48 protein-coding genes, 3 pseudogenes and 1 riboswitch (2 of these 52 only partly in view) are annotated in these 57,671 nt (G+C 71.6%); of the genes and pseudogenes, 23 read left to right on the top strand and 28 right to left on the bottom strand.

Features of this window, described 5'->3' with window-relative positions; translation table 11 throughout:
• The 4 genes in view from GVV04_RS21135 to GVV04_RS21120 are tightly spaced (at most 31 nt apart) and all read left to right on the top strand, a layout consistent with a single transcriptional unit that may run on beyond the window.
• On the top strand, positions 1-38 hold the end of the coding sequence (locus GVV04_RS21135) for an enoyl-CoA hydratase-related protein (RefSeq protein ID WP_235966506.1). 778 nt of this gene lie to the left of the window's left edge; 38 of the gene's 816 nt are visible here — the last part of the coding sequence; its start codon lies off the left edge, out of view; it ends in the stop codon at positions 36-38.
• Positions 35-1,192, top strand: a complete 1,158-nt coding sequence (locus tag GVV04_RS21130) for a CaiB/BaiF CoA transferase family protein (protein ID WP_161689791.1) — start codon at positions 35-37, stop codon at positions 1,190-1,192. The genes GVV04_RS21135 and GVV04_RS21130 overlap by 4 nt, the downstream gene beginning before the upstream one ends.
• Positions 1,192-2,220: an LLM class F420-dependent oxidoreductase gene (locus GVV04_RS21125; RefSeq protein WP_161689790.1), complete on the top strand. Its 1,029-nt coding sequence runs from the start codon at positions 1,192-1,194 to the stop codon at positions 2,218-2,220. Before GVV04_RS21130 ends, GVV04_RS21125 begins: the two co-directional genes overlap by 1 nt.
• Before the next feature lie 31 nt (positions 2,221-2,251).
• On the top strand, positions 2,252-3,385 hold the full coding sequence (locus tag GVV04_RS21120; protein WP_161689969.1) for an acyl-CoA dehydrogenase family protein: 1,134 nt from the start codon (positions 2,252-2,254) through the stop codon (positions 3,383-3,385).
• Here GVV04_RS21120 and GVV04_RS21115 read toward each other — a convergent pair.
• From GVV04_RS21115 to GVV04_RS21095, 5 genes are all read right to left on the bottom strand, one after another.
• Positions 3,371-4,039, bottom strand: coding sequence for a TetR/AcrR family transcriptional regulator (locus tag GVV04_RS21115; protein WP_235966504.1), 669 nt, complete (start codon positions 4,037-4,039; stop codon positions 3,371-3,373). The genes GVV04_RS21120 and GVV04_RS21115 overlap by 15 nt on opposite strands.
• A gap of 216 nt (positions 4,040-4,255) precedes the next feature.
• On the bottom strand, positions 4,256-5,716 hold the full coding sequence (locus GVV04_RS21110) for an SDR family oxidoreductase (RefSeq protein WP_161689788.1): 1,461 nt from the start codon (positions 5,714-5,716) through the stop codon (positions 4,256-4,258).
• A gap of 206 nt (positions 5,717-5,922) precedes the next feature.
• Complete coding sequence (locus GVV04_RS21105; protein ID WP_161689787.1) at positions 5,923-6,093, bottom strand: hypothetical protein; 171 nt, start codon at positions 6,091-6,093, stop codon at positions 5,923-5,925.
• Positions 6,094-6,820: 727 nt separating this feature from the next.
• A complete protein-coding gene (locus tag GVV04_RS21100) occupies positions 6,821-7,015 on the bottom strand; it encodes a ferredoxin (RefSeq protein ID WP_328822497.1) in 195 nt (64 codons plus the stop codon).
• Between the two features lie 15 nt (positions 7,016-7,030).
• Positions 7,031-8,236, bottom strand: coding sequence for a cytochrome P450 (locus GVV04_RS21095; protein WP_161689785.1), 1,206 nt, complete (start codon positions 8,234-8,236; stop codon positions 7,031-7,033).
• A gap of 199 nt (positions 8,237-8,435) precedes the next feature.
• Here GVV04_RS21095 and GVV04_RS21090 point away from each other — a divergent pair, with 199 nt between their 5' ends.
• Complete coding sequence (locus tag GVV04_RS21090; protein WP_235966503.1) at positions 8,436-9,095, top strand: GbsR/MarR family transcriptional regulator; 660 nt, start codon at positions 8,436-8,438, stop codon at positions 9,093-9,095.
• Between the two features lie 123 nt (positions 9,096-9,218).
• Entirely contained in the window at positions 9,219-10,352 is a 1,134-nt protein-coding gene (locus GVV04_RS21085; RefSeq protein WP_161689783.1) for a hypothetical protein, read from the top strand.
• Between the two features lie 74 nt (positions 10,353-10,426).
• Here the strand turns inward: GVV04_RS21085 and GVV04_RS33310 are convergent, their stop codons facing one another.
• The gene (locus GVV04_RS33310) at positions 10,427-10,594 is read right to left on the bottom strand and encodes a hypothetical protein (RefSeq protein ID WP_235966703.1); all 168 of its coding nucleotides are present in this window, start codon (positions 10,592-10,594) and stop codon (positions 10,427-10,429) included.
• On the opposite strand from GVV04_RS33310, the pseudogene GVV04_RS21080 reads away from it, so the two are divergent.
• The 4 genes and pseudogenes from GVV04_RS21080 to GVV04_RS21065 all read left to right on the top strand — a co-directional run.
• Positions 10,581-11,144, top strand: a pseudogene (locus tag GVV04_RS21080) (enoyl-CoA hydratase family protein); the annotation flags it as partial. The gene GVV04_RS33310 and the pseudogene GVV04_RS21080 sit on opposite strands and share 14 nt — an antisense overlap.
• Positions 11,145-12,278 carry an acyl-CoA dehydrogenase family protein gene (locus tag GVV04_RS21075; RefSeq protein ID WP_161689781.1) on the top strand — a complete coding sequence of 378 codons (1,134 nt, stop codon included), beginning with the start codon at positions 11,145-11,147 and terminating at the stop codon, positions 12,276-12,278.
• Positions 12,279-12,304: 26 nt separating this feature from the next.
• Positions 12,305-13,297 (top strand): acyl-CoA dehydrogenase family protein, encoded by a 993-nt coding sequence (locus tag GVV04_RS21070; RefSeq protein ID WP_161689780.1) that lies wholly within the window; start codon positions 12,305-12,307, stop codon positions 13,295-13,297.
• An 8-nt stretch (positions 13,298-13,305) separates the two neighbouring features.
• A pseudogene (locus GVV04_RS21065) lies at positions 13,306-14,178 on the top strand (enoyl-CoA hydratase); the annotation flags it as partial.
• Positions 14,179-14,237: 59 nt separating this feature from the next.
• Here GVV04_RS21065 and GVV04_RS21060 read toward each other — a convergent pair.
• From GVV04_RS21060 to GVV04_RS21050, 3 genes are all read right to left on the bottom strand, one after another.
• Positions 14,238-14,585, bottom strand: a complete 348-nt coding sequence (locus tag GVV04_RS21060; protein WP_328822496.1) for a TetR/AcrR family transcriptional regulator C-terminal domain-containing protein — start codon at positions 14,583-14,585, stop codon at positions 14,238-14,240.
• 323 nt (positions 14,586-14,908) lie between these two features.
• On the bottom strand, positions 14,909-15,616 hold the full coding sequence (locus GVV04_RS21055) for a hypothetical protein (protein WP_161689779.1): 708 nt from the start codon (positions 15,614-15,616) through the stop codon (positions 14,909-14,911).
• Between the two features lie 72 nt (positions 15,617-15,688).
• Positions 15,689-16,405, bottom strand: coding sequence for a TetR/AcrR family transcriptional regulator (locus GVV04_RS21050; RefSeq protein ID WP_161689778.1), 717 nt, complete (start codon positions 16,403-16,405; stop codon positions 15,689-15,691).
• Between the two features lie 112 nt (positions 16,406-16,517).
• Here GVV04_RS21050 and GVV04_RS21045 point away from each other — a divergent pair, with 112 nt between their 5' ends.
• Together GVV04_RS21045 and GVV04_RS21040 are read left to right on the top strand one after the other, a co-directional pair.
• Positions 16,518-17,501: an NAD(P)-dependent alcohol dehydrogenase gene (locus GVV04_RS21045; RefSeq protein WP_161689777.1), complete on the top strand. Its 984-nt coding sequence runs from the start codon at positions 16,518-16,520 to the stop codon at positions 17,499-17,501.
• 132 nt (positions 17,502-17,633) lie between these two features.
• Complete coding sequence (locus GVV04_RS21040; protein WP_201753860.1) at positions 17,634-18,257, top strand: DUF2306 domain-containing protein; 624 nt, start codon at positions 17,634-17,636, stop codon at positions 18,255-18,257.
• Positions 18,258-18,376: 119 nt separating this feature from the next.
• Here GVV04_RS21040 and GVV04_RS21035 read toward each other — a convergent pair whose 3' ends face one another.
• The 9 genes from GVV04_RS21035 to GVV04_RS20995 form a co-directional block, all read right to left on the bottom strand.
• Positions 18,377-19,225, bottom strand: a complete 849-nt coding sequence (locus tag GVV04_RS21035) for a hypothetical protein (protein ID WP_161689775.1) — start codon at positions 19,223-19,225, stop codon at positions 18,377-18,379.
• 39 nt (positions 19,226-19,264) lie between these two features.
• On the bottom strand, positions 19,265-20,524 hold the full coding sequence (locus GVV04_RS21030) for an MFS transporter (RefSeq protein ID WP_235966501.1): 1,260 nt from the start codon (positions 20,522-20,524) through the stop codon (positions 19,265-19,267).
• Positions 20,525-20,690: 166 nt separating this feature from the next.
• Positions 20,691-21,884 carry a molybdopterin molybdotransferase MoeA gene (locus GVV04_RS21025; protein WP_328822495.1) on the bottom strand — a complete coding sequence of 398 codons (1,194 nt, stop codon included), beginning with the start codon at positions 21,882-21,884 and terminating at the stop codon, positions 20,691-20,693.
• Positions 21,881-22,132 (bottom strand): DUF6457 domain-containing protein, encoded by a 252-nt coding sequence (locus tag GVV04_RS21020; protein ID WP_161689774.1) that lies wholly within the window; start codon positions 22,130-22,132, stop codon positions 21,881-21,883. Before GVV04_RS21020 ends, GVV04_RS21025 begins: the two co-directional genes overlap by 4 nt.
• Positions 22,133-22,160: 28 nt before the next feature.
• The gene (locus GVV04_RS21015) at positions 22,161-22,463 is read right to left on the bottom strand and encodes a MoaD/ThiS family protein (RefSeq protein WP_201753918.1); all 303 of its coding nucleotides are present in this window, start codon (positions 22,461-22,463) and stop codon (positions 22,161-22,163) included.
• Positions 22,403-23,164, bottom strand: coding sequence for a respiratory nitrate reductase subunit gamma (narI, locus tag GVV04_RS21010; RefSeq protein ID WP_161689772.1), 762 nt, complete (start codon positions 23,162-23,164; stop codon positions 22,403-22,405). The genes GVV04_RS21015 and narI overlap by 61 nt, the downstream gene beginning before the upstream one ends.
• Positions 23,165-23,219: 55 nt before the next feature.
• Positions 23,220-23,840, bottom strand: coding sequence for a nitrate reductase molybdenum cofactor assembly chaperone (gene narJ, locus GVV04_RS21005; RefSeq protein ID WP_161689771.1), 621 nt, complete (start codon positions 23,838-23,840; stop codon positions 23,220-23,222).
• Complete coding sequence (gene narH / locus GVV04_RS21000; RefSeq protein WP_161689770.1) at positions 23,837-25,534, bottom strand: nitrate reductase subunit beta; 1,698 nt, start codon at positions 25,532-25,534, stop codon at positions 23,837-23,839. The genes narJ and narH overlap by 4 nt, the downstream gene beginning before the upstream one ends.
• On the bottom strand, positions 25,534-29,202 hold the full coding sequence (locus GVV04_RS20995) for a nitrate reductase subunit alpha (RefSeq protein ID WP_161689769.1): 3,669 nt from the start codon (positions 29,200-29,202) through the stop codon (positions 25,534-25,536). Before GVV04_RS20995 ends, narH begins: the two co-directional genes overlap by 1 nt.
• A gap of 303 nt (positions 29,203-29,505) precedes the next feature.
• Here GVV04_RS20995 and GVV04_RS20990 point away from each other — a divergent pair, with 303 nt between their 5' ends.
• The 3 genes from GVV04_RS20990 to GVV04_RS20980 all read left to right on the top strand — a co-directional run bounded on the left by GVV04_RS20990 (position 29,506) and on the right by GVV04_RS20980 (position 31,402).
• A complete protein-coding gene (locus GVV04_RS20990) occupies positions 29,506-30,267 on the top strand; it encodes a helix-turn-helix transcriptional regulator (RefSeq protein WP_407938825.1) in 762 nt (253 codons plus the stop codon).
• A complete protein-coding gene (locus GVV04_RS32285) occupies positions 30,264-30,416 on the top strand; it encodes a hypothetical protein (protein WP_201753936.1) in 153 nt (50 codons plus the stop codon). The genes GVV04_RS20990 and GVV04_RS32285 overlap by 4 nt, the downstream gene beginning before the upstream one ends.
• 230 nt (positions 30,417-30,646) lie before the next feature.
• Positions 30,647-31,402 (top strand): YwiC-like family protein, encoded by a 756-nt coding sequence (locus GVV04_RS20980; RefSeq protein ID WP_161689767.1) that lies wholly within the window; start codon positions 30,647-30,649, stop codon positions 31,400-31,402.
• 94 nt (positions 31,403-31,496) lie between these two features.
• Here the strand turns inward: GVV04_RS20980 and GVV04_RS34040 are convergent, their stop codons facing one another.
• Both GVV04_RS34040 and GVV04_RS20975 read right to left on the bottom strand, forming a co-directional pair.
• Positions 31,497-31,625, bottom strand: a complete 129-nt coding sequence (locus tag GVV04_RS34040) for a hypothetical protein (protein WP_268926300.1) — start codon at positions 31,623-31,625, stop codon at positions 31,497-31,499.
• A 628-nt stretch (positions 31,626-32,253) separates the two neighbouring features.
• Entirely contained in the window at positions 32,254-32,625 is a 372-nt protein-coding gene (locus tag GVV04_RS20975; RefSeq protein ID WP_161689766.1) for an ArsR/SmtB family transcription factor, read from the bottom strand.
• Between the two features lie 227 nt (positions 32,626-32,852).
• Between GVV04_RS20975 and GVV04_RS20970 the strand changes: the two genes are divergently transcribed.
• Both GVV04_RS20970 and GVV04_RS20965 read left to right on the top strand, forming a co-directional pair.
• Positions 32,853-34,073: a tyrosine-type recombinase/integrase gene (locus GVV04_RS20970; protein WP_161689765.1), complete on the top strand. Its 1,221-nt coding sequence runs from the start codon at positions 32,853-32,855 to the stop codon at positions 34,071-34,073.
• A gap of 94 nt (positions 34,074-34,167) precedes the next feature.
• Positions 34,168-36,513 carry a tyrosine-type recombinase/integrase gene (locus tag GVV04_RS20965; protein ID WP_161689764.1) on the top strand — a complete coding sequence of 782 codons (2,346 nt, stop codon included), beginning with the start codon at positions 34,168-34,170 and terminating at the stop codon, positions 36,511-36,513.
• A 59-nt stretch (positions 36,514-36,572) separates the two neighbouring features.
• Here GVV04_RS20965 and GVV04_RS20960 read toward each other — a convergent pair whose 3' ends face one another.
• Together GVV04_RS20960 and GVV04_RS34035 are read right to left on the bottom strand one after the other, a co-directional pair.
• On the bottom strand, positions 36,573-37,223 hold the full coding sequence (locus tag GVV04_RS20960) for a formylglycine-generating enzyme family protein (RefSeq protein WP_161689965.1): 651 nt from the start codon (positions 37,221-37,223) through the stop codon (positions 36,573-36,575).
• 97 nt (positions 37,224-37,320) lie between these two features.
• Positions 37,321-37,449, bottom strand: coding sequence for a hypothetical protein (locus GVV04_RS34035; protein WP_268926299.1), 129 nt, complete (start codon positions 37,447-37,449; stop codon positions 37,321-37,323).
• 150 nt (positions 37,450-37,599) lie between these two features.
• Here GVV04_RS34035 and GVV04_RS20955 point away from each other — a divergent pair, with 150 nt between their 5' ends.
• A complete protein-coding gene (locus tag GVV04_RS20955) occupies positions 37,600-40,707 on the top strand; it encodes a VWD domain-containing protein (RefSeq protein ID WP_161689763.1) in 3,108 nt (1,035 codons plus the stop codon).
• On the opposite strand, the gene GVV04_RS20950 is transcribed toward GVV04_RS20955, so the two are convergent.
• The 5 genes from GVV04_RS20950 to GVV04_RS20930 form a co-directional block, all read right to left on the bottom strand.
• Positions 40,681-41,391, bottom strand: coding sequence for an ECF transporter S component family protein (locus GVV04_RS20950; RefSeq protein WP_407938822.1), 711 nt, complete (start codon positions 41,389-41,391; stop codon positions 40,681-40,683). The genes GVV04_RS20955 and GVV04_RS20950 overlap by 27 nt on opposite strands.
• 128 nt (positions 41,392-41,519) lie before the next feature.
• Complete coding sequence (locus GVV04_RS20945; RefSeq protein ID WP_161689762.1) at positions 41,520-43,202, bottom strand: ABC transporter ATP-binding protein; 1,683 nt, start codon at positions 43,200-43,202, stop codon at positions 41,520-41,522.
• Complete coding sequence (locus GVV04_RS20940; protein WP_161689761.1) at positions 43,199-44,362, bottom strand: CbiQ family ECF transporter T component; 1,164 nt, start codon at positions 44,360-44,362, stop codon at positions 43,199-43,201. Before GVV04_RS20940 ends, GVV04_RS20945 begins: the two co-directional genes overlap by 4 nt.
• On the bottom strand, positions 44,359-45,300 hold the full coding sequence (locus tag GVV04_RS34030) for a hypothetical protein (RefSeq protein ID WP_161689760.1): 942 nt from the start codon (positions 45,298-45,300) through the stop codon (positions 44,359-44,361). Before GVV04_RS34030 ends, GVV04_RS20940 begins: the two co-directional genes overlap by 4 nt.
• Positions 45,297-47,999 carry a prenyltransferase/squalene oxidase repeat-containing protein gene (locus tag GVV04_RS20930; RefSeq protein WP_201753858.1) on the bottom strand — a complete coding sequence of 901 codons (2,703 nt, stop codon included), beginning with the start codon at positions 47,997-47,999 and terminating at the stop codon, positions 45,297-45,299. The genes GVV04_RS34030 and GVV04_RS20930 overlap by 4 nt, the downstream gene beginning before the upstream one ends.
• A gap of 108 nt (positions 48,000-48,107) precedes the next feature.
• Positions 48,108-48,174: riboswitch (cobalamin riboswitch) on the bottom strand.
• A 326-nt stretch (positions 48,175-48,500) separates the two neighbouring features.
• On the opposite strand from GVV04_RS20930, the gene GVV04_RS20925 reads away from it, so the two are divergent.
• The gene (locus GVV04_RS20925; protein ID WP_161689759.1) at positions 48,501-49,901 is read left to right on the top strand and encodes a prenyltransferase/squalene oxidase repeat-containing protein; all 1,401 of its coding nucleotides are present in this window, start codon (positions 48,501-48,503) and stop codon (positions 49,899-49,901) included.
• A gap of 208 nt (positions 49,902-50,109) precedes the next feature.
• A complete protein-coding gene (locus tag GVV04_RS20920) occupies positions 50,110-50,676 on the top strand; it encodes a hypothetical protein (protein WP_161689758.1) in 567 nt (188 codons plus the stop codon).
• An 87-nt stretch (positions 50,677-50,763) separates the two neighbouring features.
• Here the strand turns inward: GVV04_RS20920 and GVV04_RS20915 are convergent.
• Positions 50,764-50,882: pseudogene (locus GVV04_RS20915) on the bottom strand (IS5/IS1182 family transposase); the annotation flags it as partial.
• Positions 50,883-51,075: 193 nt separating this feature from the next.
• On the opposite strand from GVV04_RS20915, the gene GVV04_RS20910 reads away from it, so the two are divergent.
• The 3 genes from GVV04_RS20910 to GVV04_RS20900 form a co-directional block, all read left to right on the top strand.
• Positions 51,076-52,803: a vWA domain-containing protein gene (locus GVV04_RS20910; protein ID WP_235966498.1), complete on the top strand. Its 1,728-nt coding sequence runs from the start codon at positions 51,076-51,078 to the stop codon at positions 52,801-52,803.
• 228 nt (positions 52,804-53,031) lie between these two features.
• Positions 53,032-55,074 (top strand): sensor histidine kinase, encoded by a 2,043-nt coding sequence (locus tag GVV04_RS20905; RefSeq protein ID WP_161689756.1) that lies wholly within the window; start codon positions 53,032-53,034, stop codon positions 55,072-55,074.
• A 50-nt stretch (positions 55,075-55,124) separates the two neighbouring features.
• A protein-coding gene (locus GVV04_RS20900) for a BTAD domain-containing putative transcriptional regulator (protein ID WP_328822491.1) crosses the window boundary here: on the top strand, positions 55,125-57,671 show its 5' portion. It continues 648 nt past the right edge of the window; the window shows 2,547 of its 3,195 coding nt (coding positions 1-2,547); its start codon is at positions 55,125-55,127; the stop codon falls past the right edge of the window.

Below are 57,671 nucleotides of genomic sequence, written 5' to 3'. Positions count from 1 at the left end.
GGCGTGCTCCCCGCTTCGCGGCACGGGCCGGCGCATGAGCGGCCCGCTCGCCGGGGTCCGGGTCCTGGAACTCGCCGGGATCGGCCCAGGCCCGTTCGCGGCGATGCTGCTGGCCGACCTGGGGGCCGACGTCGTCCGGGTCGACCGACCGGAGCCGGGCGCGCTGTCGGTTGGCGACCCGAGGCGGGACCTGCTCAACCGGGGCAAGCGGTCGGTCGTCGTGGACCTCAAGCATCCCGACGGGGCCGAGGTGGTCCTGGGGCTGGCCGATCGCGCCGCGATCGTGATCGAGGGCTGGCGCCCCGGGGTGGCCGAACGGCTCGGCATCGGGCCGGAGGCCGCGCTGGAGCGCAACCCGGGCCTCGTCTACGGACGGATGACCGGCTGGGGACAGCACGGGCCATTGGCACCCGTTGCCGGTCACGACATCGACTACATCGCCGTCGCCGGGGCACTCCACCCGATCGGCCGCCCGGGCGGGCCGCCGCAGATCCCGCTCAACCTCGTCGGTGACTTCGGTGGTGGCGCGCTCTACCTCGTCGTCGGCTGCCTGGCGGCGCTGCACGTGGCCCGCACCACCGGCCGAGGGCAGGTCGTCGACGCCGCCATCGTCGACGGCGCGGCCCACCTCACCACGATGTTCGCCGGCCTCCTCGCCGGCGGCGCCTGGCAACCCGAGCGGGGCCGCAACCTGCTCGACGGCGGGGCGCCGTTCTACGACGTCTACCCGACCGCCGACGGCGGACACCTGGCGGTCGGAGCACTGGAACCCCAGTTCTACGCCGAGCTGCTGCGGCTGCTCGGGCTGGCCGACGCGGACCTGCCCGCCCAGCACGACGTCGCCGGATGGCCGGTGCTCCGCGCGCGCTTCGCGGAGGTCTTCGCCGGCCGCACCCGCGACGAGTGGACCACCCTCTTCGAGGGCACCGACGCCTGCGTGGCACCGGTGCTGTCGCTCGCCGAGGCGCAGCGCCATCCGCACCTGGTGGCGCGCGCGACGTTCGAGGAGCACTTCGGCGTTCGGCAGCCCGCGGTGGCGCCCCGCCTGTCGCAGACGCCGGGGGCGATCGGCGGCAGCCCGCCGGTGCCGGGCGCGGACACCGAGGCCGTGCTCACCGAGTGGGGTCTCGGCGCACACCTACGGCGGTGGCTGGGCAACGGCGCCGCCGGTCAGACACAGGAGGCTCGCTGATGCGTATCGCGACACCGCTGGCCTATGCCACGGACCCCAGGAGCGGCGCGGACGCCGTGGCCGCCTGGGAGCATGACGGCCTCGACGTGGTCTGGGTGTCGGAGGCCTACGGCTTCGACGCGCCGACCATCATGGGTTACCTCGCCGCAAAGACGACCCGGTTGCAGATCGGCTCCGCCATCCTGCCCATCTACTCACGAACCCCGGCGCTGCTGGCACAGACCGCGGCCGGTCTGGACGCCATCTCGGGTGGCCGGGCCATCCTCGGCCTGGGCGCGTCAGGACCGCAGGTGATCGAGGGGTGGCACGGCGTGGCCTACGACCGGCCGCTCGCCCGGACCCGCGAGGTGATCCGGATGTGCCGGCAGGTGTGGCGACGCGAGACGCTGGTCCATGACGGCATCTACCGGCTGCCGCTGCCCGCCGGGGAGGGCACCGGCCTCGGCAAACCGCTGAAGATCCTCACTCACCCGGTCCGCGACCGCATCCCGATCTACGTGGCGAGCCTGGGCGACAGGAACGTGCAGATGACCGCTGAGCTCGCCGACGGCTGGCTGCCATTCCTCTACGCCCCGGAGGGCGCGGCCGATGTCTGGGGCGCCGCGCTGGCAGCCGGCGGGAGCAAGCGGCCCGACGATCTCGGACCGCTCGAGGTCGTCGCCGGCGGCCCGCTGGCCATCGGCCCGGACGTGACCGGCCTGCGCGACCTCGCCCGGCCGATGATCGCCCTGTACGTCGGCGGCATGGGCGCCAAGGGCCGCAACTTCTACCACGACCTGCTGTGCCGCTACGGCTACGCCGCCGAGGCGGACCGCATCCAGGACCTCTACCTGGCCGGCCGCAAGACGGAGGCAGCCGCTGCCGTGCCGGCGGAGCTGCTGGAGCGCACCAGCCTGATCGGGCCGCAGAGCTACGTGCGGGACCGCGTCCAGGCCTATCGCGACGCCGGCGTCACGATCCTCAACGTCACGCCGCTGGGGTCCGATCCGCGGCGCCTCATCGCCACCGTCAAGGACATGGCCCAGTAGGGACCTGTGCAGCAAGGAGCTGACGCACATGGTGAACCGCACCATTTTCTCCGCCGACCACCTCGCGTTCACCGAACTGGTGCGCGCCTTCATCGACAAGGAGATCGCACCGCACCACGACCGCTGGGAAGCCGACGGCATCGTCGACCGCCGCGTGTGGCGGGCTGCCGGCGCTGCCGGCCTGCTGGGCTTCTTCGTCGACGAACGGTACGGCGGCGGCGGGGTGACGGACCGGCGCTTCAACGCCGTCCTCACCGAGGAACTGGCCCGGGCGGGTGCCAGCGGGCCGGCGTTCGGCCTGCACAACGACATCATCGGGCCGTACCTCACCGATTTGACCAACGACGAGCAGAGACAGCGGTGGCTGCCGGGCTTCTGTTCCGGCGAGATCATCACCGCGATCGCCATGTCCGAGCCCGGCGCCGGCAGCGACCTGCAGGGCATCACGACCACCGCGGTGCGCGACGGGGACAGCTATGTCGTCAACGGGCAGAAGACCTTCATCAGCAACGGCATCCTGGCCGACCTGGTCATCGTCGTGGCGCGGACCGACCCGGCAGCGGGGCACCAGGGGATCAGCCTGCTGGTGGTCGAGCGGGGCATGGCCGGCTTCGAGCGGGGCCGCAACCTCGACAAGATCGGGCAGAAGGCGCAGGACACCGCCGAGTTGTTCTTCGCCGACGTCCGGGTGCCCGCGGCCAATCTGCTCGGCGTGGAGGGCCAGGGCTTCTCCTACCTGATGCGCAATCTTCCCTTCGAGCGGCTGTCGATCGCCGTCGCGGCGCTCGCCGGTGCCGAGACGGTGTTCGAGCAGACCCTCGCCTACTGCAAGCAGCGCGAGGCATTCGGCCGCGCCATCGGCAGCTTCCAGCACAACCGGTTCCTGCTGGCCGAGCTCGCCACCGAACTGCGCCTCGGCCGCGTCTTCGTCGACCAGTGCCTGGTCGAGCCCACCCTTACGGCGGAGACGGCGGCGATGGCGAAATGGTGGTGCACCGAGTTGCAGGTCCGCACCGTCGACCGCTGCCTGCAGTTGCACGGCGGCTACGGCTACATGCGGGAGTACCCGGTGGCCAAGGCGTATCTGGACGCCCGCGTCCAGACGATCTACGGCGGCACCACGGAGATCATGAAAGAGGTGATCGGCCGGTCACTTGGCCTGTGAACCGTATTCCAGCATGGGCACGAGGAACCGCCGGGCCACGGCGCGCAGCTGCTCGGTGTCGTCGAGATCGACGATGTGACTGGGAGTGATCAAGAAGGAGCAGGACAGTCGCGTCATCAGTTCGGCCACCACCTCGACGTCCACCGTGTCGGAGATGTTGCCGGCGCGTTGCTCGCTGCGGAGCTGGCCGGCGACGAACCGTTGCACCGTGGCCAGCGTCCGCCCGCCGTCGCTGATCATCGAGGGGATGAGCACGTCCGGCTCGGCGGCCATCAGCCCCCCGATCAGCGGGTTGCGGCGGAGAGCCTGCAGGGCGCTGACGAAGCCCAGCACCACCCGGTCGCCGACGGTCGTGGCCTGCTGGATGTCGATGAGGAACTGGTCGAAGTAGCGCCGGAACTCCCGGCGGACCACCTGCTCGACCAGCCTGTCCTTGTTGACGAACCGGCGGTACGCCGTGATCCGGGAGACGCCGGCCCGTCGGGCCACGTCCTCCATCGTCGAGCGCCGGATGCCCATGCGGCACAACTGCTCATAGGCGGCATCGAGAAGCCGCGTGACGACCTCGTCGTTGTCGTCGGCGCGTTCCCGCGCCTCGCTGAAGGCGCGTTCCAGCAGCGAATTCGAGCCGGCGGCGGTCCCCAGTGCGGACAACAGCGGTTCTGCGGTGTGCTTGCCGCGACCTGCCTCGGACAGGCCGGGGGATGACGCGTTCGCGGAAGCGGTCCGGGGCATGGTCGCCCTCTCGTGAGATACGTAGACGCGAGTCCTGCATCACGGTACCAACCATGAACCCGGAACTTCGAGCGCTGCGGGCGCACCTGCCCGAGCTTGCGCACCTGGTGCCGGTAGCTGCGGCGGGCGCGCTGATCACCAGGCGCAGGGCGCGTAGTCCTTCAGGAAGCAGCCGTACAGGTCTTCGCCCTGTTCGCCGCGGACGATCGGGTCGTAGACCCGCGCCGCGCCGTCGACCAGGTCGAGCGGGGCGTGGAAGCCCTCGTCCGCCAGCCGCATCTTCGTCGGGTGGGGCCGCTCGTCGGTGATCCAGCCGGTGTCGACGCTGGTCATCAGGATGCCGTCGGTCAGCATCTCCTGGGCGCTGGTCCGGGTCAGCATGTTCAGCGCGGCCTTGGCCATGTTGGTGTGCGGGTGCCCCGGCCCCTTGTAGCCACGGCCGAACTGCCCCTCCATCGCCGACACGTTCACCACGTACTTGCGGCGGGCCTGCGCTGCGGCCATCGCCGGTCGTAGGCGGCTGACCAGGACGAACGGCGCAGTCACGTTACACAGCTGCACTTCGAGCAGCTCCACCGGGTCCACCTCCTGCACCCGCTGCACCCAGCTGTTGACCGGGTCGAGGTCCGGCACCAGACCACCGGCGTCGATGGCGGTGGCCGCGGCGATCCGTTCCGGCGAGGCCGAGCCGCCGGTCAGCGCCAGCGCGGTGAGCGCCTGCGGGGTGATCGCGGCCGACTGCGGCGCGGCGGTCAGGCTGCCCGCCGGACTGCCCCGGCCGGCCGGCTTGGCGAAGGTGATGATCTCCGGCAGCGGGCCGTCCGGCAGGGCCGCCGCCTCCGCGGCGACGAGCTGGGCGTACGCCCCGGCCGTGCGGCGGACCGTCTGCGCCGCGTTGTTGATCAGGATGTCGAGTGGCCCCTGGGCGCTGACCGAGTCGGCGAGCGCGATCACCTGGGCCGGGTCGCGCAGGTCGATCCCGACGATCCGCAGGCGGTGCAGCCAGTCCCCGCTGTCCGGCATCGCGGCGAACCGGCGGACCGCGTCGTGCGGGAACCGCGTGGTCACCGTGGTGTGCGCCCCGTCGCGCAGCAGCCGCAGCGCGATGTACATGCCGATCTTCGCCCGGCCGCCGGTGAGCAGCGCGCGCCGCCCGGTCAGGTCGGTGCGGGCGTCGCGGCGCTCCCGGTTGAGCGCGGCGCAGGACGGACAGAGCTGGTGGTAGAACGCGTCCACCTCGCGGTAGCGCTGCTTGCAGACGTAACAACCGCGCGGGTTCTGCAGGAAACCGGCCGTGGCACCCATGGTGGGCGAGGCGAGCGGGAGGCCCTGGGTCTCGTCGTCGATCCGGCCCGGGGCGCCGGTGGCGGTGGCCGCCGTCACCGCGCGGTCGGCCGCCGCGATGGCGTCCCGCCGCTCCTCACGCCGCCGCTGCTTGATCACCTTGTAGAGCTTCGCGGTGGCCCGCTGCACCCGCACCACATCGGGATGATCGGGAGGCAGGTCCTCCAACGCCTCGAAGACGCTGAGACAGGTCTCCAGCCGGTCCCGGTCAATGCCGTTGTGACCGGTTTCCGCAATTTTGTCCGCCGCCATACCGTCGCTGTCTCATCCCGTTCCCTGCGCCGGAGCTACCCGGCCCACCCCAAGTCCGACCCGAAACTGTACGCACCGCTCGGCCCCCGACGCATCCGCGTCAGTTCATCAGCCCCAAGACCGCCGGTACGCCTCCTTGTACGCCTTCGGGCGGGTGATGCGCCCGAAGGCGTAGAAGGGTACGCGGAGGCCGCTGAGCCGGGTGGTCAGCGGGTGCAGATGATTTGCGCCTGCACCGAGTAGAGGCCCGGCAGCGGCTGCCTCACAAAGCTCGCGCCAGGGCTGCACTGCGTGGACGGCTCGAACCCGTCCGCGCTGGCGAGGGAGCGCGCATTGTTCTGGGCGTTGAACAGCGCCGTGAAGTAGTTGTTACTCATTCCGGCGCCTTGGAAGGTCTTGGTTTCGGCGGCTGATGCCGGTCCGGAGAGCAGGACGGACGCGGACACCGCCCCGGCCAGCGCTGTTGCTACGACTATCCGACGAAGTGCAGGCATGCGGGCTCCACTCTGTTCGATCCAAAGCCCGAGCTTGACAGAGGAATAGGCGCATATCAACCAAAGCGCGGAAGTGGCCCCCGCCCACCCGAAGGTGAGCGGGGACCGCGCGATCCTTCGAGACGACGAAATTCAGCGAGGGGCCTCGGCAGGGCCCCGGCAAAGCCGCGGGGCGCCGATTCCCGCCCGAAGTTCATCCACCCTCCGGGATTCCTGTTCCGTTCCTTGAGGATGATCCGAGATCCTGGCCAGGGCCTTGGTCACGGTCTCGCCGGTCCTGCGCTGTCTCTGTCTCCGCTCCCGCGAATGCCCCGGGAGGTCGCCGCCACGCCGCCCCCTGCCGCCCCGCGCATCGGGCAGTCCGGGTGGCGGCTGGACGATTGCCTGCCGCATCCGGTCGGGGACCTGCCTGTCGGCCCCCTTTGGAGCTGCCCCGTTTACGCGCCCGCTCCACCGGTAGCACAAACGGGGCAGCTCCAAAGGGAGCCGACGGAGGGTGGACCGACCCGACGGCGCGCACCCCGGCCGCGCACACCATCCTCGACCGGCTCGCCGACGGGGCGACCCGGCGAAGACCAACCCGGCAGGGGCCGACGATGTTGGTAGCGCATTAGGGTCGGCGGTCGGCCGACAGGGCGATCGCCGCGGCAGGGCACAGGTCGACGGCCTCGCGAACCGCGTCCTGCGTCTCAGCGGGCGGCTCGGGTCGCAGTACGATCACCTTGCCGTCGTCCTGACACTGGTCGAACACCTCGCCGACCGTCAACACGCACATTCCGGAGCCGACGCAGCGCTCGGCGTCCACGGTGATCCTCATTGGTCACGCATCCCAGGTGACCGGGAGGCTCTTCACCCCGTAGATGTCCGCGGTCTCCGGGCGCAGGGCAACCCCCTCAGGCGGTACGGCCAGGCGCAGCGTGGGGAAGCGGTCGACCAGCGCGGGGAACGCGACCCGCATCTCGACGCGGGCCAGCTGCTGACCCAGGCACTGGTGGATGCCGTGGCCGAAGGCCAGGTGCCCGCCGTCCCGCCTGCGGAGGTCGAGCACGTGGGGGTCGGCGAAGCGCTCGGGGTCGCGGTTGGCGGTGTGGTACGACAGGATCACCGGCGAGCCGGCCTTGATGGTCTGGCCGCCCAACTCGACGTCCTCCAGCGCCGTCCTCATGAACGTCTTGGCGACACTGAGGTACCGCAGCAGCTCCTCCACGGCTCCGTCGGCGAGCGCGGGATCGGCGCGCAGCGCGGCCAGCTGCTCCGGGTTGCGCAGCAGCGCGAAGGTGCCGAGGGCCAGCATGTTCGCGGTGGTGTCGAGCCCGGCTGCCAGCAGGATCAGGGCGATGCCCTTCAGCTCCTCATCGGTCAGATCGCTGTCGGTGAGGTCGCTGAGCACGTCGTCGGTGGGGTTCGCGCGTTTGGCGGCCACCAGCCCCGCGAGGTAGTCCTGGGTCGCGGTGTAGGCGGCTATCAGGTCCTCGTCGCTTGTCTCCCCGTTCATGAACGAGTCGACCTGCTCCTGGAATGACCCCCGGTCCTGGTACGGCACCCCCAGCAGCTCACAGATCATGATGGCGGGGATGGGCTTGGCGAACGCGGTCACCAGGTCCGCCGGCGGCCCGGCCTCCTCCATGGCGTCCAGGTGGTCGGCGGTGATCCGCTCGACGCGCTCGGTGAGCAGTCGCATCCGCCGTACGGTGAACTTACTTATCAGTGGCTTTCGATAGCGGCTGTGCTGGGGCTCGTCCATGAGAAGGAACTCGCCGGGCGGTGCCGGGGGGATCTCGATGTCTCCGTAGTCGATGGTCGGGTGGCGCATGAGCTCCTTGCGTGAGCTGAACCGCGGTTCGGCCAGGACCGACCTGACCAGGTCGTATCCGGTGATCAGCCAGCCGGGTCTCCCGCCGGGGAAGGTGTAGCGGCTGATGGGGCCGTGCCGGCGGGCGTCGGTCAGCTCTGCCGGCGGGTCGAAGGGGCAGCCGGGCTGACGCGCCGTCGGCATCGTCGTGACGGCGTACAGGGATTCGCCCATGGCCATTCCTCATCTCGCGATGGTACGTGTTTGGCAATGTCCGAAAGCTACGTTGCATTCAGAATGAATGTCAATCGGTGGAAAGGTGTTACCCCAGGTGCATGGCGGAAAACTGATGCAATGACGCTGGGCCCGACTGCAATGTCGCGTTGCAATGAATGGCGGCGAAGGTAATGCTGGCGGCATGCCAGGAGGACGGTTGACCCAGCAGGACCGCCAGCGCATCGCGGCCGGACTCGCCGGTGGGCTCTCCTACGCGGAGATCGCGAGGCGGCTCGACCGGCCGACCTCGACGATCAGCCGGGAGGTCGGGCGCAACGGCGGCCCCGGCGGCTACCAGCCCCAGCACGCACAGCGGGTGACGGCCCAGCGGGCGCGGCGTGGCACACCGACACCCCCGCGCGCGGCCGGACTCCCGGGTGGCACGACGGGAGAGGAGATCATCGAGTTGGCGGTCCGGACGGGGCTGCCGAGGATGACAGCGCGGGTGCACGTCGACCTGTTGCTGTCCGAGGACGGCAGACGTACCGCGGCCGAGCTGACCCGCAGGCTGCGGGTCAGCCCGGCCTCCGTCTCCGTGGCCGTGAACTACCTGGTCCAGCAGGGATATGTCCGGCGCGAGCGAGATCCGCAGCGGCGTCGCGACGTCTACGTGATCGACGACGAGGCCTGGTACCACTCCGTCGTGATCAGCGCGCGGCAGACGCTCGAGGCGGCGCAGGCCGCGACGGCAGCGGCGGAGTCGTCCGGGCCCGACAGCCCCGTGGGGCAGCGGCTGGCCAGGGCAGGGGCATTCCTGGCGCGGGTCAGTCTGGACGAGATGGAGTCGGCCGACCGCTGGCGTGCCCTCCTGGCGTGATGGGTCTCTGGCGAACCGCCTGGCCCGTCGCGGGTGGAGATTCGATCTCGTTCGGCGTTACCGACGGCAAGTCGTGTGGCGAGGGTGGTCGTCTGGTGACGGATCGGCTGCGACAATCCGGGGATGGGTGACAGTGATCAGGGCGTCGATCGGGCCGTTGCCGGCGCGGACTTCGTGGAGTGGAACTTCTCGATCATGGCGGAAGGTTCGCCGTGGCGCATCGAACAGGGGATGACGCAGTTGCTCGCCCACCAGGGCGCGGAGGGCTTCGGGCCGTCGCTGGCCGTCGCGGCGGGGGAGGATGCCCTGGTCATCCACGAGTTGGGTCGGCGGGAGACGCCGACGGCGGTGGCGGCGCTGCGGGCGTTCGAGGCGATGAGTCCGGTCGACACGCAGCGTGAGCTGGCGGGGTTGCACGCTGAGCGGCTCGTCCGGCAGGGAGTTCCGGATCCGTCCTGGGCGTCCACGATCGGCCGGGTACGGGTGGAGGGCTGCTGGTGGGCGCACGACCCGTTCGACGAGACCGCGTTCGTGTTGGCTGTGTTCTCCTACGACGGGGACGATGAGCACGGCATCCTGGCACTGATCGACCTGGCGATCGACGGTGGCCTGTTCCGGGAGCTGACGCTCGGCACGGATGTGGACGTGTTGCGGGACGTCCTGCGCCGCGCGGACGGGCGGGAGGGCCTGGTCACCGAGCCGCTCGACCCGGCGTACGCCCGGCGGCTGTTCGAGGACGCGTTTGTCACCTCGGACGAGGTGATCGAGGATCGGGAGCACCAGCCGAAGCCGACGCCGGTGGCGTACCGGAAGATGCGTGCGTTGACCCTGGCGCGCGCCCGGGCACTGAGCGCCGCCGCCGCGCCGCCGGATCCGTTGCCCGACAGCGTGGAGGTCGAGCTCATGAAGCGGGCGTTCCTCGCGTCCGGCGCCGGCTCCAAGCTGCCCGCCGGTGAGGTGACGAGTCGTGCGGTCGATCTGCTCGTCGCGCAGTTCACCGACCGGGCCGCCTGCCATCCACTGCGGGTCGGCCCGCGTCAGGTCATGGCCGCCGTCGGCCTGCCGGACCTGGCCCCGGACGCCATCGGCGATTCGGACGTGAGCGGGCTCCTTCCGGAGGTCGTTCGCGCGTGGGTCTCGTGGACCGCGGCCGAACGCGGTCTGTCCCACGAGGCCACCGAACGCCTTCGACACGCCGCGGAGCAGGCTTGTGCGCGACAGCATCCCGCCGACACCGAGGGCACGCAGACCACCTGACGGGTTCCGGCTGGCCGTGCGTGCCCGATTGTCGGGCACGGCCGAGCGGCGGGTCGACGGATGCGCAGGGCCCGTCAGTCGGAGCTCTCCCGAGCTGCGCCCGGTGTGCCATTGACGGCGGCGGTCAGCAGGACGCGTGCTTCGACGGAACCGTCGAGCTGGCGGTTGATCCGGTGGGTGGTCTTCCAGCCTCCGCCGGTACGGATGAACTCCCAGCGGTTGACGAACGCCGGGGTGGACATCAAGGAGTTGCAGGCGGCCACCGGCTTCGGCGCGCTGATCGAGGTCAACCGGGGCTGCGCCGCCGCGTTCGCCGCCGTCTACGACTGCCCGGTGCCGGTCATCGCCGCCGTGCAGGGCTTCTGCCTGGGCGGTGGCATCGGCCTGGTCGGCAACTCGGACATCATCGTCGCCAGCGACGACGCCACCTTCGGCCTGCCCGAGGTGGACCGGGGGGCGCTCGGCGCGGCCACCCACCTGTCCCGGCTGGTGCCACAGCACCGGATGCGGGCGATGATGTACACCTCCGCCACCGTCACCGCCGCCGAGCTGCACGCCTACGGTTCGGTGCACACCGTGACGCCCCGCGCGGAGTTGCGTGCGGCGGCGCTGGCCGTGGCCGGGGAGATCGCCGCCAAGAACCCGACGGTGATGCGGGCGGCCAAGGCGTCGCTCAACGGCATCGACCCCTGGGACGTCAAGCGCAGTTACCGCTACGAGCAGGGGTTCACCTTCGAGCTCAACCTGTCCGGGGTGGCCGACCGGGTCCGTGACGAGTTCGGGCGGTCCTGAGTGGAGCTGACCGACACCCCGACCGAGGCGGCGTTCCGGGCCGAGGCCCGGGAGTGGCTGCGGGCCAGCGTGCCCGCGACCCCGCTGCCTTCCGGCGACACCCGGGAGGGGTTCGCCCGGCACGTCGAGTGGGAGAAGCAGCTCTTCGCCGCGCGGTGGGCGGCGGTCTCCTGGCCGGCCCGGTACGGGGGTCGCGACGCCTCCCTCTGGGAGTGGCTCATCTTCGAGGAGGAGTACTACGCCGCCGGCGCCCCGCAACGGGTCACCCAGAACGGGATCTTCCTGCTCGCCCCCACCCTCTTCGACTTCGGCACGCCGGCACAGCAGGACCTGCTGCTGCCCCGGATCGCCGCCGCCGAGGACCTGTGGTGCCAGGGCTGGTCCGAGCCGGAGGCCGGCAGTGACCTGGCCGGCATCACCAGCCGGGCGGTGCGCGACGAGGCGGCCGGTGGCTGGCGACTCACCGGGCAGAAGACCTGGACCACCCGGGGCGCGTTCTGCACCCACCTCTTCGGGCTGTTCCGCACCGACCCCGCCGCGCAACGGCACCGAGGACTGACGTACTTCCTGGTCCCGCTGGACACCCCCGGGGTGACCGTACGCGGCTTCGGCCGGCTCGACGGTGACGAGGGCTTCGCGGAGGTCTTCCTCAACGACGTCTTCGTGTCGGACAGCGCCGTCCTGGGCGGGGTCAACGAGGGCTGGCGGGTCGCGATGGCCACCACCGGCTCCGAGCGGGGACTGACCCTGCGCTCGCCCGGCCGGTTCCTCTCCGCCGCCGACCGGCTCGTCGAACTGGCCCGGTCCCGCCGCCTGTCGCCCCGGTCGCGGGACCGGGTGGTCCGGTCCTGGATCAACGCGCAGGCGTACCAGCTCTTCACCCTGCGCCAGGTCAGCGAGCTGCTGGCCGGCCGGCAGCCGGGGGCCAGGTCCAGCCTCAACAAGCTGTTCTGGTCGGAGCTGGACATCGACCTGCACGCCACCGCCCTGGACCTGCTCGGCCCCGCCGCCGAGCTGGACGGGCCGTGGAGTCGGGGTTTCCTCTTCGCGCTCTCCGGGCCGATCTACGCCGGCACCAACGAGATCCAGCGCAACATCGTCGCCGAGCGGGTGCTCGGTCTGCCCCGGGCCTGACGGTCCGGTTCCCCGTAGGGAGGGACATGGACTTCGCTCTCACCGAGGACCAGGTCGCGCTGCGCGACACGGTCCGGGAACTGCTCGCCGCCCAGTGCCCGCCCGACGTGGTCCGGGCGGCCTGGCCCGCCGGGGAGCCCGCCGCGCTCGACGGGCTCTGGGACGCGCTGGCGACCATGGGCGTCTTCGGCGCGGCGGTGCCCGAGGAAGCCGGCGGGCTCGGCCTGGACGAGACCGATCTGGTGCCGTTGCTGGAGGAGTTCGGCTACGCGGCCGTGCCGCTGCCGGTCGCCGAGACCGCCACGGTGGTGGCGCCGTTGCTGGCCGCTGCCGGTGACCAGCGCCTGCCGGCTGTCCTGTCCGGGGCCACCCGGGTCGCCCTGGCCGGCGCCGACCGCCTCGTCCCGTACGGCGCCCGGGCCGATCTGGTGCTCGTGCTCACCGACACGCAGGCCCGGCTCGTCGCGCCGGAACCCGAACCGGTGCTGCCCACGGTGGACGGCTCCCGGGCGTTGACCCGACTGTCCGACGCCACCGGGGAACTGGTCACCGATGATCCGGAGTTGGTGTCGTCGGCCCGCCACCGGGCCGAGTTGGCCACCTCGGCCCAACTGGTCGGGCTCGGCCGGCGGATGCTCGACCTGACCGTGGAGTACGTCGGCCAGCGCCGCCAGTTCGGGGTGCCGATCGGCAGCTTCCAGGCGGTCAAGCACCATCTCGCCGACGCGCTGCTGCGCATCGAGATCGCCGCTCCCGCCGTACACGCTGCGGGGTGGGCACTTGCCCGGCGGCGCCCCAGCCGCGCCACGGACGTCTCGATGGCGGTGGTGCTGGCGAGCGAGGCGGCCCAGGACGTGGCCCGGGCGGCGATCCAGTGTCACGGGGCCATCGGCTACACCGTTGAGTACGACCTGCATCTCTATGCCAAGCGCACCTGGGCGTTGGCGGCCGGATGTGACGTGGACGCGCACCTGGACCGGCTGGCCGGCGCGCTCGACCTGAAGGAGGAACCGGCGTGAGCGACGAAATGGCGCGCGGCGTGCGCGACGAGGCTGCTGGGCGCGACGCGGTCGACGAGGTGGTGCGTTACACGGTCGATGGCGGGGTGGCGACGGTCACCATGAACCGGCCGAGGTACCGCAACGCCCAGAACTCGGCGATGACCTACGCCCTGGACGATGCCTTCTACCGGGCGGTCGCCGACGACGAGGTCAGGGTCATCGTGCTGGCCGGAGCGGGGGAACACTTCTCGGCGGGCCACGACATCGGTACGCCGGGTCGGGACATCGACACGTCCTTTCCGCGCCGGGCCGGTCTCTGGTGGGACCACGTCGGCAAGAGCGGCGCGGACAGTCGGTTCGCCCGGGAGTCCGAGGTCTACCTGGGGATGTGCCGGCGCTGGCGGGAGATTCCCAAGCCCACCATCGCCATGGTGCAGGGCGCCTGTGTCGCGGGTGGGCTGATGCTCGCCTGGTGCTGCGACCTGATCGTGGCCGCCGACGACGCGTTCTTCGCCGATCCCGTGGTCCGGATGGGTATTCCCGGCGTGGAGTACTTTGCCCACCCGTGGGTGATGGGGCCACGGTTCGCCAAGGAGTTCCTCTTCCTCGGCGAGCGGGTCCCGGCCGCGCGCGCCCTGGAACTGGGCATGGTCAACCGGGTGGTGCCCCGGGACGCGCTGGCTGAGTCGACCCGGGACATCGCCCGCCGGATCGCCGAGATGCCGAGGCTCGGGCTGGCGCTGACCAAGAAGGCCGTCAACCAGGCCGAGGACCTGATGGGCCTGCACGCCGGGATGGACTCGGTCTTCGGGCTGCACCACGTGGCGCACGCGCACAACGCCGAGGTCGGCGCCGACTCGCTGGCCGGTCACGACGCCCGCTCGATGCGGGATTCCGCCAGCCGTGCCGCCGGTTCCAGCGTGGCCGGTTCCAGCGCCGCCGCCGGCGCTACCGGCTCTCAGGGGGGCGCGGCCGCCGGCCCGGAACGCTCCGCCTGATCGGTCGGTGCGCGCTCACCGGCTTCGCCACGCACCGCCAGTGCGTCGAGGATCAGGTCGAGCCCGAACTCGAACTGCCCGCCGCAGTGGTAGCCGGGCTGCTGGACGTGCTGCGTGGCGAACTCGACCATATGCGGGTAGTCGCCCGCCGCGAAACCTTCCATGATCGAATCCGCGACCGCGTTGGCGGAGTCCGCACCGTCGAACGGCAGCGACGCCTCCTGCAGCACGAAGCCGTAGACGTACGCATCGATGATCGCGTACGCGTGGGCCGTCATCTGTAGCGAGAAGCCGCCGGCCCGCAGCACGCCCAGCGACGGAGACGGTGACAGCCCGACCTGGACGCAGGAGGGCCCGGATCGGTCAACCTGGGAGGTCGCGCTATGCCGCCCCGTACACCGGGCAGTCGGGTGGCGGCCTGACGCCGCATCCGGTCGGGGACCTGTCCGTTGGCGCCTATGGAGCTGCCCCGTCTACGCGCCCGGCTCCATCGACAGCACAAACGGGGCAGCTCCATAGGGACCAACGGAGGGAAGGCCGGCCCGGGGGGGCGATGTATGTCGGCAGCGCGCGCATCCCCGGGGCCCTGGCAAGCGTCGGAGACCCGCACGACCTTTCCGGGGCCCTGGGTTCAGGCTCGGTCTTGTACGGGCGAGGGAATCTTGGTGGCTCGGTAGGAGTCGCCGCTCCGGGTGGGGCGCCAGAGTCGCCAGTGCTTCGCGGACAGCCGGAACGGGAGATGGCCTTGTAGATGAAGAGCACCAGGGGCGAGGCGTTGGTCGGCGGGCAGGTTGAGCCACAGGGAGAGTGAGGACGCCCCGGTGCCGAGGGTTGCGCGGATGCCTGAGTCGCCCAGAAGCCGGCCGTACCCGTCCACGGCGAAGCGACCGAAGGCGTCGGGGGTGATGTCGGGGTACGGGGCGCGGGCGGCCGGGTCGATGAGGCGTACGGGCGTGTTGTAGGTCAGCGCGGCCAGGGAACGTCCGTGGGTCGTGACCGCGTCGGGGCCGACGGTGATGAGGGCATCGAGCGCGTGCTGCACGGACTCGGGTCGAACGTTCCATCCCGTGTGGGTTTGCGCGCGGTGGCGGGGTCCGCCGAAGCGTTCGGTGGCGAGCGCCACCAGCTGCTCGGTCGACGCGGGCGGTCCGCCTGCACGGATCTCGAACGCCCACGATGGTGACGACACCGGTTCGGTGCAGGCGTTGACGAAGCTTTGCAGGCGTTGACATGCCTCGCCAGGATGCTTGGTGCGAAGCGAGTGCGCGCCGCCCGCAGAGCCGGGCAGCCCGTCGTAGGTCACCACCTGCGGGAACGTGATGTCCCGTGTGCGCGCCATCCGCCCATCATAGGTGTCCGTTGTCGCGCGCCCCTTGGCGCACAACACCGTGACGTGCGGTGGGCCACCGTCTCAGCTGGGTGGACGCGACGACGTCCAACCTTGTTGACGCAGCCGTTCGATGCCGTCCAGTAACAGGTCCAGAGCGAACTCGAACTCGAACTGGTCGTCGCAGCCCCGGCCGACGACAGACGTGTCGTCGTGTGCCGCCGCGGTGGCGATCGCCGCGAGGTGCGGGAACTGGGCGGCGGCCTCCGCCGGGAACGCTGCCGGCGGGTCGGGCTCGGCCGAGCCGGACCGGCCGGCGCGCCGGGATGCGTCGAACAGTTCCTGGCTGAAGCCCAGCATGCGACTGCCCATCGCGTGCATCACGTGGTGGGCGAGGTCTGTGGAGAACCCGCCCTCCCGGAGTGTCCCGACCATCGAGTTGAGGTGGCCGAGGAGGGCCGGCGTCGCCTCGTTCCGGGACTCGATCGCGATCGCCGCCCAGGGGTGGCGCAGCAGCACCTCCCGCGCCGAGAGGATGCGCTCGCGGGTCACCCGCTTCCAGTCGGCGTCGGGCACCGGCGGGTTGATCTCGCCGACGACCATGTCGATCATGCCGTCGAGCAGTTCGTCCTTGTTTGCCACGTGCTTGTAGAGGGCCATCGGCACGACGCCCAGGTCCTGGGCGAGGTTGCGCATGCTGAGGGATTCGATTCCGGTCTCGTCGGCGAGCGTGACGGCGGCGCGCAGGACGCGATTCTTGCTCAGCGGCGTGCGGCGCAGCGTCTCGGCCTGCTCAGCCATCACGGTCCTCCACTTTCTGCCGGCGGTTGAACCCTAGCCACCTTGACAGGTGTACGCCGTACACCTACCTTGTTTCTTGTAAGGTGTACGCCGTACACCTGGGGAGGAAGAGATGAAGGCGATCGTCCAGGATCGATACGGCCCCCCGGAGATGCTCACGCTCGCGGACGTCGACGCGCCGGTGCCGGCGGCCGACGAGGTGCTCGTGCGGGTCGAGGCCGCCGCGCTCAACGCGTACGACTGGCACGTCATGCGCGGCGATCCGCGGCTGGCGCGACTGTCGATGGGCCGGTCGGGGCCGCGGGCGCGGATCCGTGGCCGCGACTTCGCCGGCCGGGTCGAAGCCGTCGGCCCCGACGTCCGGCAGGTGCGACCGGGCGACGCCGTCTTCGGCGACCTGGGCGACGCCAACGGCGCGTTCGCCGAGTACGCATGCGTGCCCGAGACCCTGGTCGCGCGCAAGCCCGGGAACCTGACGCCACAGCAGGCGGCCGCCCTGCCGCTGGCCGGCGTCACCGCACTCATGGGGCTGTGCGATGTCGGGCGGGTCGAGCCCGGCCACCGCGTCCTCGTCAACGGCGCGTCCGGCGGCGTCGGCACCCTGGCCGTCCAACTGGCCAAGGCGCTCGGCGCGACCGTGACGGGGGTGTGCAGCACCCGCAACGTCGACCTGGTGCGCTCCCTCGGCGCCGATCACGTCGTCGACTACACCCGCGACGACTTCACCCACGACGCCGGCCGCCACGACGTCGTGTTCGACCTGGTCGGCAACCGTTCCCTCACCGCGCTCCGGCGAGCGCTGACCCCGACCGGGACGCTCGTGCTCTCCGGCGGCGGCGTCTATCGCGGCGGCAGCCTCGTCGGACCGGTCTGGCTCATCGCGCGAGGGCGCTTGCTGGCACCCTTCGTGCGGCACCGCATCGCCATTCTCACCACCGCACCCAGCCTGCAACACCTCGACACGCTCCGCACCCACGCCGAGGCCGGCCGCCTCACCCCGGTCATCGACCGGACGTATCAGCTGCCCGAGGTTCCCGAAGCCATCCGGTACGTGGAAGGCGAACACGCGCGGGCGAAAGTGGTCATCACCATCTGACCTGCCCACTGATGCCCGACGCCTTCTGCGATCCCGGTCCTACCGAGAGGCATCGCCATGATCAGGCTCGCCCGTTCGCCCTCCCGCACCGCGCCACCCGAATCGTCGAGCTGTCGCCTCCCGGTAGCGCTGGTGGCCCTCGTCCTCATCCCCGTCGTCGCCGGGTCACTGCGGCTTCTCGAACTCGCCGGTGGCCCTGCGTTGCTACCCACCAACCCGCGCATCGATTCCTCCCCGGCGCCCGTCGTGGTGCACGTGCTCGCCGCGGCCCTCTACGCCTTCCTCGGCGCCTTCCAGTTCTCCGCCCGGCTGCGTCGTCGCCATCCGAGCTGGCACCGACGGTCCGGCCGGGCACTGATCGGTGCCGGCCTGATCGTTGCCGCCTCCGGGACCTGGATGACCCTGTTCTACCCCGACGCCCCGGGCGGTGACCTGCTGTGGGGAATCCGGCTCCTGGTCGGATCGGCAATGGCCGCCAGCATCGTGCTGGGGTTCACCGCGATTCGCCGCCGCCATGTCGCCGCCCACCGTGCCTGGATGATCCGTGCCTACGCCCTCGCCGTCAGCGCCGGCACCCAGGCCTTCACCCAACCCATCGGCGAGACCCTGTTCGGCACGAGCGAGCTGAGTACCGCCCTCTCCGTAGGGTCCGGCTGGATCATCAACGCGGCCGTCGCCGAGTGGGCCATCCGACGCCCAGCCGGCCTCTGGGCCCGGCCCCGCCGCGCTCCCGCACCGTCGGTCCGACCGCTGTGAAACCCGCCCGGCTGGCGGCGTTGTGCAACCCGCCCGGCGGCGGCCGGTTACGACGCCTGCTCGTCGGCGGCCGCGCGTTGCGGCGGGCGCGCGCCGAGTCGATCACCTCGGCTGGGCGGTCAACCCTGCGGTGTCGGTTCTGGGGCGCCGGGGCCCGGGATCAGGACGGCGGTGCTCCAGTCGCCGAGGAATGCGCTGGCTTCGAGGTCCAGGGCGATGTCCTGGTCGCCGCCGAAGCTGATGCCACCCAGCCTGCTGACCTCGATGTACCAGGGCGACAGGTCATCGCGTACTCCGTCGGGGGACATGCCGGTGCCGCCCAGGTGCTCGGCGTGGAAGACGTCGTACATGTCCGGCACGTCGACATAGGCGTCGTTGTCGGACGGAAAGCTCACCGGTCGCACGCCTGCGTTGGGGTCGTCGCGGGGGACCAGCCACAGGGGACCGTACTGGCCGTGCCGCTCCCTCCACGAGGTGTTGTCGGCCTCGCCGTCGGCGAGAGAGGGAGCCGCAGCGGGGCGAGTTGCTCGTGGTCCGTTCAACTCCGCCTCGGTCAGCCACACCATGGCCAGCAGCGACGCCACCCCGTCGTCGGCGATCTGGAGCCGAGGGTGGGCCTGGGCCTGGGCGAGTTTGGCCCAGAACGGGTGCTCAGGCTGCGCGACGTCGGCGGGGTGCCCGGCGATGACCGCCGTGACCTCCGGCGCCGGGTCCTTGAAGTAGAGCGTGTCCTCCCATTGGAATACCGCGACGGCCACCAGGTCGGGTCCGCGCCGCCGGTACGACTCGGGCAGCCACAGCGTGAAGCAGTGCAGCATCGGCTGACCGGTACGGGGGGAGCGGGGCCAGGTCCGAACATCGATGCCGGGCCCGGCGGGGCCGGCCCACCCCGCAGGTAGCCTGGGCCGGTCTCCGGCCTCGTGGGCGACGTTGTCGTCGGTCCAAATGTCGAATGCCTGGGTGGCCATGGGCCGGACCCTACCCCAGCAGGGAGCACCGTGATCCGGTCAGGGGACGCGCCTGGCAACGCCGCCCATCTTCACCGCGGTGAACACCGCGGCGGCCAGCGCGACATCGGAGAGCAGCATCAGGCCGATGGCGTATGAGCCCTGCGACCCGTACACCCAGCCCATCACCAGGGGTGGGACGAAACCGCCGAGGCCGCCGGCGGCACCCACCAGGCCGGTGACCGCACCTACCTGGTCGGCAGGGGCGACCTTGCCGACGAGGGCGAACACCGCGCCGCTGGCCGCGCCCAGCAGCAGGGCCATCCCGAGCAGCGCGACGGTCGCCACGGGCAGCAGGGCGGGCTCGAAGGCCTGCACCACCGCGAAGGCGGCCACCCCGCCGAAGCACCACACCAGCACCGGCACCGGGTGCAGCCGGTCGGAGAGCCAGCCGCCCACCGGGCGGGCGAGGACGGCGAGGACCACGAACCCGGCGGTACGCAACGCGCCGTCCCCGGCGCTGAGACCGTACGCGGTGCGCAGGTAGGCGGGAAGGTACACGCTGAAGGCCACGAATCCGCCGAACCCGACGGCGTACAGGAAGCACAGCTGCCAGGTGACGGTCAGCCGGCCGACCGCGGAGAGCCGCTGCCAGGCGGATCCTGTGGGCCGGGCCCGGTCGGGGGCCTCGCGCAGCAGCAGGAACGACAGGACCGCGTACCCGGCCAGGATCGCGGCGACGAGCAGGAACGGCGTCCGTTCCCCGTAGGCGTCGGCGAGCCGGACGGTGGTGAAGTTCGCGATCGCGGTGCCGCCCATGCCGATGCCGAACACGCCGATGGCGAAGCCGCGCCGCTTGGGCGGGTACCAGCCGGAGACCAGGGGCACGCCGACGGCGAAGGCGGTGCCGCCGATGCCGAGGAAGAACCCGGTCACAATCAGCGCAGCGTAGGAGGAGACCACGCTCAGGGTCAGCACAGGCACGATCGTCGCCAGCGTGACCAGCGGGAAGACCACCCGCGCCCCGTACCGGTCGGTGAGGGCGCCGACGGGGATGCGGCCCAGCGACCCGACCACCACCGGTACGGCAACCAGCAGCGACTGCGCGGCGAAGCTGAGGTCGAGGCGCTCCTTGATGCCCGGGCCGAGCGGACCCAGCAGCGCCCACGCCCAGAAGTTGACCAGGAAGCCGAGAGTCGCCAGGACGAGCTGGAAGGTGGCCCCGGACCTGTCGGACGTCGGTGTGCTTCGGGTGCTGCCGGGGACGTCGCCTGGTGTGGGGGTGGTGTCCACGGCCTGTCTGTTACGGGCGATGGTCATCGCTGCTCTCCGTCGGATCGTGGTGCCGAGGCCGGATCGGCCTGAGGAAGTTGCGGATTCGGCTTTACCGGTTCGAGCCTCGACCCGCCGATCCGGCCCGGGCAGGGCCGGAAGTCCCGCATGGGCTGGACGTCGGCCGGCCGGGTGCGGCCGGCCCTGGCTGGGGTCATGGCAGGGTGAGCAGGCCCACGTCGTCGCCGGGCTGCCACCCCGGGAGCACGACAGCGAAGGCGTCGGCGGTTGCGGCGGCGCCCAGGTAGCCGGGGTGGGCGCCCTCGACGGGCCGCAGCCGTCCGTCCCGGCGTCGGACGGGCACGATGCGGGTGTTCCGGTCGTCCGGACGCAGTGGACCGGCCAGCACCGCCGCGTCGAGATCGGCCAGGGGCCGACCGGCGAGAGCCGCGAGCATGGGGTCGACCAGGGTGAGCGCGGCGACCAGCGCGGCGTAGGGGTTGCCCGGCAGCCCGACGATCCATCTCGGCCCGACCTGCGCCAGGACCTGAGGGTGTCCCGGGCGGCACGCCACGCCGTCGACGTGCACCATGGCGCGGAGGCGTCGCAACGAGGAGTGCAGTCCGTCCGCGGGGCCCACCGAGGACGCCCCACAGACGATCGTCACGTCGGCGTCGGCCGTGCTGTCCGCGATCGCCTCGGCGAACCAGTCGGGTTGATCGCCGACCATCCGGGAGTCCAGCAGAACCGCTCCCCAGGCCGGCAGGAGGGGGCCGAGCATCGGCCCGATGGCGTCCCGGACCCTGCCCCACCCGGGCAGACCGGCGTGCACCAGCTCGTCGCCGCTGACGACCAGCCGCACCCGGGGCCGGGCGTGGACAGTGAGCATGTCGAGTCCCACGCTGGCGGCCAGCCCCACCGTCGTCGGGGTGACCCGCGAGCCGGCCGGCGCGAGTTCCTGTCCGGGCTGGGCGTACTCGCCGGCGCGGCGGATGTGCCGGCGGTCGCCCGGGGCCGCGCGCACCACGTCACCGGTCCGGTCGGCGGCCTCGTAGGGCACGACGCGGTCCGCGCCGTCCGGCACCGGAGCGCCGGTGGCGACCTCGACGGCGGTGTGCGCGACCAGGGACGCGACGGTGTGGGTGCGCCCGGCGAGAATACGGTCGACGACCCGCCACGGGCCGTCACCGCGCACCGCGTACCCGTCCATGGCGGAGTTGTCGAAGCCGGGCAGCGCAACCGCCGCACGTAGCGGGGCCGCCAGGGTGCGTCCGGTCGCGGCCGCGAGCGGCACCGACTCCGCCGGCAGGGCAGCCGGCAGCGTGTGCGCCAGCATCCGGGCCGCCGCCCACTGCGCGGCCGGTCGCAGGGGATGGTCGTGGCGAGGGAGACCGGGCGCGATCGTCACGGCGCCTCCCCGGCCGGGACCGGAACCAGCGCGGTGACCGCGTCGCGGGCGGCGGTGGGGTCGGCGCCGCGACCGACGGCCACCCCGATGAGGTACGCCGCCAGCGGCGCCGCCGGCCGATGGACCCCGTGTGCCACCTCTCGGACGACGTTCAGCACGGCACGGGTGTCCTCGGCCGACGGCGCGTCGACGTCGAGCGCCGCCGCGGCCCGCGCGAGCCACTCGTCCAGCCGGAGATCCGGGGTCATCGGTTCTTCTCCTTCGTCAGTGATGAACTCAGCCGCCGGCGAACGGCGGCAGCACGTCGACGGTGGCCGCCGAGGGCAGGACCGCCTCGCGGTCCCGCCACTGGGCGCCGTCGACCAGGAAGGTGCACGCCCGTAGGGCCGCGCGCAGCGCGGGACCGTGCGTCCTGCCCAGCTGTTCGAGCAGCTCGGCCAGGGTGGTGGCCGGATGGTTCTCCTCCGGCGACCCGGCGGCGGCCCGGGTGCCGCCGAAGTACCGGACCCGTACGGTGTTCACCGGCGCGAGCGGGTCCGACCGCTGCGGCGGTCGGGCGGCTGCGGCGGGCCCTCCCAGCCGGGCCGGGTCGGCCGCAGCCCAGGCCGGTCGTCCCGGCTGCGGTACACCACGTACGGGCGGGTGGCGTAGCCGACCGGCGCGCTGAAGGCGTGCACGAGCCGGGTGAACGGCCAGAACGCGAAGAGGGCGAAGGCCGCCAGGATGTGGATCTGGAAGCCCACCGGGACGTCGGCCATGATCTCCGGGTCGGGGTGGAGGTAGAACAGCGACCGGAACCACGGGGAGACCGTCTCCCGGTAGTCGTAGCCGCCCCCGGCCACGTTGGCGCGCACGGTGGCCAGCAGCCCCAGCACGATCACCCCCGCGAGCACCACGTACATGGCCTTGTCGTTGCGGGTGGTGGCGGCGAAGACCGGCCCGGTCCGCCGGCGCCGGACGATCAGGATGCTCAGCCCGATCAGGGTGCACATGCCCGCCACGGTGCCGATGAACACGGCCATCAGGTGGTACATGTGCTCCGTGACGCCCACCGCCTCGGTCCACGCCTTCGGCACCAGCAGACCGCCGATGTGACCGACCAGCACCATCAGCACCCCGAAGTGGAACAGCGGGCTGCCCCACCGCAGGATGGCGCTCTCGTAGAGCTGGGACGAGCGGGTGGTCCAGCCGAACCTGTCGTACCGGTGGCGCCAGATCAGACCCCCGACCAGGACCGCCAGGGCCAGGTACGGGTACACCGCCCACAGCAGCAGGTTCATCGGTGCCACCCTTCGTTTGCGACTGCCGTGCTCCGCCGCGCCGCGTTCCTCGCGCTCACCGACGGCCTCCTGTCGTGTCGACGAGCCCGAACGGTTCCAGGCCGACCTGCTCCACCGGTGGGCCGGTGCGGGCCAGGCGGGCCGCCGCGGCGAGGTCTCCGGGCTGGGCGGGCGGCAGCATCTCGCAGATCGCGTTCACCGCCTGCCGGTAGACCGACTTCTCCCGCCCCAGCGCCTCGACCAGCAGGTCGAGGCCGACCCGGTTCTCCCGCAGCAACCGCCACCCGCCGTCGTCGACGGCGGCCAGGTCGAGCACGGCGGGCAGGAAGTCGGGCAGCTCGCCGTCGACGACGGTCAACCCGGCCCGCTTGTACGCTGCGGAGAACCCGACCAGCGCCTCCCCGCGCCGGCGGGTGTCACCGCAGGTGTAGTAGGTCAGGTGCAGGCAGCAGCGGCGCCGGAAGTCGAACAGCTGCACGTAGGCGGCCCGCAGCTCGACGGGCTCGGCCGCCTCCCGCTGGGTGACCACCTCGCGCAGCGGCGCGGACACCTCGGCCGGCAGGCCGTCGAGCGCGGCGCGCACGGTGGGCAGTGCCGCGAGCACCTCGTCGTCGGGGTAGCGCAGCAGCAGGGAAGCCGCGCGGGCGGCCACCGCCCGCCAGGTCGGCTGGCTCACGGGTTACCTCCGTCGACGGGTCCGGATTCGGGGTCACGAGGCGGGAAGAGCCCCTTCGGGCTGCCCTTGCCGTCCCAGTTGAGCAGGTTGACCCGGCGCGGTTCGTCGCCCGGGTCGGTGAAGCTCCCGGCGGTCTGCCGGTCGCGCAGCATGTGGAAGGTCTCCACCTGCACCGGCACCGGCGTGCCGGACGACTCCCCGAAGGGGCCCTGCCCGTACGGGCCGCCGCCGCCCATCCCGGGGCCGCCCTCGTAGTCCAGGCTGCACTCGGTGGCGATCTTCTCCAGCCGGTGGGCGTCCTCGGCGTGCGCGGCGGGGATGACGTAGCGCTGCTCGTACTTGGCGATGGCGAGCAGCCGGTACATCTCGTCCACCTCCGCGCCGGTCATGCCGACCGCAGCGGCGATCGACTCGTCGGGCGCCTCACCCAGGTTGATCCGGCGCTGGTACGCGCGCATGGCGGCGAGCCGGTTCAGCACCCCGCGCACCGGCTCCGGGTCGCCGGCGGTGAAGAGCTCGGCGAGGTACTCCACCGGGATGCGCAGCGCGTCGATGGCGCCGAACAGGTTGCCGGCCTCCTCCGCGTCGTGGCCGGTGTCCCGCAGCACGTCGGCCACCGGCGACAGCGGCGGGATGTACCAGACCATCGGCATGGTCCGGTACTCCGGGTGCAACGGCAGCGCCACCTCGTACCGCATGATCAGGTCCCAGACCGGGGAGCGTTGCGCCGCCTCGATCCAGTCGTCGGCGATGCCCGCCTCCCGGGCGGCCGCGACCACCTGCGGGTCGTGTGGGTCGAGGAAGACCGAGCGCTGCGCGTCGTACAGGTCGTGCTCGCCCTCGGTGGCGGCGGCCTCGGCGACCCGGTCGACGTCGTAGAGCATCAGCCCGAGGTAGCGCAGCCGCCCCACGCAGGTCTCGGAGCAGATGGTCGGCTGGCCGATCTCGATGCGCGGGAAGCAGAAGGTGCACTTCTCGGCCTTGCCGGTGCGGTGGTTGAAGTAGATCTTCTTGTACGGGCAGCCGGTCACGCACATCCGCCAGCCCCGGCAGCGGTCCTGGTCGACCAGGACGATGCCGTCCTCGGCCCGCTTGTAGATCGCCCCGGACGGGCAGGAGGCCGCACAGGACGGGTTGAGGCAGTGCTCGCAGATCCGCGGCAGGAAGAACATGAAGGTCTTCTCGAACTCCTGCTTCACCTGGCCGGAGACCTTCGCCAGCACCGGGTCGCCGGCGGCGATCTCGTTGCCGCCGGCGAGCGAGTCGTCCCAGTTGGCGCTCCAGGTGATCTTCGTGTCCTCGCCGGTGAGCAGCGACTTCGGGCGGGCCACCGGGGTGTCCTCCCCGGCCGGCGCGTTGATCAGGTGCTCGTAGTCGTACGTCCACGGCTCGTAGTAGTCCTGCATGGACGGCAGCTTCGGGTTGGCGAAGATGCTGAACATCTTCTTCACCCGACCGCCGGAGCGCGGCTTGAGCTTGCCGGAGCGGGTCCGCACCCAGCCGCCCTGCCAGCGCTCCTGGTCCTCGTACGTGCGGGGGTAGCCCTGCCCGGGGCGGGTCTCCACGTTGTTGAACCAGACGTACTCGACCCCCGACCGGTTGGTCCACGCCTGCTTGCAGGTCACCGAGCAGGTGTGACACCCGATGCACTTGTCGAGGTTCATCACCATCGCCATCTGCGCCATCACCCGCATCAGTACTGCACCTCCTGGGAGCGGCGGCGGATCACGGTGACCTCGTCGCGTTGGTTGCCGGTGGGGCCGAGGTAGTTGAATGCGAACGACAGCTGCGCGTACCCGCCGATCAGGTGGGTGGGCTTGACCAGCAGCCGGGTCAGCGAGTTGTGGATGCCGCCCCGGCGGCCGTTGGTCTCCGACTTCGGCACGTCGATCACCCGCTCCTGGGCGTGGTACATGTAGACCGTGCCCTCGGGCATCTTGTGACTCACCACGGCCCGGCAGACCACGACGCCGTTGCGGTTGACCGCCTCGATCCACTCGTTGTCCCGTACGCCGATCTTCTCGGCGTCCGCCTCGCTCATCCACATCGTCGGGCCGCCCCGGGAGAGGGTCAGCATGATCAGGTTGTCCTGGTACTCGGAGTGGATGGACCACTTCGAGTGCGGGGTGAGGTACCGGACGGTGATCTCCAGCTCCCCGTTGCGGCCGAGTCTCGGCTCGCCGAACAGCTTGTGCATGTCCAGCGGCGGCCGGAAGATCGGCAGCGCCTCGCCGGCCTCGTGCATCCAGTCGTGGTCGAGGAAGAAGTGCTGCCGGCCGGTGAGCGTGTGCCAGGGCTTGAGCCGCTCGGTGTTGATGGTGAACGGGGAGTAGCGCCGGCCGCCGTGCTCGCTGCCCGACCACTCCGGGCTGGTGATCACCGGCACCGGGCGGGCCTGGGTGTCGGCGAAGGTGATCTTCTTGCCCTCGTGCTCGGCGGCCAGGTCAGCCAGGCGTACCCCGGTGCGCTTCTCCACGTCCTGGAAGCCGGCGGTGGCCACCCGGCCGTTGGTGGTGCCGGACAGCGCCAGGATCGCCTCGCAGGCGTGCACGTCCTTCGCCAGCGACGGCCGCCCGTCGGCGACGCCGCCGTGCACCGCGCCGTTCTTTCGGCGCAGGTAATCCACCTCCGGGCGGACGTCGACCGAGAAGCCCTTCCCCGTGGTGCCGAGGGTGTCCATCAGCGGTCCGAGCGCGGCCATCTTGTCGGCGATCGCGCCGTAGTCCCGCTCGACCACGACGAGCTTCGACATGGTCCGGCCCGGCACCGGGGTCTCGCCGGTGGCCGCCCAGTCGCGGACCCGGCCGTGCGGGGTCGCCATGGCGTCCGGGGTGTCGTGCAGCAGCGGCGCCGCGACCAGATCTTTGCGTACGCCCAGACGGGTGGCCGCCATCGACGAGAACGCCTTCGCGATGCCGTGGAAGGCGTCGAAGTCCGTCCGGGTCTGCCACGGCGGGTTGATCGCCGGGGTGAAGGCGTGCACGAACGGGTGCATGTCCGTGCTGCTCAGGTCGTGCTTCTCGTACCAGGTGGCGGCCGGCAGCACGATGTCGGAGAAGAGCGTCGTGGAGGTCATCCGGAAGTCCAGCGACAGCAGCAGGTCGAGCTTGCCCTCCGGCGCCTCCTCCCGCCAGGTCACGTCCTTCGGCCGCAGCTCCTCCGGCGCCTCCTCGGCGCGCAGGTTCGCGTCGGTGCCGAGCAGGTGACGCAGGAAGTACTCGTTGCCCTTCGCCGACGAGCCGAGCAGGTTGGCCCGCCACACCGTCAGCACCCGCGGCCAGTTCTCCGGCGCGTCCGGGTCGGTGCAGGCGAACTTCACGTCTCCCTGCCCGAGCCGCTCCGCCACCCAGCCCGCCGGGTCGTCCGGCCGGGCCGCGAGGGCCTCGTCGGCCAGGTCGAGCGGGCTGCGGTCGAAGGTCGGCATCGACGGCATCCAACCGGCGCGAGCCGACTGCGCCAGCAGGTCCATGGTGTGCTTGCCGGCGAACGCGCCGGTGCCGGTGGGGGAGGAGACCACGTCGGCGGAGTACGTGTCGTAGCGCCACTGGTCGGTGTGCACGTACCAGAAGGCGGTGCCGATCATCTGCCGTGGCGGGCGGACCCAGTCCAGGCCGGAGGCGAGCTGCGTCCACCCGGTCGCCGGGCGGCACTTCTCCTGCCCGACGTAGTGCGCCCAGCCACCGCCGTTGACACCCTGGCAGCCGGTGAGGGTCACCAGCGCCAGGATCGCCCGGTAGGTGGCGTCGGAGTGGAACCAGTGGTTGGTGCCGGCGCCGAGCAGGATCATCGACCGGCCGCCGGAGCGTTCCGCGTTGTCGGCGAACTCCCGCGCCACCCGGGCCACCTGTGCCGCCGGCACCCCGGTGATCGGCTCCTGCCACGCCGGCGTGTACGGCACCTCGACGTCGTCGTACCCGGCCGGCCACTGGCCGGGCAGGCCGTCGCGGCCGACCCCGTACTGGGCCAGCAGCAGGTCGAAGACGCTCGTCACGAGCTGACCCTCGACCGTCCGGGTCGGCACGCCGCGGCGCAGCACCTGCGGGGTGTCGGTGTCGAACCGGGGCAGCTCCACCTCCACGGCGTCGCCCGCCCCGAGGCAGGTCAGCGCCGGCTCCAGGTCGCCCAGGTCCAGGTTCCACTCGCCCTGCTTTTCGCCCCAGCGGTGGCCGAGGCTGCCCCGGGGCACGGCGGGCGCGTCGGTGGCGGAGTCCCAGAGCACCGTCTTGAAGGCCGCCTCCTTCCCGGTCTCGCCCAGGTCCTCGGCGGTGAGGAACTTGCCCGGCCGGTACGCCCCGTCGGTGCCCGCCTCCAGGGTCACCAGGAACGGCAGGTCGGTGAAGCGGCGTACGTAGTCGACGAACCTGGGGGTGCGCCGTTCGACGAAGAACTCCTTGAGGACGACGTGGCCCATCGCCATCGCCAGGGCACCATCGGTGCCCGGCTGGGCGGGCATCCACTCGTCGGCGAACTTCACGTTGTCGGCGAAGTCCGGGCTGACCACGATGACCTTCTGTCCCCGGTAGCGGGCCTCGGCCATCCAGTGCGCGTCGGGGGTTCGGGTCACCGGAACGTTGGAGCCCCACATCACCAGATAGGAGGCGTCCCACCAGTCCCCGGACTCGGGCACGTCGGTCTGGTCCCCGAACACCTGCGGGGAAGCCACCGGCAGGTCGGCGTACCAGTCGTAGAACGACAACATCGACCCGCCGATCAACGACATGAACCGGGCCCCCACGGCGTGCGACACCATCGACATCGCCGGAATCGGCGAGAACCCCGCCACCCGATCCGGGCCGTACTCGCCGATCGCATGCACATGCGCGGCGGCGATCATCTCCTGCGCCTCGTCCCAGGACACCCGCACCAGGCCGCCCTTGCCGCGTGCCTTCTGGTACCGGCGGCGGCGCTCCGGGTCAGCCTGGATGTCGGCCCACGCCGCGACCGGGTCGCCGCCCAAGCGGGCCTTGGCCTCCCGGTACATCTCCACCAACACACCCCGGGCATACGGATAACGCACCCGCGTCGGCGAATACGTGTACCAGGAGAAGGCCGCCCCACGCGGGCAACCACGCGGCTCGTACTCCGGCCGATCCGGTCCCACGCTCGGGTAGTCGGTCTGCTGCTGCTCCCAGGTGATGATGCCGTCCTTGACATACACCTTCCACGAGCAGGAGCCGGTGCAGTTCACCCCGTGCGTGGAACGAACCACCTTGTCGTACGACCAACGATCCCGATAAAAGGCATCCGCCTCCCGGCCGCCAATCTGATGCAGCGTCCGCCCGTCGGCGGAGACCTCGGCCCGGCGCACCAGGCCCCCCACCGCCAGCAGCGCCCGCCCCGCACTCTCGGTCGCTCGCGACATACGCCTCATTCCTTCGCTAGACAGCCGTAACGCCCCACATGCCCCGCGGCCGCGCCGGAGCGCAACTTGCGGAGCGGGGGCGTCCCGGCCATCGTGCTGACGCGTTACCTCGCGCAACCAGGCCGAAGGTCCCGAGATCATCCGGCGTTGTGCCCGGTCGTCGCCGTGGAAATTCCGCGGGACCTCGGTCCCGGTCCGACGGTGACCGTGGTGCCTGGTGCCGCTGGTTGTCATCGGCCAACGTCCCGTGGTGTGTGGCAGCAGGAGGGCGAGCAGCGCATCCCCATGGAGCGTGAGACGGAGATGGAACCCCGCAGGGTTTTGTGGTTAAACGACGTTGTAACGTTGTTTAACGTGGAAACCCCGAGAACAGGGCCGACCGGCGAGACGATCGACCCCCAACGTCACCGGGCCCTCGGCACGGTCAGCCGGGCCTCGATCCTGGAGATGGTGCGCGCCGCCGGCACCGGCATGACGATCGCCGAGGTGGGGGAGCGGACCGGCCTGCACCTCTCCACGGCCCGCGCCCACCTCGACCGACTGGTCGACGCCGGGTTGCTGGTCAAGGCGCGGGCCAGCGGCGGCCAACCCGGACGGCCGGCGTGGCGCTACCGGGCGGCCATCGCCGAGGCCCCGGCGCCCGCGCCGTACCGGGCGCTCGCCGCCGCCCTGCTCGACCACCTGTCCCGCCGCGGTCACGGCGACGTCCGGGCCGAGGCCACCCGCGCCGGCCACGGTTGGGGGCGCCACCTCGCCGCCGCCGCCACCGCCACCGGCGGCGACCCGGTCGACACCTTGCTCGACGTCCTGCGCGGGCTGGGCTTCAGCCCCCGCCCGCACGAGACGGCCGACGGGACGACCGAGATCCACCTGCACACCTGCCCCTTCCTGGAACTGGTCAACCGCAACCCCGACGCGATCTGCGCGCTGCACGTCGGCGTCGTCCGTGGCACGCTCGAACACGCCGGCGCCCCGCCGGCCGGCGCCGTGCTCGAGCCTTTCGGCGCCCCCGACGCCTGCGTGGTGCGGCTGACCCTGCCGCAGCCTTGGGAAACATCGGCATGAACCCCCGGCCGCTCGCCGTACGCTGGCGGCTCCCCGTCCTCGCGGCCGGCGGGTTCGCCCTGGCGACCGGCCTCTACGCCGCCCTGCTCCTGCTCGACCTGCCGGTGCCCGCGCCGCACGCGCCGTTGGCCAGGTGCACGGCCCGCTGATGGTGCTCGGCTTCGTCGGCAGCGTCGGTGCCCAGTTCGACGCCGCATACCGGGAGGCGCGCTGGGAGAGCCGACCGACCCCGGCGGGGCCCAGGTGCTGCCCTTCGGCCCGGCCGGCGGCGGCTTCGTGGAGATGGCCTTCCCAGCGCCCGGCCACTACCCCTTTGTCAGCCACGCCATGGTCGACGCCGAACGCGGTGCCCGTGGCGTCTTCGAGGTGAGGTGAGGCCATGTCCGCCGCTGTCAGCACCGCGCGACCGGTGAGCAACCGTCGCCGGATCCGCCGCTTCCTGCCGCCGCAGCACGGCGCCTGGGCGATGCTTCTGTTGCCGTACGTCGTCGGTGTCGTGCTGGTCGGCCCGCGCTGGCCGCAGGTGCCGCTGCTCGGCGCCTGGCTGGCCGGCTACCTGCTTTCCTACTACGCCTTCCAGGCGGTCAAGAGCCGTCGACCGCGCCGCTACGCCGACCAGTTGCTGGCCTACGGCCTGGTGACGGCGCCGCTCGCGCTGACCGTGCTGTTCGCTCGGCCGGCGGTGCTCTGGTACGCCCCCGTCTACGCCGCGCCGCTGGCGGTCAACGCCGGGTACGCCTGGCGACGGCGGGAACGCGCCCTGCTCAACGACCTCGCCTCCGTGGCGCAGAGCTGTCTGCTGGTCTTCGTGCTGGCCACCCTGTCCGGGGTGCCGCTGGCCGAGGTCGTCCCCGCGTTCCTGGCCGTGATGCTGTACCTGGTCGGCACCGTCCTGTACGTCAAGACCATGATCCGGGAACGTGGGGAGGCCGGCTACCTCCGCCTCTCCATCGGCTTCCACGTGGTCGCTCTGATCGCGGCGGCCCGGCTCGACATGCTGCTCGCCCCGGTCTTCGTGCTGCTCCTGGCCCGGGCCGGGATCCTGCCGGCGCGGCGGCTGTCGCCGGTGCGGGTAGGGACGATCGAGACCGTCTGCTGCCTGCTGGTCCTTGCCGCGGTGCTGGTCGCACTCTAGAACACCGGCACCCGGTACGCCCGCCCGCTTGTCTGCTGCACCCTGCGGCCCTGCGGTCGATCCGATGCCACCAGTGCCGGACCGAGACGCGAGCTCAGCCGGTGATGAGGTGGCCCAGGTGGTGGTGGCTCCACCAGCTTGTGCGGTGTGTGCGGGCGACCCCGCTGGTGCGGGTCAGGAGGAGGTGGTTGCCGTCCTGGATCAGGGTCGCCTCCCCGACCACAGCGGCAAGGCCAGCGGTGGTCAGGACGCGTTCGGCTTGCCTTTTGCGCTTCCGCAGAACCGACGCGGTCACGCCCCAGGGCCCCGGCGAAGTCGTGACGGTCTCCGGCATGGCATGCCCCGGGGGGATGTGCACGCTGCCGACATCATCGGCCCTTGCCGGGTCGGCCTACCCCTGCGTTGGCACCTATGGAGCTGCCCCGTTTGTGCTATCGGTCGAGGGAGCGGGAGCGTGGACGGGGCAGCTCCATAGGTGCCGAAGGGCAGGTCCTTGACCGGGTGCGGGGCGCAATCGTCAGGCCGCCACCCGACTGCCCGGTGCACGGGGGCGGCATGGAGCAGCGTGGCGGCGACCTCCCGGGGGCATTCGCGGGAGAGGGGACAGAGCGCAGGACCGACGGGACCGAGGCCCTGGCGGTACCGCCCCTTCTCGGTGGTCAGCTGCTCGATCAGCGCGGCGCCGAACCGGGTCGCGCTGATCAGCTCGGTGGCCTCGGTGGTGATCAGGCCGGTGACGGCTGCCTGGCCGAGGAACAGACCCGGACGCCGGAGGGCATTCGCGGCGAACGCGACCCGGTGGGCAGGTCCAGCGGCAGCCCCTCGCCGTCCTCGTCCTCACCCTTCCGCGCTCAGCGGGCCTTCTTCGTCGCCCGCTTGCGGGGCGGCGTCAACAGGTCGGCGATCGCCGCGATCGCGGACGGCACCAGGCGGTAGTACGCCCAGACGCCACGCTTCTCGCGCTCGAGCAGGCCGGCCTCGGTGAGGATCCGAAGGTGGTGACTCACGGTCGGCTGGGAGAGACCAAGCGGCGCGGTGAGGTCACTCACGGACGCCTCGCCCTCCGGAGCGGACTGGATCAGACTGAGCAGTCGCAGCCGGGCAGGGTCGGCGAATGCCTTCAGCACTCCCGCGAGCCGCTCAGCATCGGCACGCTTGATCGGCTCGCCAGCAAGCGGAGAGATGGCAGGCGTAACAGTTTTCGCAGTTCCCACATCTTCCATCGTTCCACCAACACCATCGATAGTCCGCTGGATCCGGAATCGGGTCGCCGTCAGTCTGGTCCGTCGCCCGGCGCGTCCGATGGCGGCCCAGACGCGGCTACCAACCCTCCGGCCGGTCGGACGCCGACCAAGTGCTCCGGGCGCCCCAGTGCCGACCAAGGCTGATTCGGGCACCCCGGTGTTGTTGTGTTATCTGCACCTGCTTTCCCTCGTTGATCAGGGCGTTCATGACCGTGATCAAGGAGTTTGGTGTGGACCTACGCAGTCTGCTCGTAGAGGGCCGGTACGGCCTTCCGAACGTCGGCGCGCTATTGGCGAGCGACCGATTGCACCCGCCGGTTGTAGTCGTTGACGCTGCTGGCGCCGAAATTGAGCCGATTACCGCTTACCTGAGGGATTTGGCGATCGGCGATTGCAGCCCGCTAACCTGCCGCAGCTACGGCTTCGGTCTGCTGCGCTGGTTCCGGCTGCTGTGGCTGCTGAACGTGGCGTGGGAGAAAGCGACCGAGGCCGAGGTTGCGGTGTTGGCGGCGTGGCTGCGCGCGTCGGACAACCCGCAGCGTCGCCGAACGGCTGGTGACGCCTCCGAGCCGGGCGCGGTCAACCCACGGACCGGAAAAGCGAGCCTTCGTCGCGGCTACGCGCCGCGGACCATCAACCACGCGCTGAGTGTCGTCAGCGGCTTCTACAGCTACCACGCGCACTTCGGCCAGGGACCGGTCGTCAATCCGGTGCCGGCCGCCGCGAAGCGCCGGCGCGCGCTGGCACATCGCAGCCCGCTCGAGGCCACCAGGCAGCACCGCCGGGCCCGGCTGCGGCAGCGGGTACCCGACCAGCCGCCCCGGTCCATCCCGGACACGCTGTGGGACGAGCTATTCGTGGCGATGAGCTGTGACCGCGACCGGGCGCTGATGGAGTTCTTCGTCTCCAGCGGTGCCCGCGCCGCCGAGCTGCTCGGCGTGACGCTCGCCGACATCGACTGGGCCGGCCAACGGATCTGGGTGATCTCCAAAGGCACCCGGCTACGCCAGGTGATCCCCGCGTCGCCGCAGGCGTTTCTCTACCTGGCCAGCTACCTCGACGAGCACGGCACCCCGCCTGCCGACGAGCCGGTATGGCGGACCCGGCGCGGTCGCGTCCAGCCGCTGACGTACTCCGCGCTGCGGCGCATCCTCCAGCGGGCCAATCAGCAGCTCGGCACCAACTGGACGCTGCATGACCTGCGCCACACGGCAGCGGCCAGGATGGCCAACAGCGGCAAGCTCACCCTCGCCGAGGTCCAGTCGATCCTGCGCCACGCCGACATCCGCGTCACCGGCCGCTACCTGGTCACCCGGGTCGAGGAGCTGTTCGACAAGCTCGCCGAGCACTACAGCCAGCCACGTCCGGCGACCACGTACAGCCCGGGCTACGACCCGGCCGACGTGCAGGTGGTGTTCGGTGCCTAAGACGAACGTGACCACCGCCCACAGCCACCGCCACCACCGGCACGGCCCCCACGTCGAGGAACTCGGGTTCGCCAGCCGGTTCGTCTCCGGGGCCATGCCCGCCGCTGCCGCGGTCGCATCCGTCTCGCCGCGACCGTTCGGCGACCTTGCCCACACGGCCGCCAACGACCTCGCCGAACTGGCCGGCTCGTTCGGACCGGGGACCCGACCGAGCCGAATGCAGCGGCAGGCGGCTACCCGGGAGATTCTGGACTATCTGGCGGAGTTCGCTGGCGGTACGTGGCAGCAGCGGTGGGACGCCAGCCCGCTGGGCAAGGGCGAGTTCGGCGCGGTGGCGTTGGACGCCAGCCGTGGCGCGACCTACGGACTGTCGTTGGGCGTGCGGCAGTTGTTCTGCCTGCGCGCGATCCAGCCGAGCCTGCTGGCGTTCCGGCGGCATCCGTTCTCCGGCTACAACATCCTGTTTGTCGCCGCGCAGAACGATCCGTTGCTGGACAAGTACGTCGAGCACGTCAAGGCGCACCCGATGTCGCACCAGCACCAGAGCGACGCGATCGCTGACCTGTGCAGCCTGCTCACCGTCCAGGGTGTCGCGCTGGCCGACGTCACCCCTGAGTCGCTGCTGCACCATGGACACGCCAACCGCGCCGCCCGCGCGGTCCTGCACCCCGGCGAGAAGGTCGCCAACCGGTTCATCTGCCGCGGCGCCTGGAACGTCCTACACCGCATGGGTCATTTCCCGCCCACGACGCCGCAGACGATGCGTGAGGCGATGCTGCGCGGCCAGCAGACCGTCACCGAACTCGTCGACCGGTATCCGGTTCAGAACGCGGCCGTGCGTGAACTGCTCATCGAGTACCTCACCCGCCGGCGGGCGGACTCGGACTATTCGACGCTTACCACGCTGGTCATCAACCTGGTCAGGAATTTCTGGTGCCGGATCGAGCAGCTCAACCCCGGCCAGCCCGACCTGCGCATCCCGCCTGAGGTCTACGCCACCTGGCGGGACCAGATTCGCTTCCGTGACGACGGAACGCCGCGATTGCAGGTCGACGATGTCGTGATCGGCGTCCGTAGCTTCTACCTCGACCTGCATACATGGGCCGCCGAGGAACCCGAACGGTGGGCCGCCTGGGTGGCGCCATGCCCGGTGCCACCCACCGACATCCGCGGCCTCGGCGCCCGTCGTCGGCGCATCAACGAACGCTCGACCGACCGCACTCGAGTCCGGCAGCCGCTGCTGCCCGTGCTCGTCGCACACGTCGAAGCCCGCCACGAGCACGCGGTGCGCCTGCGAGCCGAAGCCGCCACAGCCGACGAGGGGCAGACCTTCACCGTCGACGGGCGCGGCTACCGCCGCTACATCAGCGACACCGACCGCGGACACCTCAAAGCCGGCCGGCCTGCCGTAATCCGGGTGCAGGAACTGTCCTCCGGCGCGGCCATCAACACCGAAAACGAGGACGAGGAAGCGTTCTGGGACTGGGCCGTCGTGGAGACCCTGCGCCACTCCGGGCTGCGCATCGAGGAACTGTGCGAACTGACCCACCTCAGCATCCGCCAGTACCAGCGCGCCAACGGTGAGGTCATCGCGCTGCTCGTCGTCGCCCCGTCCAAAACCGACCGGGAGCGAGTCATCCCCATGTCGGCCGACCTGTTCCACGTCATCGCCTCAATCATCCGCCGGCACACCACGGGCGGGCGCACCATCCCGCTGCTGCGGCGCTTCGACGCCCTCGACAAGGTCTGGAGCGCGGCGCTTCCGTTCCTGTTCCAACGACGCAACGGCACCACCGCCACCGTCACCAGTGGCGGCACCATCCTGCTGCGGCTACGCCGCGTCTGCACCGCGATCGCCGGCTACAACCCAGCGTTCGCCAACCTGCGGTTCACCCCGCACGACTTCCGCCGGATCTTCGCCACCGAACTGGTCAACAGCGGCCTACCCATCCACATCGGTGCCGCCCTGCTCGGCCACCTCAACATCCAGACCACCCGCGGCTACGTCGCCGTCTTCGACGAAGACGTCATCCGCCACTACCAGGCCCATCTCCAGCAACGTCGCCAAGTCCGGCCCGACGACGAATACACCCCCGTCGCCGAGTCCGAGTGGGCCGAGTTCGAGGAGCACTTCGACAAACGCAAGGTCGAACTCGGTTCCTGCGCACGCCCCTACGGCACCCCCTGCCAGCACGAGCACGCCTGCATCCGCTGCCCGATGCTCCACGTCAACCCGAAGATGATCACCCGGCTCGACGAACTCGAACACGACCTCCTCGCCCGCCGCCAGCACGCCCAGCGCGAGAACTGGCTCGGCGAAATCGAAGGAATCGACTTGACCCTCACATACCTACGCGCCAAGCGCGAAGAAGCTGAACGACTCACCCGGCGACCGATCATTCAGCTCAGCCCACCCCGGGCAAGGGGTGACGGCGACTGATGCACCTCCACCCCTCAACCACCCCGTCACGCTGTTTCGCAACGGCCCAACGACGTGCCTCAGTGCGCGCCGGAACGGGCGATGCGAAACCCCACGTCATCGATCGCGTAGGTCGGATGGCTGCGACGGCGCACGGACGCGCGGCAGCTCCAGTGCTCATCGAACCAACCGCCACCGCGCAGCACCCGGTAGGTGCCGTAGACCTCGGCGTCGTAGATGTCCCAGCACCAGTCCCACACGTTACCCAGCATGTCGTAAAGGCCCCAGGCATTCGGCTGCTGGCCGCCCACCTCGTGGACCCGCTCGCCAGAGTTGTCGCGGTACCAGGCGATCTCATCCAGCGGTCCGTAACGCGGGCCGGTCGAGCCAGCGCGACATGCGTACTCCCACTCAGCCTCGGTCGGCAGCCGATACCCGTCAGCGGAGCGATCCCACTCGACGCCCTCACCGTCATCATCGAACTGGTAGGCCGGCGCCAACCCTTCCCGTTGCGACAAGGCGTTGCAGAACCGAACCGCGTCCCACCACGAAACACCCTCGACCGGCAACCGATCCCCACGAACCGCGCTCGGACGCTCGCCAACAACCATGGCGTACTCGGCTTGCGTGACTGGATATGCCCCGATCTGGAACGACTCAAGGTCCACCGACCACCGGCGCTGCGTCCGCCGGTCCGACAACGTCACCTGTCCCGGCGCGACAGCGACCATCAAACTCTCCGCATCCGCGTTCACGAAGAGCTGATCCTAGCCGAGGCCGTCTCGATGACCCGGGGGCCCGTCCATGCCGGTCACCGCCAAGCCACCGTCACCCGATCGGGTGAAGTGCAGATAAGCCCTCGGGACCGTTAGGCCCCGACAGGATGGTGATCGTGAGCTCCGACGGCACCGTGCTCAGCACCACCGGCACGAGCGACGGCTCGAAGGTGGTGACCACCGCCTGGCGGAAACCTCCCGGCCAGACCTGGAAACTCGAGCAGGCCGGCAAGATTCCCGCGCATGGCCGAGCACGGCCGTCGAATGGTCCGCGCGGTGATCGCCGAACTGTGGACGTGGACACGAGACACCGGTCTCTACAGTGCCGCTCATGAGATTGACCGCGCGCGTCGTGAACGGGGTCGCCGTCCTGGCGGCTGCCCTGGTGGCGTCGCCCATGGCGGCCCACGCCGCGCCGACCGACGCTGGCCTCGGTCTTGACCTGCGCACCACCCAGTCGTCGTTTCGGCCGGGCGACCCGGTCCGGTTGACGTTCGCGGTGACCAACTCCACCGACGCGGCCTGCGGGCTGGCGAAGGCCGCCGACGGGGCCGTGCGGGTGACCTCCGTAAGCCGGGACGGGCAGGACCTGGTGCCGGTTCTCGGCCGCAGCTTCTACGACGACGGCATCAGCGCCGCCGCGATTTCCGGCCTGGCGACGGTGGAACCCGGCACGACCGTGACCGTGTCCCTGGCCAGTGTCCGGGTGCACGCCGGCACCGACCCCGGCGACGTCGTGCTGCGGTCGGTGGCCGCGACCCCCGATGGCGGCGGGCTGGACACCCTGTGGCCGGTCGGCGCACCCGGGCGCTACGAGGTCACGGCGAGTTACGCGGCTCTGCCGGTGACCGGTGCCGTCACCCCCTGCCCAGGTGCGACGGCCCTGCGGACCACCACGTTCACCGTCGGCGACGACGCCCAGGGCCGGGCCGGGTGGCTCCGGCTCGGCGGGGCGCTGCTGGTGCTCGCCCTCGGCGCGCTGGTGCTCGTACTCGTGCTTCTGCTCCTGATGCGCCGTCGCCGTCGTCGCCGCCGTTACCGGAGCGCGGCCGCCGCCGTCGCCCTGGTGCTCATCGGCGTCGGGGTCCTCGTCGGCGGGGGAGGGCGGCCCGCCTGGGCCGACTACGCGGTCGACCCGAACGCCGGCGTACCCGTCAGCGGCGTGGACTTCCAGGGCGAGGTCGACGGCTGCCTCCAGGAGTTCGCCGCGCCCGGCGGCGACCCGGCGGGCATCCTGCCCCGGTTCAAGGACAAGAGCACGCCCCGGGTGCGGATCATCCCCACCGGCGGCGGATCGGGCTCGTTCGAGACCCCGGGCAGTAAGAGTGGCAAGGGCTCGTCCACCGTGACCTGGAACCCCACCTCCGCCGATCCGTACGGCGACGGAGTCGCGCGGAACCCCTGCGCGGCGCTCTACCACGAGCTCAACCACTCCGACGACATCTCCCGCGGCACCGTCCCGAAGGGCGACTGCGGCTCCACCGGGATCAAGACCGCCGAGGTCAAGGCGACGCTGGCGGAGAACCGGTACCGGGTGGCCAAGGGCCTGCCACCCCGCATCGAGTACGACGGCAAGGCCCTGCCGAAGAGCCTCGACGAGTGCAGGAAGCCCAAGAAGAAGACCCCGCCGACCAAGGGCCCGATCAAGCTGTGTGAGGACGGCGGCACCCCCTGCGGCGGCACCAACGGCGACCCCCACCTGGCGACCTTCGACGGGGTCTACTACGACTTCCAGGCCGTCGGCGAGTTCGTGCTGGTCGCCTCGACCGAGGGCGACCCCCTCGCGGTGCAGGTCCGGCAGACGCCGATGGGCACCCTGCGAACCGTGTCGGTCAACTCCGCGATCGCCTTCCGGGTCGGTGACCACCGGGTCGCCCTCACCCTGGTCGACGGCGGCACCCAGGTACGCGTCGACGGCGCACTCGTCGCCGTGGCGCCCGGGGAGACGGACCTGCCCGGCGGTGGCACCCTCGCCCGCCGGCCCTCCGACATCGGCGCCGCGGACGGCTACGACCTGAGCTGGCCCGACGGCTCCGTCGCCGCGGTGGACCAGATCGGCTCCTACGGCTACCGGCTGCTGATGAAGCTGGCGCCCAGCCGGGCCGGGCAGGTGCGCGGCCTGCTCGGCGACTTCGACGGCAACTCGGCCAACGACATCGCCCCACCGTCCGGCGCCGCGCTGACCCAGCCCGTGCCGTTCGAGAAGCTCTACCCGTCGTACGCGGACAGCTGGCGGATCAGCCAGGACAGCTCCCTGTTCAGCTACGCCGACGGCCAGAACGCCCAGTCCTTCACCGACCGCACCTTCCCCGACCGGTCGATGACCGTCGCCGACCTCGACCCGGACCAGCGGGCCCGGGCGGAGGAGGTGTGCCGGTGGGCCGGCGTCACCGACCCCGGGCAGCTCGCCGAATGCGTGTTCGACGTCGCCGTGACCGGCCGCCCCGAGTTCGCCGTCAGCGCCGCCGCCACCGAGCAGGTCGCCCCACCGGCCGCCGCACCGATCACCGCGCCACCGATCGCCTCGGCCACGCTGAAGCCCGGCGGCGGCGGGCTGAAGTTCCCCGCACACGCCGGCGACGCCGTGTTCGTCGACATCACCGCCCCCGGCCTGGCCGACCGGTGCTCCCCGTACCGGCTCGTCGGTCCGACCGGAAGCGACGTCGCCAGCGGCTGCAACATCAACGGCGTCGGCTACATCGATCGCGCCGACCTCACCGTCGACGGCACGTACACGGTGGTGGTCGACGCCGCCGGCGGCGACACCGGCCGGGCCACCGTGCGGGTCTACGCCGCACGGGACACCACCGGCACCATCCGACCGAACGGCCCGGCGGTGTCCGCGACGATCGGACAGCCCGGCGCGCTGGCCCGCTACCGGTTCACCGGCAGCGCCGGCCAGCGGGTGTTCATCGAGGTGCCCGAGAGCACCCTGCGCGACCAGTGCTCCCCGCTCGCACTACGCGACCCGGCCGGCCGGACGCTGAAGGTCGGCTGCGTCATCAACGGCTCCGGCGACGTCGAGGGCACGGTACTGCCCGCCGACGGCACCTACACGGTGCTGGTGGACCCGTCGGACCGCAGCATCGGCACCGTCGCGCTGAAACTGTTCGCCACCCGGGACCAGTCCGGTGCCATCAGCGTCGACGGGCCGCCGGTCGTGGCCACCGTCGACCAACCCGGCGCCGTCGTCCGCTACGAGTTCACCGGCACCGCCGGCGCGTCGGTGACCCTGTCCGCCACCGCCGCGACCCTGCCCGACCAGTGCTCTCCCCTGGAGTTGCACGACGCGGACGGCGCGACGCTGAGCAGCGGCTGCGTCATCAGCGGCGCCGGCGGCATCGAACCGACCGTCCTGCCGGACACCGGCACCTACACCATCGTCGTCGACCCGTCCGGTTCCGCGATCGGATCAGTCACCCTCGCCCTGCGCCAGTGAACCGGCACCGCCCGGGCGGTCCGTCGGGTTTGGGGGGGCGATGAAGGTTGCGGTCGCGTGGAAGTTGGCGCGGCGGGCGGCCCGGCGGAAGGCGGCCAGTACGGCCGGGCCGGTAATGGCGACGAGCACCGCGGTGGTGACGGCCCGGCCCGTGTCCCATCCCAGGGAGGTCACGCTGAAGAAGACCAGGTACCGCTGAAGCTGCTCCTCGACGGGTAGACCGGGCTGGTAGGCGATGGAGCTGCCCGGATCGAGCGAGAACGGCCAGAAGGACAGGTTGAGCATGAACCCGAAGCCGTATCCGGCGATGGCGGCGTAGCTGGCCAGAAGCGCGATCTCGGCCCTGCCGCGGGCTGCGGGAAGCAGCCCGGCGAACATGCCGACCCAGGCGCAACCGAACATCTGGTACGGCATCCACGGGCCGACACCGCCGGTGAGCAGCGCGGACGTGAACAGTGAGGTGCAGCCGAGCGCGAAGCCGAAGCCGGGCCCGTAGACGCGCCCCGCGAGGACGAGGACGAAGAACACGGTCTCGATGCCGGCGGTGCCGGCGCCCAGCGGTCGCAGTGCCGCGTTGATCGCGGACAGGACGCCAAGCATCGCCAGGGCTTTGGCGTCGATACGACCGTCGGCCACCTCAGCGAAGACAACGGCGAGGACGAGAACGAGCAGTGCGCCGAACATCAACGGTGGCGTCTCGGCCGAGCCGAACGTGCCCGGCGCGACGAGGAATGGCCACAGGAACGCGACGAAGCCGAGGAATGAGGCCATGGCGATCGTGGCGGTTGCTCGGGCCGGGATTCGAACGGCGGTCACGACTGTGCCGGCAGGCTGTCGGTGGGCGGCACCACGTTCTGAGCGGCGGACTTGTCGCCCAGCGCGTCGGCGACCTGGTTGACGGTGAGGTACGGCAGCGGGGCGAGGATCTTCGCGATCTGCGGGGCGAATGTCGGTGAGGCGGTCAGTACCGTGGTCGCGGGCCCATCGGTGACGATGTCACCGCCGGCCATGACGACGACCCGGTCGGCTGCGGAGGTGGCGAACTCGACATCGTGGGTGGCCACGACGACCGCGTGGCCCTGGGCGGCGAGCCGGTCGAGAGTGCGGACCAGAGCGGCTTTGGCGCCGTAGTCGAGGCCGCGGGTCGGTTCGTCCAACAGCAGCACGCGTGGGGTGACGGCGAGTTGGAGAGCGAGGACCAGCGCCAGCTGTTGCCCGGAGGACAGGTCACGCGGATGCTCGGTGTCAGCCACGCCGGGAGCGATCTCATCGAGCAGACGCCGGGCGGTTCCCGCTGAAGCACCATCGCGGTCCGCCTGCTGGAGTTCGGCGCCGACACTGTCGAGGTACAGCAGGTCGGTGGCTGTCTGGGGAACGAGGCCGACGAGACGCCGGGCCTCGACCGGCTTGATCTTCGCCGGGTCGAGGCCGCCGGTGCGCACGGTGCCGCCGGCGCGGCGGCCGGCGCCCTGCAGCGCCCACAACAGTGACGACTTGCCCGAGCCGTTGCGGCCCATCAGCGCCACAACCTGTCCGGCGCGCAGGTCGATGGTGGCGCCCCGCACGGCGACGACAGTGCCGTGCCGGACGATGACGCCGACGGCGGCGAGCGCGACGTCGGTGGTGGTGCTGTCGGATGCCGTCGTGGCGGAATTGGTGGCCCGGTGCGGCGTGGGCGGGGTGACGGGCAGCCGCTGGCGAAGCGCGGGCGCGCGTCGGCGCGCGTCGCGGACGGACAACGGCGGTGGTGTCCAGCCGGCGAGGCGACCGAGGTGAACAATGGGCGGTGCGACGGTGCTGCCGGCGAGCAGAGTGGCCGGGTCGCCGTGCCGGGCGGTGCCGTCGCCGGCGAGCACGACGAGCCGGTCGGCATAGGGGATGACCCGTTCGAGGCGGTGCTCGGCGAGCACGACGGTGATGCCCAGGTCGTGGACGAGCCGGGTGATGGTCGCGAGGACGTCCTCCGCGCTGGTCGGGTCGAGTGCGGAGGTCGGCTCGTCGAGCACGAGAACCCTGGGGTGGGCGGTGAGCGCCGCACCGATCGCGACTCGCTGCTGTTGCCCGCCGGACAGCTCGTGCAGGCCCCGCTCGCGCAGGTCGGCGAGACCGAGAAGGTCGAGGGTCTCCTCGACCCGGGCGCGCATGACGACGGGGTCGAGGGCGAGTTGCTCCATGCCGTAGGCGAGTTCCTCCTCGACGGTGTCGGTGACGAATCCGGCCACCGGGTCCTGGCCGACGACGCCGACGAGCTCGGCGAACTCGCGCGGCGGGTCCTCGGCTGTCGAGCGGCCGGCGACGGTGACTCGTCCGGCCAGGGTGCCGCCGGTGAAGTGCGGTACCAGGCCGTTGATGGCGTTGAGGAGCGTGGACTTGCCGGAGCCGGTGTGACCGACGACGAGGCACAGTTCGCCCTCGTCGATGCTGAGATCGATGTCGTCCAGAGCAGGCCGCTCGGCGCCGGCGTAGGTGATGGTGACGTGGTCGAATCGGATCACGGGTGGGCTCCGGCGGGCAGGGTGGGAGGCTGCCGCTGTGGTGGCGGGGGCGCGGCGAAGGCGGCTGTCGCCGCGACCAGGATGGCGGCGGTGGGAAGCGGCGGAAGCGTGGGCCAGCTCAGCGGGTAGAGGCCCGGGTTGAGCTCTGCGGGGTCATAGCCGGTGCCCGCGGCCAGCACGACGGCGGTGATCAGACCGCTGCCGGCGACGACCAGTTCCGGCCACTGCCAGCGGTCGGGCCGGTATCGGCTGCGTGCAACCCGCCGGCCGCCGGTGGCGAGTCCGGCCACGCTGAGCAGTACGCCGATAGCGAGGCCGCCCAGTCCGACCGGTCGGGGAACGCTTGGGTCCAGCAGGCCGTACACGCCGACGCACAGCCCGGCCATGCCGGCGAGCATCAGCGTGCCGGTCAACCGCCGGGACGCGCGGGTCGCGGTGCCGGTGCGGCCGTATCCGCGTGCGTCCATGGCTGCGGCCAGGCGCAGCGATCGGTCGAGCGCGTCGTGCAGGACCGGCAGCGCGATCGCCCGCACCGCTCGCAGCCCTCGCGGGCGACCGGCTCGTAGCCGCCGGGCGCGGGCGACTCGTTGCACGCTCTCGACCAGTTGCGGCGCGACACTCAGCGCGACGGTGACGGCCACGCCGAGTTCGTAGAGGGCTCCGGGGAGCGCCTTCAGGGCGCGTTTCGGGTTGGCGAGGCTGTTCGCGGCGCCGATGCAACACAGCAGGCAGGCGAGGCGAAGCCCGTCCAGCGCCGCGGACAGGGTCGCCTCCAGCGACACCGGTCCGCCGATCTGGATGCCGGCGTACCAGTCCGGTGTCTGTAGTTGCGGTAGCCGGAACAGAATGTGGTCCTCGGGCGTGATGCCGGAGGCGAACACCGAACGAAAGACGACCCGGATCGCAATGACGATCAACGCCATGATCAGGTAGTAGTGGAATGCCTTGGCCCAGGGCGCCTCGGTGCGCCGCGCGGTGACGACAAACCCCAGAACGGCGAAGATCAACACGAGTAACAGTGGATTACTGGTGCGGCTTGCCGCGGTGGCCAGGGCAAGCGCCCACAGCCACCAGGCGACCGGGTGCAGACCGCGCGGCAGCCGGGCGGCACGCAGTCCCAACGCGTGCGTGGTGCCCCAGCTCAGGTGGGTCTTGTTCACTGCGGGCCGGCGGCGTCAGCGTCCACCCCGGTGCGGCGTCCACGCCGTCGCGCCAGGACGAAGCCCGCGATGCCCAGCAGCACGACTGCGCCGAGCGTGACGACCAGTGGGCCGGCCGAACCGCGATCGTTGGTCGTCGCGGCCCGGGTGGGCGCCGCGTCCACCACGGTCGGCCCCTCTGCTGCCTGATCACCAGCACCATCACCAGAGGGAACCGCGCTGGGCGCCGCCGACGGCGACCCGGTGACGGACGCGGTGGCGGCAGCAGCGCTGGGTGTCACGGTTCCTCCGGCCGAAGGTCGAGGTCCGCCCGGCGGGGTGGCGGTCGCACCGGGACGCGAGGGCTGTCCCGGCGCGGGTACGGGTGGCTTCGGGCCGGCGGCCGGCGGGCCGGTGGCGACCGGGGTGGCGTTGTGGGCGCGGACGCTGTCCGGGCTGAACGTCGGCAGGCCCTCGGTACCCCCGATGTTCGTCCCACCGAAGATCCACAGGTCGACGCTGCCGGGTTTCGGCCGATAGCTCATCGCACCGAGTTGGCTGTACTGCCAGGCGTTCGAACCCGGGTCGGCGTGCCAGTACGACCAGTAGGCGCTCGCCGGTGGGGTGAGAATGCACTTCTCATCGGCCGCGGTCGGGTACCGGGTGCCGTTGTCGAAGCCGGCGTAGCCGATGCGACAGATGAACGCGGGGCCGTCGTGCTGGGTCCCGGTGGTCTTCCAGCCGCCCTGGTTGAGCAGCTCGTAGCCGGTGGTCGGAGTGGTTCCGCAGGAACGCGTCAACGGCCCACCCCACCGCCGGAAGTCCACCGCGAGGATCACCCCGGACGTGGTGGTGCACTGCCCGACCGGCAGTGGTGCGGCGGACGCCGGTGCAGGCGCCACCAGGATGACGACGGCGACCTGCAGCGCGGCGAGCGCGACACCGACGCGGCGGATCATGACGCGTTCCCGAGCGCGCCGTCGTCCCGGCGCCGCTGGCGGGCGAGCAGTAGTAGAACGACACCCACGATGATCGCGGCGGCCGCCGCCACCACCATCATCACAAGCGGAAGGCCGGTGACCGGCATGGCACCACCCGGTGCTGCCGTGCCAGGTCCCGGGCCGCCGGATGCCGGCGGTGACCCGGCGGACTGCGACGGCGACACGGAGGCTGATGGCGAAGGTGTGGGGTCACCCCCGTCGTGTACGTCGCGGAGCAGGTCACCGAAGGAGAGCCCGGTGGCGCCACTGATGACCTGCGTCGAGGCGCGCACGTCGGAGCCGGGCTGGCCGCCGGAGGTGACGTTGAACCCGCCGTCGGGGTTCTGCTGCCCGGCGAGGAACGCCACCGCCTTGCCGATCTGCGGGGTATAGGCGGACCGACGCAGGGTCAGGCCCTGGACGGCCAACGCGGTGGAGTTGGTCGAGTTGCCGGCCGCACCGGGGAACCCACCGTCCGCCTTCTGCTGGGCTGCGAGCCAGGCGAGGGCCCTGTCGACGGCGGCGGTCGCAGCCGGGTCGTCAGTCAGCAGCGCCAACGCCATCGCGGCCATCGCCGTGCTGTCGACCTCGTCGCCGCTGCTCTCAGCGGGAATCAGACTGGGGAACGCGCCGTTGCCGCGCTGAAGCTGCTTGAGGTACTCCACCGGTGAGGTCGCGTCCTGCCGCTGCCCGGCCCGCACCTGCGCCATGACCCCGAGAGCCTGGGAGAACACCGAGGTGGCGTAGCGGTAGTTCCCCTTCGCGGCGCAGCCCGCTGCGGCGTCTACGCCGGTGCAGGTGATGTCGCGCAGGGCGGCTACGAGGTCGTGGCCGCCGAACGTCCGTGGATCGTAGCCGGTGACCTGGGCGAGGAGGGCGACCTTGCCGATCGCGCCACCGGAAGGGTACGAGGTGTCGATCCCCAGCCAACCGTCCACCGTGAACTCGCTGTCGCCGACCTTGCCTCCGCCCCGGATGAACTCGGCGATCGCGCGTAGCTTCGCGTCTTCCCGGCCGGTCGCCGCCAGGGCGAACGCCCCGTCGATGGACAAGCCGAAGTCAGGGTGGCCAGGGAAGGACTCGTGGTATCGGCCGTCGATGAGCTGCTTCGGCGCGACGAGCCAGTCCACCCCTTTGGCGAGGTCGGGCGTCGGGCCCTGTGGCGGCTCACTACCGAGCGGGTGGTCCAGCGCGGCAAGGCTGCGCCCCGCCAGGGTGGCAACGGCACCCGAGGTCACCACAAGATCGGATTGGGTGTTCCCGGGGTCCGCCGCGAGCCCTCCGTCGTCGGTGCTGCGGGCGGCGAGGAAGGCACCCGCCGCGGCGGCCGGCCGCGTGGTGGCGGTCGCGATCAGCCCCTGCGCCGCGATAGCCGTGACGTAGGTTTCCGGCCCGGCAGCGCCGACATAGGGCAGGAAGCCGCCGTCCGGTTGCTGCGCTGCGGTCAGGTACGAGATCGCGGCGGTGATCACCGCGTCGTGGCCGCCGAGGGCGGTCAGCGCGAGGAGCGCCATGCCGGTGTTCGTCGGGTCCTGCGTGCACAGCTCACCGGGGCTGATCAGGGAATCGGCGAACCCGCCGCCCGCACACTGCCACTGCACGAGCCGTTCGACCGTGGACGTCGGCGGGGTGACCCCGGCGCGGCGCAGCGCCAGCAGCGCCAGGGAGTGGGTCAACGGAGAGAAGGAGCCGGCGAAGTCTCCCTTTGCCGTGCAGCCCGCCAGCGGGTCAGGCGCGGCGCAGACCCGGTCGGTCAACACCGCCAGCAGGTCACGTCCGCCGAACGCGCGCGGATCACCACGGGTGATCGTGGCCAGCAGCGACAGGCTGGCGGCGCTGTACTGATGGGGTGGCGCGGCGGTGCCATCGGGGAAGACCATGGCGTCGACGTGCGCGGCGAGATAGTCGAGCATCTTCGTCAGCACGGCATCCTGTCCGCCCGACGCGGCGAGCGCGGTGGCCACGGCGATGGTGCGGGTGAAGTCGATCCTCTCCCAGTCGGCGTCGTACACGTGGTCGCCGTCGGTCAGCTTCCCGACCAGGTACGAGGCCGCCGCTGCGACCTGAGCCGGGGTGGGCTGGGCACCCGGGTCGCCCGGCCCGGCGGTGGGGGTGGCGGTCGGAGTGGGCGTGGTACCGGCGGCGCGGATCTCATCCGGCGTGAAGGACGGCTGACCGGTGCTTCCTCCGATGTCAGTGCCGCCGTAGACCCATGCCTGCACCTCGCCCGGGCCGGGCACCTTCGCCATGGCGCCCAAGGGGCTGTAGGCCCAGGCCTGCTGACCGGGCACGGCGAACCAGTAGGACCAGTAAGCGGTCGCGGGCGGCGTCAGCTCACACGCCTCCTGGTCAGGCTTCGGGTACCGGGTGCCCGCGTCGAAGTCGGCGCTGCCGATCCGGCAGATGAAGCCCGGTCCGTCGTGGACGGTCCCGGTGGTGGTGAAACCTGCCTCGTGTAGCAGGTCGAACCCGGTGGTCGGGGTGATGTCGCAGCCCCGCAGCACCTGGCCGCCCCAGGGGCGGAAGTCGACCGCGACGATGGCGCCGCTGGCCGGCGTGCACGAGTCGAGCGGGTCGGCAGCGGCCGGTACGGATACCACGACCGTGGTGCCGACGAGCGTGATCAGTGTGGCGAGTGATGCCCAGAGCCGGGACGACCGGCGAGCGGGGATCGGCATGGTGGACTCTTCCGGGGGGTACGTGGCGCACCCGCGGACGCCGAGCCGGCACGCCGGCGCGATGCCCGCGCCGTGACCTCGACGACGCTGACGTGACACATCCAGCCAGGTAATCCGACTCGTCCCTTACGGGACCCACGGCTGCGGGCCAGTGCCGGAATTTGACCGGCTTCCCCTGGTTGCTGGAGCGCCTCATGGCAACACAAGACCTTCGCCCAAGTCAATCGTTGGCCGGTGTCGACTGCACAACAGCCAGACGGGAATCGATGCCGTAGCGTCCCGATCGTCGACGCGCGGGGGAACCCGGTCAAAGCCCGGGGCTGACGCGCAACGGTAGGGGCGGCCAACCGCCCGAGCCCGAACACCCACGCGGCGACGTACCACCACGGAATCCGCCCCCCGCGCCCTGGGGCCGGCCCGTCCCGTTCCGTCGCATCCGTCGCCGCCGTGCCCGGGTCCGGTTCGAGGCCGAGTCGCGCCCCGAACTGGAGGAGAACCCCGATGCGCCGCAGACCAACCACCCTCGCCCTGACAGCGCTGGCCGCCACCGCCCTCGTTGCGGTCACCGCGGCGCCGGCCGAGGCCACGTCCACACCGGCCCAGATCACGACCGCCAAGAACAACGGCGTCGCCTACCTCAGGACGCTGCAGGCCGCCGACGGCAGCTACGCCGGTAGCGGACTGTCGCTGGAGTGGGCCTTCACCGCGTTCGCCCCGGCCGGCACCCACCCGGTCGATGTCTACCCGGGCGGCGACACCAGCAAGAACGCCCGCACCGTGTACCGCAACCACCTGTCCGCCGCATCCTGGCCTGGCGGTTCACCCGTCGTCACCGACTACGAGCGCGGGGTGCTCAACGCCTACGCCGCCGGCATCGACCCCGCACGCGTCGCCGCCTCTCGCAACCTCATCGCCGACGTGACCGGCTACTGGCAGTCGAGCGCGGTCGGCTACTACGGGCCGCCGGCGAACTTCAACGGCACCGTGTTCGCGGTGCTCGCCCTGGCCGGCGCGAAAACCCAGACCGGCGCCGCCCGCGTGCCCCAGCGGCTGCTCGGCCTGTCCGTCACCACGATCCGCAACAACCAGCACAACGACGGCGGCTGGAACTACAGCCAGGCCGAGGGCAACCCCACCGAACTCGCCACCGCCAGCGACATCGACATGACCGGCGCCGCCATGGCAGCCCTCTGCACCGCCGGCGTGCCGAACACCGACACCGACGTGGTCCAGGCCAAGAACTTCCTCAAGAGCAAGCTCGCGAACACCACGGGCGCGTTCAACTCGATGTTCGGCGTCAACACCGACTCCAACGGCTGGGCCGTGTCCGGCCTCAACGCCTGCGGCATCGCCAACCAGGGCGCCGACTTCACCACCGCGGCCGGAAAGACCCCCGTCGACTTCCTCCGCGCCCAGCAGCTCACCGGCGGAGGCTTCAAGTACCTGCCATCGGACACCAGCCCGTCCGGGTACGCCTCGGTGGACGCCGTCCGCGCCCTCGGTGGCGGCGGCTTCACCGCCGCGCCTCCGACCCCCACCACCAGCGGCGCACCGCGCTGGGTCGCCGCGAGCGGATTCACCAGCGGCACCCCGGCCAAGCTCACGGTCATCGTCGACAACGGCACCACCGTCAAACCCTGCGCCGTCACCTTCACCCCGACCGCCGCCACGACGACGCTCGGCACCGTCCTGTCCGCAGCCCAGACCGCGGCCACCCCGGCCGGCTGCGTCACCAGCGTCACCCCAGGCTCGGGCAGCGGCACCATCACCGCGATCGACGGCCTTGCCAACACCAGCACCAACACCTGGAAGGTGTCCCGCGACGGCGGCAGCCTCGCCGCGGCCTCGCGCGGCGCGACGGTGACCGTGGGTGACGTCGCCTACCTCCGCTACGGCGCTTGATGACCAGAGCCCTCCCCACCGGCCACCACAGGGCGCACACCCTGGCCGCGCCTCGTCCGACCCTGTGATCACCGTCCCCGGCCGGACGAAAACCGGCCGGGGACGCACACGCTGACGGGACTGCCCTCGGTGACTCTCGGGGATGAGTGGTTCAGGCCCCGCTGCTTCCCGGCGAGGGCGCGTCGTAGGTCCCGGTTAGCATCCGCCGGTGACGCTCACCCCTGATGACCTGACCGGCTACGTCGAACGCGATCTCGACGCCGACCTCGTACGGTGGTTCTCCGGCCGTTCTCCCGTCACCGTCCCCGTGGAGACCCGGCCGGTGGCGCCGATGCTCGACCGCCTCCCGCCATCGGCCGCCACGGCGCTGGCGGGGTTCGACCGCCGCGTGCGGTCCGGGCGCATGCCTCAGTTCCTGGACGTGTACGACTGGTCCTACGGGTTCGACTTCGCCGCGAACGACTGCGGGATCCTCGACGCCGACTACCAGACGGCGCTCACCGACGACGACGTCTACTCGATCGGCGCCGACGGCAGCGGCAGCCTCTACGTGGTGCTCACCGACGGGCAGGTCGGCCTCTGGTTCCACGAGGAGGAGGTCGTCGAGGGCGACACCCGCTTCGACAACCTCGACGTCTTCCTCTGGTCAGCCGTGCGCTACCAGGCGGTGCGGGCGGGTGTGCTCAAGCGGGCCGAGGTCGAGGCCGACTTCCTGTCGCTGGGCCAGGACGGCGCCCTGCGGCCGGAGATCGGGCTGCTCAGTTCCATGAGGTAGGGCGCACCGCGGCTCGGGTTGGCCGAACGCGAGTCGTTCTGTCCAAGGTGTCGTGCAGGGTCAGTCGGCCGTCCGCGAATCGGGGCCGCCGGAATCGAGACGCCGCCAGCGGGGGATCGACGCTGCCGGCGGTGGTGACGGATAGGCTCGGCGAGGTGGTTCAGGCTTCGGCTGGACAGCGGGATCGTGGCAGGGTAAGACAGCACGGCAAGGCATTCGGTCGGGGCATCGGATCCCGGCTGGCCGCTGTCGTACGTGGAGCCTCGCCCGCATCCTCCTCGGGGCTCCCCGCACCCGTCGTGACCAGCATCATCACGATGAAGATGGCTCGATGTCGACACCGTCAGCCGACACGCTGGAGGACCAATGGTTGCAGGTCGCCCGAACGCTCGGCCGTGGTTGCCGTACACCACAGCCATCGTTGCCGGAGTCGCGGTCATCGCGGCGGCCTACCTGTTCGTCCGGCCGGCGGCGGACGGCGGGTGTACGCCGCTGGAGGTCAGCTCATCGGTCGAGAAGGACGTACTGCTCGGCGAGTTGGCCGAGCGCTACAACAAGAGCGATCGACGGTTCGACGGCCGCTGCGCGACCGTGACCGTACGTGGCCTCACCTCCGGCGCGGCGACGGACGCGCTGGCCGGCGACTGGGCCGCCAAGCAGCCCGGCCTCCCGCGACCGCAGGTGTGGTTGCCGACGTCGACCCTGTGGACCGGGCAGTTGAAGCTGCTCGACGAGGCCGCCGGGCGCCCGGCACAGACCTCCGGAAAATACCCGTCGATCGCGAACAGCCCGCTGGTCATCGCCCTGCCGCGCCCGAAGGGGGAGCTTCTCCAGCGGCAGGGGCCGCTCGGCTGGGGCGAGGTCCTGGGCCTGTCCGGGCGGACGGGCTGGGCCACCTTCGGCCGCCCCGAGTGGGGGCGGTTCACCTTCGGCAAGGTCAACCCGAACCTGTCCACCTCCGGGTTGGCGGCCATCATCGCGACGTACTACGCGGCCATCAACCGGGCCAGTGACCTGACCGAGAGCGACCTGGCGAATCCGAGGGTGACCCAGTTCGTCCGCCGGATCGAGGCCAATGTGTCCCACTACAGCGACGACGTGGTGGACCTGCTGAAGAACCTCGCCGAGGCGGATCTGTCCGGCACCGGCACGTCGGCCCCGACCGACGTGAGCGCGATCGTGACGCAGGAGGAGCTGGTCTACCAGTACAACGAGGGGGAGTTGAGTCCGACCCGGGGCGAGAAGCCCAAAGTCCCGCTGGTCGCGCTGTATCCGAAGGAGGGCACGTTCAACCTCGACCACCCGTACGTGGTCCTTCCCTCGGCCGACGCGGAGCAGCGTGCCGCCGCCGCCGATTTTCTGGAGTACCTCCAGGCGCCGGCACAGCAGCGGAGCTTCAGCCGGCTCGGTTTCCGTGACCACGAGCGGAACGCGTCCGACCCGCTGGTCGCCTCCGTCGGCGGGCGCGGGGCGGCCGATCTCACCTACTTCGACCCGCCGAATCCCAGTGTGGTCAAGGCGATCCTCACCGGCTGGGGCACGCTGCGCAAGAAGGCGAACATCCTTGTCGCCGTCGACACGTCCGGTTCCATGAACGCCAAGATCGGTGACCAGAGCAGATTCCAGGTGGCGACCGCGGCAGCGGCAAAGGGCTTCGGCCTGTTGAACTCCGAGGACCAGGTCGCGCTCTGGTCGTTCTCGTCCGAGACGAGTCAGCGGCCGAAATCGCCCTACAGCGAGGAGATCCGACTGTCGGCGTTCGACCAGAAGGCGCTCACCAGGAAGATCAGCAGTCTCCATGTCGAGGGCGGCACCGCGTTGTACGCCACCGTACGGGCGGCACACCGTTACATGCTCGACCACTATGACGAGTCCCGGATCAACGCGGTGGTCGTGTTGACGGACGGCAAGAACGAATACAGCAAGGACACCAGGCTCGCCCGGCTGCTTCAGGATGTCGCGCTGGATCCGAAGCGTCCGGTCAAGATCTTCTGCATCGCGTTCGACGAGCAGTCCGACTTCGTGACCCTGGACCGGATCGCCAAGGCGTCCGCGGGCAAGGCGTTCGACGCCCGCGACACGGCGAAGATCGACGACGCGTTCGTGAAGCTGGTCAGTAGCTTCTGACGTGGCCTGACGCTCTGCGGCCCTGCCGTGGGTGGGCGCGCGGAGAGTCGACGGTCGAGTCACGACTCGTACCGTCGGGGACGCCACGGGTCCGGCTACCCGCGCGTTCGACGCCGATCCGGCGGCGAATGCGCGGTGGCACCGAACACCCTGGCACGGCAAGATACGTGCCACGCGGACCCGGGCCGGCCGCGCCGAACCGGGGCCGGTCAGTTGCGGAGGTTCGGCATGACGAGTCCCGGCGGCGACCGGCGTAGCCCCGTCGCGGCGTGGACGGTGCTGACCATCACCGGTGGGCTCGCCGCCGGGACGGTGCTCGCCTGGTGGGTCGCGGCCCCGCCGTGGCACCCGTGGCTGCTCTACTCCCTGGTCGACCTGGTGGTGGGCGTCGTCTACGGCGTGGTCGCGTGGCTCACCCTCCTGCGCCGCGCCCACCCGGCCGCCTGGATCATGGCCGCCGCCGGTGTCGGCGGCTCGGTCTCCGCCGCCGCCACCGGCTGGGCCATGATCGTGCACCGGTGGCCCGACCTGTGGGGGCCGGCCCAACTGCTCGGCGCCGCCGACTGGACCCGGGTGCCCGGGTTCTACGCGCTGATCGTCGTCCTTCCCTGGCTGCTGCCGGTGCGGCCCCTGCGCCGGGCCGCCCGGATCGCCATCGGCAGCGGAGCCGCCTTCATCGCGCTGGCCCAGGCCTGCGTGCTGACCTTCCCCGGGGCGTACGCGATCCCGCTCACCGACCCGACCCTGCTCGCCGTGCGGGCGGCGATCGAGCCGTGGCGGGAACCCGTACTCGTCCTGCTCGGACTGGCCGCGGCCGGTGGGGTCCTGGCCCGCCGGCACGCCGCGCCCGCAGGGCAGCGGCACGGCCTCGGCTGGCTCGCGGTCGGCACCCTGCTGCTCTCGCTGGCGCACCTGCCGCTCGCACTCGACCCCGTGCTGCCGCTCTCCGTCCCGGTGCCGATCGCACCGCTGGTGCTGCTCTGCGCCCAGGCGCTCTTCCCGGCCTCGGCCCTGGTGGTGCTACTGGGGCACCGACTGCGGGACCTGGAACCCACCGTCCGCCGGACCCTGGTCTGGGCGCTGACGACCGGGATCGCGGTCGGCGCCTACACCGGCGGCGTGCTGCTGCTCAGCCCGGTGACGCCCGCCTCCTCGGCCGTGCCCGGGATGCTGATGGTCGCGCTGTTGGTCACGGCCTGCCAACCCCTGCGCCGGTGGGTGCGGCGCCGGGTCGACCGCCTCGTGCACGGCGACGCGGACCAGCCGTTGATCCGCCAGGTCGCCGACCGGCTGAGCACCACCGACCGGGGGCGGCAGATGCTGGACGCCGTCGCCGACGGGATCGCCGACTCGCTGTGGCTGGCGGAGGTGACGATAACGCTCATCGGTGAGCCGTCCCCTCCGGCGACACCTCGACCACGCCGGCCCCACGGCCCGCCGGCCGCCGCCGGCCCGCCGCTGACCATCCTGCTCGCCGGTCCGGACAAGGAGGTGGGCGTACTGCGGGCCTGGCCACGAGCCGGTGAACGCGTGGGCCGCCGCGCCAACACGGTGTTGGCCGATCTCGCCCCCGTGGTGACCGCCCTGGCGGAGCTGGCGACCGCCCAGGGGGACCTGGAACGGTCCCGCCTCCGGTTGGCCCGCGCACGCGACGAGGAGCGCCGGAAACTGCGCCGGGACCTGCACGACGAACTGGGACCGGCGCTCAGCGGGATCGCCCTGGCACTCGCCGCCGGACGCAACATGCTGCACCAGCACCGCGGCCTCCCCGAGATCGCCGCCGCCGACGACCTCCTCGAACGGTTGGTGACCGAGGTGGACCGGCAGGCGATAAGCGTTCGGGACATCGCCCGGGACCTGCGGCCACCGCTGCTCGACGACGGCGGGCTGCTGCCGGCGCTGCACCGGCTTCGCGAGCGCTACGCCACCGCCGGGCTGACGGTGCTGGTGCGGGCGCCGCAGTTGAGCCTGCCCGACGCCGTGGCCACCGCCGTCTACGGCATCGTGTCCGAGGCGGTCCGCAACGCGCACCGGCACGCCGACGTGGACCGGTGCACGATCGAGGTGGGGCGCGGCCCGGACGGCCTGGAGGTGTGTGTGGCGGACGAGGGGGTCGGCACCGGGGCCGGCGCGACTGCGGGGGTGGGCACCCGCTCCATGCGGGAACGGGCGGAGGGCATCGGCGCTGAGCTCACCATCGGTCCCGCGAGTACCCGGCCGGTCCGTCCGGGTACCCGGGTCCGTCTGGTCCTGCCGGGCGGCACCTGGTGAGACAGCACCGGGACGCGGACGGGCGTTGTGGTGACGGTGTGCGGTTCCACGTGCTGGGTCCGCTTGAGGTTGTCCGGGACGGCGAACCGGTGGCGGCCGGCGCCCCCAAGCAGCAGGCGCTGCTGGTCCTGCTGCTGTTGCGAATGAACCGGTTCGTCGCCGCCGACTGGCTCGTCGACGCGCTGTGGAACGGCCGGCCGCCGGTCAGCGGGCAGACGACCCTGCGCACGTACGTCGCCGGGCTGCGCCGGGCACTGGAGCCGCAGCGCGCCCCTCGCGGGCCGGGCGGGATTCTCGTCGGCCACCCGAAGGGGTACGAGCTACGGATCGCGCCGGACGCCGTCGACGCGGTCCGGTTCGAGCGTCTGGTCGGCCGGGCGGCGGAACTGCTCGCGGCGGGCGATGCCGCGGCGGCCGAGCGGTGCTACCGCGCCGCGTTGGCACTGTGCCGGGGCGAGCCGCTGACCGCCGCCGCTGATCTGGACGCGGTACGTCCCGAGGCGGCACGGCTGGCCGAGTTGCGTCTCGGTGCCGAGGAGGGACGCCTCACGGCGGGCCTTGCTGCCGGCCGGCACGAGACGCTCCTGCCGGAGCTGCGCAGGTTCGTGGCCACGCAGCCGCTGCGGGAGGTGGCCCGGGCCCGGCTGATGCTGGCGCTGTACCGGTCGGGGAGGCAGACCGACGCACTCGCCGTCTACGACGAGGGCCGACGGCTGTTGGCCCGCGAGTACGGGCTCGATCCGGGCGAGCAACTACGCGAGGCACACCGGCTCGTCCTGGACCAGGCCGTGCCCCCGGCGACGGCGGTCGCGCCCGCCCCGTCGGCGCCCGTGCGAGAGGCTCCCCGGGCTGTGGTCGGGTCGCCGGTGGCGGGCGGCGTCCGGCCCGTCGCTGCGGCGGCCGGCGAGGTGCCGGGCGCGCTCGCGGGGCGTGACGCGGAGCTGGCGCGGCTGGGCGAGGCGCTGGTCGCGGCCGTGCACGGCGACGGTCGGTTGGTCGCCGTCGTGGGTGAGGCGGGGATCGGCAAGACCAGCCTCGCTGCCGCGGTCAGCGCCAGGGCCGCGACGTCCGGGACTCCCGTGGTGTGGGGGAGGTGTCCGAACGTCGGGCAGGCGCCTCCGTTCTGGCTGTGGACCCAGGTGGTGCGGAGCCTGCGGGCGATGCCGCAGGCCGGCGAGACCGGGAAGGCGCGGTCACTGGGTGGGTTCGCCGCCGAGCCGCTCACCGCGTCGGGCGCCGACCTCGACCCGGCGGCGCGGTTCCGGGCGTACGAGGCGGTGGCCGACCTGATCCGGGCCGTGGCCCGGCAGCGGGGGCTGCTCGTCGTGCTGGACGACCTGCACGCCGCCGACCCGGACTCGTTGCTGCTGCTGCGGTTCCTCTCCCCGCTTCTGGCGGGCACCCGTGCCCTCGTCCTGGTCACGTCGCGGCCGTACCACCGCAGTGCCGGGCTGCTGGCGACCGTTGCCGAACTGGCCCGGGAACGGAACTTCACCCGGCTGGCGCTGAGGGGCCTGGACGCGTCCTCGGTGGCGATCCTGCTGACAGCCGGCACGGGGGCGCGTCCGCCGGACGAGGTCGTGGCGAGACTGGTGAACCGCACCGGCGGGAACCCGTTCTTCATCACCGAACTGCTCCGGTCGGGGGCCGACCCGGCGGACGTGGAGTTGCCGGCGACCGTTCGGGACGCCGTCCGGCTGCGGCTCGACGATCTGCCGGGGGCGGCCCGGGACTGCCTCGACCTGCTCGGCGTCGCCGGACACGAACTTGATCTGCACGTGCTGGCGGCGGCCCTCGGCACGCCGGTGGGGGAGGCGGGCGAGCGGCTCGTGCCCGCGTACGCCAGTGCGCTCGTCGCCGAGGCGGAGCCGGGCAAGGTGCGCTTCCGCCATCAGCTCTTCGCCGAGGTGGCCTACGCCGAGCTGGCGCCTCCGCGTCGGGCCGCGCTGCACGCCCGGCTCGCCACCGCCGGCGAGCGGGCCGGCAGCGGTCTGGCCCCCGCCGAACTGGCCCACCACTACGGCCAGGCAGTCGGACTCGGCCATGGCGACGACCATCTCCGCTGGTCACTGGTCGCCGCCGACGACGCGACCGGGCGGATGGCGTACGAGGACGCCCTCGGTCACCTCGGCCGCGCCGCGCGGCGACTCGCCCCGAACTCGGCGGTCTCGCCGGAGACGGCGCGGACCGAACTGACGGTCCAGCTGCACCGGGCGGCCCTGCTCCAGATGACCGCGGGGATCGGCAGTGACCCGGTCGACGAGGTCTGTTCCCGGGCCCGGAAGCTGTTGGCGATGGTCGGGCCGGAGGTGGATCTGCGGCCGGCGCTGTGGGCGTTGGGTGAGCTGGCCGCCAACCGGGCCGACTTCGGGGTCTGCGCCGACCTCGCCCGCCGGCTCCGCGCCGCCGAGGACGACGGCACCGGCCTGATCAGCGCGGCGGGCGAGTACCTCCTGGGCGTGGTCGGCTACTTCGCCGGCCGGCTGCCGGAGGCGGAGCGGCATCTCACGGCTGCGGTCGACCGGCTGCGCGAGGTGGACCTGCGACTGCTCGGCCGGCAGGTCGGCCGCCGGCCGGCGCTGGCCGCCCACAACTTC

It is taken from the genome of Micromonospora rubida, assembly GCF_009908295.1.
GTDB classification, from domain to species: Bacteria; Actinomycetota; Actinomycetes; order Mycobacteriales; family Micromonosporaceae; genus Micromonospora; species Micromonospora rubida.
This window is presented reverse-complemented; position numbering and strand designations above follow the sequence as displayed.

Excerpts from the sequence above, each read along its gene's own strand:
- GVV04_RS21130 (WP_161689791.1), top strand. The coding sequence starts at position 35 with ATGAGCGGCCCGCTCGCCGGGGTCCGGGTCCTGGAACTCGCCGGGATC.
- GVV04_RS21125 (WP_161689790.1), top strand. The coding sequence starts at position 1,192 with ATGCGTATCGCGACACCGCTGGCCTATGCCACGGACCCCAGGAGCGGC.
- GVV04_RS21110 (WP_161689788.1), bottom strand. The coding sequence starts at position 5,716 with ATGGCGGCGGACAAAATTGCGGAAACCGGTCACAACGGCATTGACCGG.
- GVV04_RS21105 (WP_161689787.1), bottom strand. The coding sequence starts at position 6,093 with ATGAGTAACAACTACTTCACGGCGCTGTTCAACGCCCAGAACAATGCG.
- GVV04_RS21095 (WP_161689785.1), bottom strand. The coding sequence starts at position 8,236 with ATGGGCGAATCCCTGTACGCCGTCACGACGATGCCGACGGCGCGTCAG.
- GVV04_RS21085 (WP_161689783.1), top strand. The coding sequence starts at position 9,219 with ATGGGTGACAGTGATCAGGGCGTCGATCGGGCCGTTGCCGGCGCGGAC.
- GVV04_RS33310 (WP_235966703.1), bottom strand. The coding sequence starts at position 10,594 with ATGTCCACCCCGGCGTTCGTCAACCGCTGGGAGTTCATCCGTACCGGC.
- GVV04_RS21070 (WP_161689780.1), top strand. The coding sequence starts at position 12,305 with ATGGACTTCGCTCTCACCGAGGACCAGGTCGCGCTGCGCGACACGGTC.
- GVV04_RS21055 (WP_161689779.1), bottom strand. The coding sequence starts at position 15,616 with ATGGCGCGCACACGGGACATCACGTTCCCGCAGGTGGTGACCTACGAC.
- GVV04_RS21050 (WP_161689778.1), bottom strand. The coding sequence starts at position 16,405 with ATGGCTGAGCAGGCCGAGACGCTGCGCCGCACGCCGCTGAGCAAGAAT.
- GVV04_RS21045 (WP_161689777.1), top strand. The coding sequence starts at position 16,518 with ATGAAGGCGATCGTCCAGGATCGATACGGCCCCCCGGAGATGCTCACG.
- GVV04_RS21035 (WP_161689775.1), bottom strand. The coding sequence starts at position 19,225 with ATGGCCACCCAGGCATTCGACATTTGGACCGACGACAACGTCGCCCAC.
- GVV04_RS21030 (WP_235966501.1), bottom strand. The coding sequence starts at position 20,524 with ATGACCATCGCCCGTAACAGACAGGCCGTGGACACCACCCCCACACCA.
- GVV04_RS21020 (WP_161689774.1), bottom strand. The coding sequence starts at position 22,132 with ATGACCCCGGATCTCCGGCTGGACGAGTGGCTCGCGCGGGCCGCGGCG.
- narI (WP_161689772.1), bottom strand. The coding sequence starts at position 23,164 with ATGAACCTGCTGCTGTGGGCGGTGTACCCGTACCTGGCCCTGGCGGTC.
- narH (WP_161689770.1), bottom strand. The coding sequence starts at position 25,534 with ATGCGGGTGATGGCGCAGATGGCGATGGTGATGAACCTCGACAAGTGC.
- GVV04_RS20995 (WP_161689769.1), bottom strand. The coding sequence starts at position 29,202 with ATGTCGCGAGCGACCGAGAGTGCGGGGCGGGCGCTGCTGGCGGTGGGG.
- GVV04_RS20990 (WP_407938825.1), top strand. The coding sequence starts at position 29,506 with ATGGAACCCCGCAGGGTTTTGTGGTTAAACGACGTTGTAACGTTGTTT.
- GVV04_RS32285 (WP_201753936.1), top strand. The coding sequence starts at position 30,264 with ATGAACCCCCGGCCGCTCGCCGTACGCTGGCGGCTCCCCGTCCTCGCG.
- GVV04_RS20980 (WP_161689767.1), top strand. The coding sequence starts at position 30,647 with ATGTCCGCCGCTGTCAGCACCGCGCGACCGGTGAGCAACCGTCGCCGG.
- GVV04_RS20975 (WP_161689766.1), bottom strand. The coding sequence starts at position 32,625 with ATGGAAGATGTGGGAACTGCGAAAACTGTTACGCCTGCCATCTCTCCG.
- GVV04_RS20970 (WP_161689765.1), top strand. The coding sequence starts at position 32,853 with ATGACCGTGATCAAGGAGTTTGGTGTGGACCTACGCAGTCTGCTCGTA.
- GVV04_RS20965 (WP_161689764.1), top strand. The coding sequence starts at position 34,168 with ATGCCCGCCGCTGCCGCGGTCGCATCCGTCTCGCCGCGACCGTTCGGC.
- GVV04_RS20960 (WP_161689965.1), bottom strand. The coding sequence starts at position 37,223 with ATGGTCGCTGTCGCGCCGGGACAGGTGACGTTGTCGGACCGGCGGACG.
- GVV04_RS20955 (WP_161689763.1), top strand. The coding sequence starts at position 37,600 with ATGAGATTGACCGCGCGCGTCGTGAACGGGGTCGCCGTCCTGGCGGCT.
- GVV04_RS20950 (WP_407938822.1), bottom strand. The coding sequence starts at position 41,391 with ATGTTCGGCGCACTGCTCGTTCTCGTCCTCGCCGTTGTCTTCGCTGAG.
- GVV04_RS34030 (WP_161689760.1), bottom strand. The coding sequence starts at position 45,300 with ATGATCCGCCGCGTCGGTGTCGCGCTCGCCGCGCTGCAGGTCGCCGTC.
- GVV04_RS20930 (WP_201753858.1), bottom strand. The coding sequence starts at position 47,999 with ATGCCGATCCCCGCTCGCCGGTCGTCCCGGCTCTGGGCATCACTCGCC.
- GVV04_RS20925 (WP_161689759.1), top strand. The coding sequence starts at position 48,501 with ATGCGCCGCAGACCAACCACCCTCGCCCTGACAGCGCTGGCCGCCACC.
- GVV04_RS20905 (WP_161689756.1), top strand. The coding sequence starts at position 53,032 with ATGACGAGTCCCGGCGGCGACCGGCGTAGCCCCGTCGCGGCGTGGACG.